Raw genomic sequence first — 53,777 nt, forward strand, 5'->3', positions numbered from 1 at the left:
ATTCAATTTATATGTATGAATATTCATTTGCAACCCTGTTTCACAAATCTTTGTCGGAAAGGTGGAGGCAATGCCTGCGGTGTGTGAAAATAGAAGTCACTGCCGACATCATGAGGAACGAGCAATGGCAAACCCGGAACACCTGGAAGAGCAGCGCGAAGAGACGCGTCTGATTATTGAAGAGTTACTGGAAGATGGCAGCGATCCGGACGCGCTCTACACCATCGAGCACCATTTCTCGGCAGATGATTTCGACACGCTGGAAAAAGTGGCGGTTGAGGTCTTCAAGCTGGGTTACGAAGTGACCGAGCCGGAAGAGCTGGAAGTTGAAGAGGGCGGTGAAGTGGTTATCTGCTGCGACGCCCTCAGCGAATGCGCGCTGAACCCGGAACTTATCGACGCTCAGGTTGAGCAACTGATGAACCTGGCCGAGAAATTCGGCGTGGAATACGACGGATGGGGCACCTACTTCGCAGATCCGAACGGTGAAGGCGAAGAAGGCGACGACGAAGACTATATCGACGAAGATGACGATGGCGTCCGCCACTAAATAACGACCGGTGCGGCAGCATTTGTTGCCGCATCCTTTCATGAGATCGTGCCAGATAGATGGATTACCCCCAACTCCTCGCGCCCGTTTTAGCTTTCCTCCAGTGCCCGACACCGCAGGCGTGGATCGACAAAGCCCGTTCCCCCGAACATTTGCCTCTGTTGCTCACCGATCATCTGGTGTGCGAGCTGAAAGCTGCACAGACCGCAATGCTGCTGGTGCGTAAATACGTGGCCGACAAAGCCGGTGCCGACGCGCTACTGGCCTGGCTCCAGCCTTACGAAGCCTTTGCCTTTCGCGGTGGCCCGGAGCCGGATTTTGCGGCGCTGCAAAAGCAGATAGGCAAAAGCGTGATGCCGCAGACCGACGATCCCTGGGGCCGGCAGCTTATTGACAGTATGGTGCTGCTCATCAAAGAGGAGCTACATCACTTCTGGCAGGTGCGGGAAATCATGATTGAGCGTGAGATCCCCTATGTGAAAATCACCGCCAGTCGTTATGCCAAAGGAATGCTTAAAGAAGTGCGCACGCATGAACCGCTGACGCTCACCGATAAGCTGATTTGCGGGGCGTACATTGAAGCACGCTCCTGCGAGCGCTTTGCCGCGCTGGCACCCTATCTGGATGAGCCATTACAGAAGTTTTACCTGTCGCTGTTGCGCTCCGAAGCGCGGCACTATCAGGATTATCTGGCACTGGCGCAGCAGATATCAGACACGGATATCACGCCGAGAGTGCGTTTCTTTGGTGAAGTGGAAGCCACGCTGATTTCGACCCCGGATGTGGAGTTTCGCTTCCACAGTGGGGTGCCAGCGTAGTTTTCCCTGAGCGAGAGCTGAGGCGCAGAGACGAAGAAGGACAGATTCAGTCTTCGTCAAACCCGGCGTTGAACAGCGCAATAACCGCCGCCAGGGCTTCTTCTTCCTGCGGGCCGCTGGCCTCGATCTCAATCTGGCGACCTTTGGCGGAATCCAGCATCAGCAGGGCGATGACGCTGCTGGCTTCAGCCTCAGTGCCCTCATCGTTTCGAAGCCACACTTCGGCGTCAAAATTCTGAACCAGTTCAAACAGCTTCATCGCCGGGCGGGCATGCATGCCCAGCTTGTTGGTGATCTCAACGGTGTGCTTTACGCTCATGTTTTACGTTTTTCCAGCGTCCGGTGACGAGACTGAACGTTTTTGCCGCGCGAGCGGAAATAGTCAGCCAGCTGTTCGGCAATGTAGACCGAACGGTGTTTACCGCCGGTGCAGCCAATCGCGACCGTCAGGTAGCTTCGATTGTTGGTTTCCAGCATGGGTAACCATAGCTCAAGATAGCTGCGGGTCTGGTAGATAAAATTGTGTACTTCTGTGTGTCGGTCGAGGAAGGCGGCGACCGGCTTATCGAGGCCGGTCATTGGGCGTAGCTTCGGGTCCCAGTGCGGGTTTGGCAGGAAGCGTACGTCAAACACGTAGTCGGCATCGATGGGAATGCCGTGCTTAAAGCCAAAGGATTCAAACACCATCGTCAGTTCGCGTTCACGTTTGCCCAGCAGACGCGTGCGCAGCATTTCCGCCAGCTCATGGACGGACATTTCAGACGTATCGACGATAAGATCCGCGCGCGATCGCAGCGGCTCAAGCAGATCGCTTTCCTGATCGATGGCGCTTTCCAGCGAGAGATTTTTGCTGGACAGCGGGTGCAGACGACGCGTATCGCTGTAGCGACGAATCAGCGTGTTGCGATCGGCATCGAGGAACAGCAGCTGCGGCGAGAAACAATCAGGCAGGTTTTCCATCGCCTGTTCGAAAATCTCCGGCGACTCCGGCATATTTCGTACATCAATGCTGACCGCGGCCGATATTTGTCGGTCGGCAAGGCTTTTGGCGAGCTCGGGCAGCAGCACAACTGGCAGGTTATCCACGCAGTAAAAGCCCATGTCTTCCAGCGCGCGCAGAGCCACAGATTTGCCTGATCCCGAGCGACCGCTGACGATCATCAGTACCATCAGTTGCTTCTCCTTACGACAACCGGGTTATCCTCAGGCCTCTTCATCGCCGTTCTCTTCTCCGGTGATGATTTCATACAGTTCCTGATCGCTTTGAGCGCTGCGTAAGCGGCGGCAAATCGTTTTATCCGCCAGGCGTTTTGCGACCAGGGACAGGGTATGCAAATGCGTTTTGGTCTGGTCTGCTGGCACCAGCAGTGCGAACAACAGATCAACCGGCTGGTTATCAATCGCGTCAAAGGCTATCGGCGTTTCGAGCTGCACAAACACGCCAACGGCGCGCAGCGTATCCTCTTCCAGCTTACCGTGCGGAATGGCGATGCCGTTACCGATGCCGGTACTGCCCATTTTTTCACGCGTCAGGATAGCTTCAAACACCACCTGTGGCGGCAGACTCAGCTGTTTTGCCGCCAGTTCGCTGATGATTTCCAGCGCGCGCTTTTTACTCTGGCAGTGAACGCCACTGCGGGTACATTCCTGGTTCAGGACATTGCTCAGTTGCAGAGCGGAATCGTTGTTCATCATAAATTCACCTGCGTGCCGCCTGGCCCGAAACGTCGGGTCAGGCGCACGCCCGGACAATTAGTGTTGTTTCAGTTTATCTTTATGTTTGGTTAGCTGTCTTGCAAGCTTATCGATAAGACCATCTATTGCGGCATACATATCCTGCCCTTCCGCACTGGCATGAATTTCGCCCCCATTAACATGCAGGGTAGCGTCCGAGATATGAGTCACCTTTTCCACTTTTAACACAACATAGACCTGATTAATCCGTTCGAAAAACTGTTCGAGCTTGGCGAATTTCGTTGTCACAAATTCGCGCATTGCATCGGTGATTTCAACGTTGTGTCCTGTGATATTGAGCTGCATAGTGTCTTCCTTATCGGTTGTGTCAGACCAGCTGTTTACGCTGATTTGACGGCGGAATGGATAAAGACTCTCGGTACTTTGCAACGGTACGGCGTGCCACCATGATACCCTGTTCGGACAGCATGGAGGTCAGCTTACTGTCACTCAGTGGCTTCGCGGGATTCTCCGCGGCAATTAACTTCTTCACCAGGGCGCGAATGGCCGTTGACGAGGCTTCGCCACCGCCTTCGGTATTCACATGACTGGAGAAGAAATACTTAAGCTCAAAAATGCCCCGTGGGCTGTGAAGATACTTTTGCGTTGTCACACGCGAGATGGTTGATTCATGCATCTCGACGGCCTGGGCGATATCCGCCAGCACCATCGGCTTCATAAACTCTTCGCCCTGTTCAAAGAAGGCCTGCTGCTGTTCTACGATGCAGCGGCTAACCCGCAACAGCGTGTCGTTGCGGCTCTCCAGGCTTTTAATCAGCCATTTGGCTTCCTGGAGGTTGCTGCGAATAAACTGGCTGTCAGCGTCGTTGCGTGCGGTGTTGCACATCCCGGCGTAGTGCTGATTGATTTGCAATCGCGGAATACTGTCGGAGTTGAGTTCGACAGCCCAGCGTCCGCTGATCTTGCGTACCAGCACATCCGGGATCACGTACTCCGGCTCGCTCGTCTGGATCGACTGACCCGGGCGAGGATCGAGAGACTGAATCAGCGACACCGCTTCCTTCAGCACGTCTTCTTTCAGGCGCGTGACGCGCATCAGCGTGCGGAAATCATGGTTTGCCAGCAGATCGAGATGATCGCAGATGATAGTTTGGGCTTCCGTCAGCCACGGCGTGTCTTTCGAGAACTGTGACAGCTGAATCAGCAGGCAGTCGCGCAGATCTTTCGCCGCCACGCCGATCGGATCGAAACGCTGGATGCGTTTGAGGACGGCTTCAACTTCATCAAGATCGAGATCGTCGTTGCCAATGCTTTCGAGGATCTCTTCAACGGAGGTGGTGAGATAACCCGTTTCATCCACCGCATCGACAATCGACGTCGCAATGGCACGATCGGTATCAGAAAACGGCGTCAGCCCAACCTGCCACATCAGATAATCCTGAAGCGACTGCGTAGTTTCACCTTGATAGACAGGGAGCTCGTCGTCCTGATAATCGGTGCCCGTGCCGGACGGCGTGCCTGCGGTGTAAATCTCATCCCAGCTGGCATCGAGCGGCAGTTCATCGGGCATCTCCTTTTGCTCGAGGGCATCGACGGTATCAAAGGCTTCGGTATCGGTTTCTTCCTGTGAATCGATTTCTTCGTGAAGATCGGTTTGCTCAAGCAGGGGATTGCTCTCCAGCGCTTGCTGAAGTTCCTGTTGCAGCTCGAGCGTTGAAAGCTGCAACAGACGAATGGCCTGTTGCAACTGTGGCGTCATGGCGAGCTGTTGGCTGAGCCTTAATTGCAAACCTTGCTTCATAATCAGGGCAAATTTCTCCGGCCAGAAATGTCTGTACTCACTACCCTATCAGAGTCTGAAGTCTTCCCCAAGATACACACGCTTAACGTGTTCGTCTTGCAGGATTTGTTCCGGTGTACCGTGAGCAATCAGGTGTCCCTGACTCACGATATAAGCGCGTTCGCAGACGGCTAACGTTTCACGAACGTTGTGGTCGGTGATAAGCACGCCCAGGCCACTGTCGCGCAGGTGTTCAATGATGCGCTTGATGTCGATGACCGAGATGGGGTCGACGCCCGCAAAGGGTTCATCCAGCAGGATAAATTTAGGATTTGCCGCAAGCGCACGAGCAATCTCCACGCGGCGGCGTTCACCGCCTGAGAGAGCCTGCCCGAGGCTGTCGCGCAGATGTTCGATGTGGAACTCTTCCATCAGCTCGTTCGCACGATCAACGCGCTGCTCATTGCTCAGATCGTCACGGATTTGCAGCACGGCCATCAGGTTATCGAACACGCTCAGGCGACGGAAAATGGACGCTTCCTGCGGAAGATAGCCGATACCACGGCGAGCTCGTGCATGCAGCGGCAGCAGGCTGATGTCTTCGTCATCAATAATGATGTTGCCCGCGTCGCGTGAAACAATGCCCACGACCATGTAGAAGGTGGTGGTTTTACCCGCACCGTTCGGGCCAAGCAGACCAACGATTTCGCCGGAATTCACCGTCAGGCTGACGTCTTCAACAACCCGACGTCCTTTATAGGCTTTCGCCAGATTCTTTGCAGTTAAAGTAGCCATAACGTCTTAGTTACTCTTCTTTGGCTGAGCCGGTGCGGCGGTGTTGCCGCTCTTGTCCTGCAGCTGCGAAGGTACCAGAACCGTGGTCACGCGCTTACCTTTTTCGCTAAATGCCTGCATTTTCTGCTCTTTCACCAGATAGGTGATTTTGTCGCCAGTAATGTTGCTGTCCAGCTGCTCGAGGTAGGCTTTGCCGGTCAGAACCACGAGGTCATTCGCCACTTCGTAATGCATCTTCGACGCATGACCTTTGACCGGTTTGCCGTTGTCCTGCATCTGGTAGAAGGTCGCCGGATTGCCATAGCCATCCATGGTTTCTTTCCCTTTTTCACCGCCAGGACGCGTAACGACGACTTTGTCGGCGTTAATTTTGATGGTGCCCTGGGTCACAATCACGTTGCCGGTGAAGGTGGCGACGTTGCCCTGCATGTCCAGAGACTGCTGATCGGATTCGATGTGAATCGGCTGATCGGTATCGCCCGTCAAGGCCAGTGCAGGCAGGCTGGCGGCCAGCAAAGTGCTGGCGAGGGCAAGCTTAAAGCTGAATTTATTTGTTCTGAATTTCATAAGAGGTTCTCACCTTTTCAATCAGCTCGGCTTTTTTGCTGCGTAAGTTGCCGCGCATTTTGAGGCCGCTGGAATTAAATGTTGTGCCGTACAAAGTCACTAAATCGTCGGAGCTGACGTCCTGAGTGACCAAATTCACGATGGCGTTGTCCGTTGTGACTTTGCGAAGCTGAGAGTCGTCCGTCAGGGCGTTGATCTCAACGTGCCCGTAAAGATACAGCATACGGTCATTCGTCAGTTTGGCCTTATCGGCCTTAATGGACCACGTCGGGACTTTATTGGCATCGAACGTGGTCAGCACTGGTCGGGTAAACCAGGAGATCGCCTGGTCAGAAAAATACTCGACGTGCTCTGCAACCAACCGATAGTTCAGCGCACCTTCCGGGCTGTAGACCACGGTATCAGTATGTTCACTCTTGTATGTCGGGTCGTTGTTATTCACGACCGTTGGGGCAGTGTCGTCATTGTCGACCAGATTGAAACCAATCAGCACCAGCGCCAGCAGCGACAGCAGGATGATAACCCAACGTCTGGTTTTACTCATATTGATTGCCCTTTGGCTTCATCCAGTTTGCCCTGAGCCAGCAGCAACAAATCACACACTTCACGAACGGCACCACGACCTCCGGCAATACGCGTGACGTAATCGGCACGTGGCGGAAGCAGCGGGTGCGCATCGGCCACGGCCACGCTCAGGCCGACATCAGCCATTACCGGCCAGTCGATGAGATCGTCGCCGACGTAAGCCACTTCGTCCGGGCGCAGGGAGAGCGTGTCCAGCAGTTCGCGGTAAGCGATAAGCTTATCGGACTGTCCCTGCCACAGATGAGTGATCCCCAGCGTTTTGCAGCGGTCTTCTACCAGTTTAGCTTTTCGTCCGGTGATGATTGCAACTTCTATGCCTGACGTCAGCGCACAGCGAATGCCGTAGCCATCGCGCACGTTGAAGGCTTTCAGTTCTTCACCGTTGTTGCCCATGTAAATCAGTCCGTCAGACAGCACGCCGTCGACATCCAGAATCAGCAGGCGGATTTTCTCCGCTTTTTCCATGACTCGAGAACTGACCGGTCCATAGCAGGTCGTTACCGACGCGCCAGCATTACTCATTGTTTTTTCCTTACTTACACTACGCCTGCGCGCAGCAGATCATGCATATGTATCACACCCAGCAGATGGTCGCCATCGGCAACCATGACGCAGGTGATGTGGCGGGACTGCATCAGGTTCAGCGCATCCACGGCCAGAATGCCTGGACGCACGCGCACTCCGCCGCGGGTCATCACGTCGGCAATGCTGAGATTACGCACGTCGACGCCCATATCAAACACCCGGCGCAGGTCACCGTCGGTGAAGATGCCTTCGATCTGCATCTGGTCGTCGCAGACAACCGTCATACCGAGGTTTTTACGGGTGATTTCCAGTAGCGCATCGCGCAGAGTGGCATCCGGGCTAACGTGAGGAATTTCATCGCCGGTATGCATGATGTCATTCACGCGCAGCAGCAGTTTGCGGCCCAGCGCGCCGCCTGGATGCGAAAGCGCGAAATCTTCGGGGGTGAAGCCGCGTGCTTTAAGTAAAGCGACGGCGAGCGCATCCCCCATCACCAGCGCTGCGGTGGTGCTGGACGTTGGCGCGAGGCCAAGCGGACAGGCTTCTTTAGGCACGCTGACGCACAGATGAATGTCTGCGGCTTTCGCCATGCTGCTTTCCGGGCGGCTGGTCATACAGATGAGTGGCACCTGAAGACGCTTAAGCACCGGGATCAGTGCCAGGATCTCGTTGGATTCACCGGAGTTAGAAAGTGCGATCACGACATCCTGCGGTGAAACCATGCCGAGATCGCCGTGGGCGGCTTCACCTGGATGAACAAAGAACGACGGTGTGCCTGTGCTGGCGAACGTCGCGGCCATCTTCCGGCCAATATGTCCGGATTTACCCATCCCCATCACTACAACTTTTCCTCCGCAGTAAGCCATTTTTTCACAGGCGAGGGTGAAATCCTGATTAATGTATTGATCGAGCTGGGCCAGACCTTCACGTTCAATCTCCAGCACCTCAAGGCCTGCCTGCTGAAAGTCAAAACCCGGCTGCAAATCTATTTGCGACATAATGTTATCCCGATTCACTCAGTGAAAAACGGCGTGCCCCACCAGAGAAACGCCAGCCAAACAAAAAAGCACCCAATCAGAAATGCCCCTGCGCCTTTACCAATTTGCGGTTTTCGGCTCCAGCAGAGCAGGGCGAAAATCACGCTGACCAGCACCATCACGCCATAATCACGGCTGAACGCCAGCGGGTTGAACGGCCCGGGCGCAATCAGCGCCGGCATGCCCATCACGATGGCGAGGTTGAAAATGTTAGACCCGATAATATTGCCAATGGCGATATCGTCCTCGCCTTTCCGTGCGCCCGCAATGGCAGTGGCAAGCTCCGGCAGGCAGGTGCCAATCGCAATCACCGTCAAACCGATGGTCAGTTCGCTCATCGCGAAATAATTCGCCAGCACCGTGGCGTTATCCACGACCATCCTTGTTGCCATCGGCATAATAATCAGCGCCACGCCGAGCCATAAACAGGCGACCGGCAGTGAACCTTCACGAGGCAGTTCCGCCAGTTGGTCACGGGTGAGACTGTCATTGCCTTGCCGTTCCGCCAGGCGCGCAATCTTAACAATATACAGCAGCCACAGCACGGCGAGGGCGAACAGAAAGACGCCATCCGCTCTTGTCAGCTGCCCATCATACAGCACAAAGCCCGCCAGCAGGCTTACGACTAACATTAGCGGCAATTCCCGACGCAGGATATCGGAATGGACGGTAAATGAGTGCAGCAGCGCACCGAGCCCAAGGATCAGCAAAATATTGACGATATTGGAGCCGATTGCGGTGCCGATAGCGAGATCGATCTGCCCGTGTACAGAAGCGGTGACGGACACGATAATCTCCGGAAGCGACGTGCCGACGCTGACCACGGTCATGCCGATTATCAGCGGCGGAATGTTCATACTGCGGCAAAGAATCGATGCGGCAAAAACCAGACGATCGGCACTGTAGACCACCAGAAGTAAACCAATAATTAACAGAGCCGTCGCTAAAAGCATCTAAAGTCCTTTATTCAGGTATAATCGCCAGCTGCTTTGCGCCACATGCACTGCGCAGACGAATTCTTAATTTTGACTTTATGCGTTGAAAAAGTAAAACAAATGCCTGCTTTCGCTAACCGCGACAGGTAAGATTCTGTAAAAATGATGGGTTAGTAGCGTGATTACACGCCATGCTTAACCTGAAGAGGTTTTTCAAGGGACACCTATGAACGAGACACCGGATAATTTAGTCGATGTGCGCGGGGTCAGCTTTACGCGCGGCGCCCGATGTATTTTCGATAACATCTCGTTGTCGGTACCTCGCGGTAAAATCACAGCCATCATGGGACCGTCAGGGATCGGCAAGACCACGCTGCTGCGATTGATCGGCGGTCAAATTCCGCCTGACAGCGGCGAAATCCTTTTTGACGGAGAAAATGTGCCGGGGATGTCGCGCTCGCGTTTGTACGCGGTGCGTAAGCGCATGAGTATGCTTTTTCAGTCTGGCGCCCTGTTTACCGATATGAACGTTTTTGACAACGTTGCTTATCCGCTGCGTGAACACACCCGTTTGCCTGCGCCGCTGCTGAAAAGTACCGTCATGATGAAGCTGGAAGCGGTAGGTTTGCGCGGGGCTGCTAAACTGATGCCTTCTGAACTCTCCGGCGGCATGGCGCGCCGTGCCGCGCTGGCGCGTGCTATTGCGCTCGAACCGGATCTCATTATGTTCGATGAACCCTTCGTTGGGCAGGATCCGATTACCATGGGCGTGCTGGTCAAGCTGATTTCTGAGCTAAACAGCGCGCTGGGCGTCACCTGTGTTGTGGTGTCGCATGACGTGCCGGAAGTGCTGAGCATCGCCGATTACGCGTATATCGTGGCGGACAGAAAAATTGTCGCCCACGGCAGCGCGCAGTCGCTCCAGGAAAACAGCGATCCGCGCGTGCGTCAGTTCCTTGATGGCATTGCCGACGGCCCGGTGCCTTTCCGCTTCCCGGCGGGCGATTATCATCACGATTTACTCGGAACAGGGAGTTAAGTTGCTCATGCTGTTAAATGCACTGGCCGCGCTCGGGCATCGGGGGATTAAGACGCTCTCGACCTTTGGCCGCGCCGGGTTAATGTTATTCAACGCGATCGTCGGCAAACCGGAGTTCCGCAAGCACGCCCCCTTGTTAGTGCGCCAGCTGTATAACGTTGGCGTACTGTCGATGCTGATTATTCTGGTGTCGGGCGTGTTTATTGGCATGGTGCTGGGCCTGCAGGGCTACCTGGTGCTGACCACCTACAGCGCCGAAACCAGCCTTGGCATGCTGGTGGCGCTCTCGCTGCTGCGTGAACTCGGCCCGGTGGTTGCCGCTTTGTTGTTTGCTGGTCGTGCCGGTTCTGCGTTAACCGCTGAAATCGGGCTAATGCGCGCCACTGAGCAGCTGTCGAGCATGGAAATGATGGCTGTCGATCCGCTGCGCCGCGTTATTGCGCCACGTTTCTGGGCGGGGGTTATCTCGCTGCCGTTGCTGACCATTATTTTTGTTGCCGTCGGCATCTGGGGCGGCTCGCTGGTTGGCGTGAGCTGGAAAGGCATCGATGCAGGTTTCTTCTGGTCCGCAATGCAAAATGCCGTCGACTGGCGGATGGACCTGGTGAACTGCGTGATTAAAAGCGTGGTATTTGCCATTACGGTGACGTGGATTGCGTTGTTCAACGGTTACGATGCTATCCCCACTTCCGCAGGGATCAGCCGCGCAACGACCCGCACCGTGGTGCACTCGTCGCTGGCGGTACTGGGGCTGGATTTTGTGCTGACTGCACTGATGTTTGGGAATTGAGTTCATGCAAACGAAAAAAAGTGAAATCTGGGTAGGCGTGTTTTTGCTGGTGGCATTTCTGGCCGCGCTGTTTGTTTGCCTGAAAGCGGCGGACGTGACTTCGTTTAAAACGACGCCGACGTATCAGGTGTATGCCACCTTCGATAACATTGGCGGCCTGAAAGTAAGGTCTCCGGTGCGCATCGGCGGAGTAGTGATTGGCCGCGTGGCGGACATTTCGCTCGATCCGAAAACCTACCTTCCGCGCGTAACGCTGGATATCGAAGAGCAATATAACCAGATCCCGGACACCAGTTCGCTGGCGATCCGCACCTCCGGCCTGCTGGGTGAGCAATACCTCGCGCTGAACGTCGGTTTTGACGATCCAGAAATGGGCACGGCGATGTTGAAAGAAGGAAGCACGATTCAGGATACGAAATCCGCGATGGTGCTTGAAGACCTGATTGGTCAGTTCCTCTACAACAGCAAAGGTGGCGACAATAAGAATTCTGGCGATGCGCAAAGCCCGTCGCCAGACCATACTGACGCGACGGCGCCTGCTGCAACGACGCACTAATTTCAGGAGAAATGAGCCATGTTTAAACGTTTACTTATGGTTGCCATGCTGGTGATTGCCCCGCTGACCGCCGTCCATGCGGCCGATCAGTCGAACCCTTACAGCCTGATGAATGAAGCCGCACAGAAGACCTTCGATCGTCTTAAAAATGAGCAGCCAAAAATTCGTGCTAATCCGGATTATCTGCGTCAGATTGTTGACCAGGAACTGTTGCCTTATGTGCAGGTAAAATATGCCGGTGCGCTCGTGCTTGGTCGTTACTATCGCGATGCAACGCCTGCTCAGCGTGAAGCCTACTTCGCGGCGTTCCGGGAATACCTGAAACAGGCTTACGGTCAGGCGCTGGCGATGTATCACGGTCAGACCTATCAGATTGCCCCTGAAAAACCGCTCGGTGACGCCACTATTCTGCCGATCCGCGTCACTATCGTCGATCCTAACGGTCGTCCTCCGGTACGTCTGGACTTCCAGTGGCGCAAGAACAGCCAGACCGGGAACTGGCAGGCGTTTGATATGATTGCCGAAGGCGTCAGTATGATTACGACTAAACAGAACGAATGGAGCGATCTGCTGCGCACCAAAGGTATTGACGGTCTGACCGCTCAGCTGCAGTCCATTTCCAAACAGCCGATCACGCTGGAACAGAAAAAATAATGGCCGACGCTCTGCGCTGGACGCGTGATAACGGTCGACTGTTGCTGCAAGGGGAGCTGGATCAGGATTACCTGGTTTCCCTGTGGGACGTGCGGGAAGAGATGACTCAGGGCGTCGATACCATCGATCTCAGTGACATCATCCGCGTGGATACTGCGGGAGTCGCGCTGCTGATGCATCTGGTGGCGCTGATTCGTCAGCAGGGTCGGAGCGTCACTGTCACCGGGAAGAGTGAAAAGATGAACACGCTGGTGCAGCTTTATAATCTTCCGGCCGATCTGATCCCTTAATCGATTCAATGTATTACTCCTAAAAGCCCCAACGTTTTGTGCGTCGGGGCTTTTTGCTTGTTTAAGACCGCCGCACTTTCCTCTAAGATGTTGGGCTGTTTTCTTTATCAGATGAAATTATCCCATGGAAAATCATGAAATTCAGACCGTGCTGATGAACGCACTCTCCCTTAAGGAAGTCCACGTCTCTGGCGATGGCAGTCACTTTCAGGTTATTGCCGTGGGCGAACAGTTCGAAGGGATGAGCCGGGTGAAAAAGCAGCAGTCCGTCTATGCTCCGCTGATGGAATACATTGCTGATAACCGTATTCATGCCCTGTCGATCAAGGCGTATACCCCACAGGAGTGGGAACGCGATCGCAAACTCAACGGTTTTTAAGTAACGGGCCGTCGCCCGTTGCAGAGATAAATTTAAAAGAGATTTCAACGAATGGATAAATTTCGTGTTCAGGGTCCAACGCGTCTCCAGGGCGAGGTAAGCATCTCCGGTGCCAAAAATGCGGCGCTGCCAATTCTTTTCGCCGCGCTGCTGGCCGAAGAGCCCGTCGAAATTCAGAACGTGCCGAAGCTGAAAGATATCGACACGACCATGAAGTTACTGAGTCAACTTGGCACCAAAGTGAGCCGCAATGGATCGGTCTGGATTGATGCCAGCGATGTTAACGTGTTCTGCGCACCGTATGAGCTTGTGAAAACTATGCGAGCCTCCATTTGGGCGCTCGGTCCGTTGGTGGCGCGTTTTGGCCAGGGCCAGGTTTCCCTGCCTGGCGGCTGTGCTATCGGCGCACGTCCGGTCGACCTGCACATTACCGGCCTTGAGCAGTTGGGCGCAGAGATCAAACTGGAAGAAGGCTACGTAAAAGCATCTGTTGATGGTCGCCTGAAAGGCGCGCACATCGTGATGGACAAAGTCAGCGTGGGCGCCACTGTCACCATCATGAGTGCCGCAACGCTTGCGGAAGGTACCACGATTATCGAGAACGCCGCGCGCGAGCCGGAAATTGTCGATACTGCGAACTTCCTGAACGCGCTGGGTGCGAAAATTACCGGTCAGGGCACCGATCGCATCACCATTGAAGGCGTTGAGCGCCTCGGTGGCGGGGTATACAGCGTTCTGCCAGACCGTATTGAAACCGGAACCTTCCTTGTGGCTGCTGCTATCTCTGGCGGTAAAATCGTTTGCCGTAACGCGCAACCCGATACTCTGGATGCCGTACTGGCGAAGCTGCGTGAAGCCGGTGCTGACATCGAAGTGGGCGAAGACTGGGTAAGCCTTGATATGCACGGAAAGCGTCCGAAAGCGGTGAATGTGCGTACTGCGCCGCATCCGGGTTTCCCTACCGACATGCAGGCTCAGTTCACCCTGCTGAACATGGTGGCTGAAGGGACAGGTGTGGTCACGGAGACGATCTTTGAAAACCGGTTTATGCACTTGCCTGAACTCATCCGTATGGGCGCCCGCGCAGAAATTGAAAGCAATACCGCGATTTGCCATGGTGTAGAGAAACTCTCTGGCGCTCAGGTTATGGCGACCGATTTACGTGCTTCTGCAAGCCTGGTACTGGCTGGTTGTATCGCGGAAGGGACGACGGTGGTGGAACGTATCTATCACATCGATCGTGGCTACGAGCGCATCGAAGACAAACTGCGCGGTCTTGGCGCAAGCATCGAACGTATCAAGGGCGAATAATTTCGCTTTCTGCTCAGGCATCCCCCCGTCCTTGTGACGTGGGGGCTGCTTTCCTGTTTCACTTCTTTTTTGGGTATCTTCTCTGCTGAGTTCGGTCGATGAATTCGTGCGTCAGCGGATCATGATACCGCGACGGCCAGATAATCCACGGTTGAGTGCCAAGTGCGGCAGCAATGATCATTTCGCCTTTCGGCCAGGGGCGGGTTAATGCATTTGCGAGTGTAGAAGAACTCAGTCCATTTTTTCGTGATTCAGCCGCCAGCGACGTTCCTTTTTTACGTAATCCGGCAATGATGTCTGCAGGATGCCAGTCGATAAATTTATCCATACTCTCTCCCTGTTGATACACAACCCACATCTGTTTTGTGGTTTATCCACTATACCGTCTAAATCGTTATAGTTCTAAAAAGTTCAAGTAAGTTGAAGCGATATTCGGATTAAATAAAGATGGCGTCATGCACAGGGAGAATAGGATGTTTTTGCCTGAACTTTCCCGCGCATTGCGCGGGAAGGGATCAGCGATCGCGTTGAACGGCGATGTGGGCGAGGGCAATAAGCGCTTCGCGCCATGGCGTATCGGGGAGAGAATGGAGAGACTGAATCGCTTTATCCGCCTCTTCTTCGGCACGCTGGCGAGTCCACTCCAGCGATCCGCTGGTGGCCATTGCTTCCAGCACGGGTTCAAGTAAATGCCGACCGTTACCTTCTTCGATGGCCTGGCGAATCATCGCAGCCTGTTCTGGCGTGCCGTTGCGCATTGCGTGAAGCAGAGGGAGGGTCGGTTTGCCTTCGTTTAAGTCATCACCGACGTTCTTACCGAGCGTTTCGCCATCTGCGCTGTAATCAAGAAGATCGTCGATAAGCTGAAATGCGGTGCCAAGATAGCGCCCGTAATCCTGCAGGCCTTTCTCTTGCTCTTCAGAACAACCCGCCAGCATGCCGGAACACTGGGCCGCCGCTTCGAACAGTCGCGCAGTCTTGCTGTAAATCACGCGCATGTAGTTTTCTTCAGTGATGTTCGGATCGTTAACGTTCATCAGCTGCAGGACTTCACCTTCAGCAATGACGTTGACCGCCTCTGACATCACTTCCAGAATGCGGAGTGAACCCAGGCTTGTCATCATCTGGAATGCGCGGGTATAGATGAAGTCGCCAACCAGCACGCTTGCTGCATTGCCAAACGCGGCGTTGGCGGTGGCTTTACCACGACGCATATCGGACTCATCCACGACATCGTCGTGCAACAGAGTGGCTGTGTGAATAAATTCGATAAGCGCAGCAATGGTGACGTGAGCATTTCCTTCATAGCCAACTGCACGTGCAGCCAGCACCGCGATCATGGGACGAATGCGCTTCCCGCCTCCGCTGACGATGTAATACCCTAACTGATTGATCAGCTGGACGTCAGAATTGAGTTGCTCAAGGATTGCCGCATTGACACCCGCCATATCTTGCGCGGTTAACTCATTGATTTTTTCTAAATTCATCGCAAAAGCCGGGCTTAATGTCCTGTTTACCGCTTATCCGTAAGGGATAACGAAGAGTCTGGGTTAGAATTGTAGACCTGATTGTACTGAAAAAACGACGCAGATAAACGTTACCTTGTGCGTTGTGTTTTTTTTCTGCATTGATCGATGATGGTACTTGTCAAAGGCTCACCTTTTGCGTAATATTCGCGCCCTATTGTGAATATTTATAGCGCACTCTGAATCACACGAGGACGTGCGCGGAAGCGGAGTTTTATATGTACGCGGTTTTCCAAAGTGGTGGTAAACAACACCGAGTAAGCGAAGGTCAGACCGTTCGCCTGGAAAAGCTGGACATCGCAACTGGCGAATCTATCGAGTTCGCTGAAGTTCTGATGATCGCAAACGGTGAAGAAGTCAAAATCGGCGTTCCTTTCGTTGATGGCGGCGTAATCAAAGCTGAAGTTGTTGCTCACGGTCGTGGCGAGAAAGTTAAAATCGTTAAGTTTCGTCGTCGTAAACACTACCGTAAGCAGCAGGGCCATCGTCAGTGGTTCACTGATGTGAAAATTACTGGCATCAGCGCCTAAGACCTGAGGAGAGATTTAAATGGCACATAAAAAGGCTGGCGGCTCAACTCGTAACGGTCGCGACTCAGAAGCTAAACGTCTGGGTGTTAAACGTTTCGGTGGCGAAACTGTACTGGCAGGTAGCATCATCGTTCGTCAACGTGGTACCAAATTCCACGCTGGCAACAACGTTGGTTGCGGCCGTGACCACACTCTGTTTGCGAAAGCAGACGGTAAAGTGAAATTCGAAGTTAAAGGTCCGAACAACCGTAAGTACATCAGCATCGTTGCTGAGTAAGTTTTTCGGTCCGGTAACGGATGAAAGCCCCGCAACGTGTTGCGGGGCTTTTTACATTAGACGTCCGGAAAATGTCTTACAGGATTAAGCGGGCATGAAACAGCAGGCGGGCATTGGGATTGTGTTGGCGCTCACCACAGCGATGTGTTGGGGGGCATTGCCCATTGCCATGAAGCAGGTGCTGGAAGTCATGGAGCCGCCCACCGTGGTGTTCTATCGCTTTCTGATGGCAAGTATTGGACTCGGTTCGATTCTCGCGATTAAGGGCAAACTACCACCGCTGCAGCTGTTTCGTAAACCTCGTTGGCTGGTGCTCCTGGCTATTGCTACCGGAGGACTGTTCGGCAATTTTATCCTGTTCAGTTCGTCGCTACAGTATTTAAGTCCTACCGCCTCCCAGGTGATTGGCCAACTTTCGCCCGTCGGGATGATGGTTGCCAGCGTCTTCATTCTTAAAGAGAAGATGCGCGGAACGCAGGTCATTGGCGCGATAATGCTGCTCTGTGGTCTGGTGATGTTCTTTAACACCAGCCTGGTGGAGATCTTTACCCGCCTGACGGATTACACCTGGGGCGTTATTTTTGGCGTTGGAGCGGCAACGGTATGGGTCAGTTACGGCGTAGCGCAAAAGGTGTTATTGCGACGGTTAGCCTCACAGCAGATCCTGTTTTTGCTGTACACTTTATGTACGATAGCATTGCTGCCGCTGGCAAAGCCGGGTGTGATTACCCAGTTGAGCGACTGGCAGCTGGCCTGCCTGATTTTCTGCGGGCTGAATACCCTGGTGGGTTACGGTGCGCTGGCTGAGGCTATGGCGCGCTGGCAGGCGGCGCAGGTGAGCGCGTTGATTACGCTGACTCCCCTGTTTACGCTGCTATTTTCAGATTTATTATCTATGGCCTGGCCCGATTTCTTCGCCAGACCGATGTTGAACCTTTTAGGTTATCTCGGTGCGTTTGTCGTGGTTGCGGGCGCGATGTATTCCGCCATTGGTCATCGTCTATGGGGACGGTGGCGTCAGCGTGAAGCGGTTGTTCCGCTCCCCCGCTCAGGCGAATGATTTACGGAGAGTAAAATGAAGTTTGTTGATGAAGCAACGATCCTGGTTGTGGCAGGGGATGGCGGCAATGGCTGCGTCAGCTTCCGTCGTGAAAAATATATTCCACGTGGCGGCCCGGACGGCGGCGACGGCGGTGACGGCGGTGACGTATGGCTGGAAGCCGATGAGAACCTGAATACCCTCATCGACTATCGCTTTGAAAAATCTTTCCGCGCCGAGCGTGGTCAGAACGGCCAGAGTCGTGACTGTACCGGTAAACGCGGTAAAGATGTCACCGTGAAGGTGCCGGTCGGTACGCGCGTTATCGACCAGGGCACCGGCGAAACAATGGGTGATATGACCAAACATGGTCAGCGCCTGATGGTCGCAAAAGGTGGCTGGCACGGCCTGGGTAACACCCGTTTCAAATCCTCTGTTAACCGTACTCCGCGTCAGAAGACGATGGGCACGCCGGGCGACAAGCGCGATCTGCAGCTTGAACTGATGCTGCTGGCTGACGTCGGGATGCTGGGGATGCCGAATGCCGGTAAATCGACCTTCATTCGTGCCGTCTCTGCGGCGAAGCCAAAAGTGGCTGACTATCCGTTTACCACGCTGGTGCCAAGCCTTGGCGTTGTGCGTATGGACAACGAAAAGAGCTTTGTGGTTGCCGATATCCCTGGCCTGATTGAAGGTGCAGCGGAAGGCGCAGGTCTGGGCATTCGCTTCCTGAAACACCTTGAGCGCTGCCGCGTGCTGCTGCACCTGATCGACATCGCTCCAATCGATGGTTCCGATCCGGTTGAGAATGCCCGCATTATCATTGGCGAGCTGGAAAAATACAGCGAAAAACTGGCCGAAAAACCGCGCTGGCTGGTGTTCAACAAAATCGATCTGATGGACAAAGCGGAAGCCGAAGAAAAAGCGAAAGCTATCGCTGAAGCGCTGGGCTGGGAAGAGAAGTTCTACCTGATCTCCGCTGCCAGCCAGCAGGGCGTGAAGGATCTTTGCTGGGACGTGATGACCTTCATCATCGAAAACCCGGTCGCGAAAGCAGAAGAAGAGAAGCAGCCAGAGAAAGTCGAATTCATGTGGGATGACTATCACCGCCAACAGCTTGAAGAAGCCGAAGTGGAAGATGACGAAGACTGGGATGACGACTGGGATGAAGATGACGAAGAAGGCGTCGAGTTCATCTACAAGCACTAAGTTTGCTGCAAAGAAAAGGCTCCCATCGGGAGCCTTTTTGTTTTAGTTGTTCTGGTAAATATCTTTGTACAACCGGCTTTCGAAGCGCACTAACGGAATACGACGGTTGCGTTGATCGGCTGGTTCTACCGCATAGCCTGAAAGGTATTGCACGAACGCCATGCGCTGGCCGCTGGCCGTCGTAATAAAGCCAGCCAGGTTGTAGACGCCCTGTAATGATCCAGTCTTCGCCGATACTTTCTTGTCTACGCCCGCCTGGTGTAATCCCGCACGGTACTGCAGAGAACCATCAACGCCGGCCAGAGGCAGCATGGAGATGAAGTTCAGCTCGGTGTCATGTTGGGCGATGTACTGCAACACCTGCATCATGGTGGCTGGCGCAATCAGGTTATGACGAGAGAGCCCGGAACCATCAACGATGATCGTGTTGCCTAAATCCACGCCTGCCTGCTGGCGGAGGATCTGCCGGACGGCATCCGATCCTGCGCGCCACGTACCAGGCACACCGAAGCGGGCATGGCCGATGGTACGGAAGACGGTGTCGGCGATCATGTTGTCTGACTTTTTCAGCATGATCCTCAGCAGATCGTGCAGCGGTGCTGATTGTTTACTGGCGAGCACCGTGCCCGGCTCGTTGACCAGCGTCTGACGCAGCAGCGTGCCGCTGTAGGTTATGCCCGCCTGGTTAAGTTCATCTTTCAGGATCGCCCCTGCGTAGCTGGCGCCATCCTGAATGGCAAAGGCCAGTGGCAAGGGTTCAGAGCGTTGCGGTAAACACCCCGTCAGCGTATAGCGGTTGAGATCGCCTGGCACGACGTCCAGCTCACAATACTGCGCCTCGCCAGAACCGCGTTGCAGCGTTCTGACCTGGCTGAACATAGTCACAGGATAGTAGGACGCTACGCGAATAAAGGCCAAATCACCGGGTTTTTGCGCGCTGTAAAGAGAGACGGAGAAGCAGTTACGGTCGACAATGGCGGCGGCGGGAGGGGCGCTGAAGCACTGAGTCAGATCGTTCCACGGCCAGCCGGGCGCTTTGTCGTGGCTGGCGAAAACGGAGGTATCGATCAGCACATTGCCGTCAATTTTCTGCACGCCTGATTTTTTCAGGACGGCAACCATATTGCGAATATCCTGACGTTTTAGCGTCGGATCGCCGCCAAATCGCGCCACAAGATCGCCTTTCAATACGCCGCTTTCAATGCTGCCTTTGCTTTCCAGCGTCGTGGTAAATCGGAAATCCGGGCCCAGCTGTAGCAGCGCCGCGAGCGCGGTGATCACTTTTTGCGTACTGGCGGGTAACGCCATTTGCTGGCTGTGATAGTCGATATCCGGCGCTTTTGCGCCGATCTTCTGAACCATGAGGGCCAGATTCGCGCCTGCCGGGAGCTGATTGACATACTCCTCGACGTTCGCGGCCTGCACGCTAAAGGCTAAACTGGTGGTCAATCCGATGATAAATCTGGAAAATCGCATAATCTCGCGCTAACAGCCTGGAAACAAGCCGTCATACTACGGCGCAACGCCCTGTAAAGTAAACGATGACCCATAGTGAACTTCAGGGTAAAATACGCATCAAACAGAAAAATTGCCGCTGGCCTGGAATTTTCGTTCCGGGTCAGTTTTCTTTTTGCTTAACTTCTGGCTTCCGATGAGTCGCAGAAGGACGTGCAGGGCTGCAGCGTACGCTGTGCCTGAAAGAATGATGAAGAGGTATAACTCATGCAAGCAATTCCGATGACCTTACGTGGTGCCGAAAAACTGCGCGAAGAACTGGAGTTCCTGAAATCCGTTCGTCGCCCTGAAATCATTGCAGCGATTGCCGAAGCTCGTGAACATGGTGACCTGAAAGAAAATGCCGAATACCACGCGGCACGTGAGCAGCAGGGCTTCTGTGAAGGGCGTATCAAGGACATTGAAGCGAAACTCTCTAACGCTCAGGTTATCGATATCACCAAAATGCCTAACACCGGGCGTGTGATTTTTGGTGCCACCGTGCAGGTGCTGAACCTGGACAACGACGAAGAGACCAGCTGGCGTATCGTGGGCGATGATGAAGCTGACTTTAAGCAGAATCTCATCTCCGTGAACTCTCCGATTGCACGTGGCCTGATCGGCAAAGAGCGGGATGACGTCGTGACTATCCAGACGCCAGGCGGAGAAGTGGAATACGAAATCGTCAAGGTCGACTACCTGTAAACACTTTTGTTTACAAAATGTAAAGATAAGAAAAAGGCCGCTTAGCGGCCTTTTAACAACGTTAAGAGCGTGGCATTTTGCTCACCTGCCCGCGGAAACCCCTCGTTTTACACATCAAATGTGTTCAATTCAGGTTACTCTTAACGTGGCAGCGAGATTTTGCGCTCTGCTGTTGGGCGATACAGAACCAGCGTTTTACCGATGACCTGTACGTTACAGGCGCCGGTTTCGCGAACGATAGCTTCCACGATAAGGAGTTTAGTCTCGCGATCTTCCGAGGCGATTTTCACCTTGATCAGTTCGTGGTGTTCTAACGCTTGTTCAATCTCGGCCAGTACCCCTTCGGTCAAACCATTGTTGCCAAGCATAACTACCGGCTTGAGCGGATGTGCCAGACCTTTCAGGTGCTGTTTTTGTTTAGTACTCAGATTCATCGTATATTTTTGCTTACGTTGGGATTGAAAACGGTTCATTCTACCGCCATCTCTCAATTATCGCCAAATCGGCCGTTAAAATTTACGCTGCCGGGTACGAGGATCTGCCCCGATGGGAAAGTTAAATGACAGGTAAAAAGCGTTCTGCCAGCTCCAGCCGCTGGCTCCAGGAACACTTTAGCGATAAATATGTTCAGCAGGCACAGAAAAAGGGGTTACGTTCCCGTGCCTGGTTTAAACTTGATGAAATACAGCAAAGTGACAAACTTTTTAAACCGGGAATGACGGTGGTCGATCTCGGTGCTGCCCCCGGCGGATGGTCACAGTATGCCGTGACGCAGATCGGCGGCGGCGGCCGCATCATCGCTTGCGATCTTTTACCGATGGATCCAATCGTTGGTGTGGACTTCCTTCAGGGCGACTTTCGTGATGAATTAGTGCTGAAAGCGTTACTTGAACGTGTAGGTGACAGTAAAGTCCAGGTTGTCATGTCCGATATGGCTCCAAACATGTGCGGAACACCAGCGGTGGATATTCCCCGTGCCATGTATCTGGTAGAGCTGGCGCTTGAGATGTGTCGTGATGTACTGGCACCGGGCGGCAGTTTTTTAGTGAAGGTGTTTCAGGGCGAAGGTTTCGAGGAGTACCTTAAGGAAATTCGCTCCCTGTTTACGAAAGTCAAAGTTCGTAAGCCGGACTCTTCCCGCGCACGTTCGCGAGAAGTGTACATTGTAGCGACCGGGCGAAAACCATAACCTGACGCTTTTAAGCCTTTGCCGTTCCGGCAGCGGTTTGAAATGCGTCGGATGTATAGTAACCTGACGCTGTTATTAACACAGTTGTAATAAGAGGTTAATCCCTTGAGTGACATGGCGAAAAACCTAATACTCTGGCTGGTCATCGCAGTTGTGCTGATGTCAGTCTTCCAGAGCTTTGGGCCCAGCGAGTCAAATGGCCGTAAGGTGGATTACTCTACCTTTCTGCAAGAGGTCAATCAGGACCAGGTTCGCGAAGCGCGTATCAACGGACGTGAGATCAACGTTACCAAGAAAGATAGTAACCGTTACACGACTTATATTCCGGTTAACGATCCTAAACTGCTTGATAACCTGCTGACCAAAAACGTGAAAGTCGTGGGTGAACCGCCTGAAGAACCAAGCCTGCTGGCTTCTATCTTCATCTCCTGGTTCCCAATGCTTCTGCTGATTGGTGTCTGGATCTTCTTCATGCGTCAGATGCAGGGCGGCGGTGGCAAAGGTGCCATGTCGTTCGGTAAAAGCAAAGCGCGGATGCTGACCGAAGATCAGATCAAAACCACTTTTGCTGACGTTGCAGGCTGCGATGAAGCGAAAGAGGAAGTTGGCGAGCTGGTTGAATACCTGCGTGAGCCAAGCCGCTTCCAGAAGCTGGGCGGTAAAATTCCAAAAGGCGTGCTGATGGTTGGCCCTCCGGGGACCGGTAAAACCCTGCTCGCTAAGGCTATCGCTGGTGAAGCGAAAGTGCCTTTCTTCACTATTTCCGGTTCTGACTTCGTTGAAATGTTCGTGGGTGTCGGTGCATCTCGTGTGCGTGACATGTTTGAACAGGCGAAGAAAGCGGCACCTTGCATTATCTTCATCGATGAAATCGACGCCGTAGGCCGCCAGCGTGGCGCAGGCCTGGGCGGTGGTCATGATGAACGTGAGCAGACGCTGAACCAGATGCTGGTTGAAATGGACGGCTTCGAAGGTAACGAAGGTATCATCGTTATCGCGGCAACTAACCGTCCGGACGTGCTTGACCCGGCGCTGCTGCGCCCAGGCCGTTTCGACCGTCAGGTTGTGGTTGGTCTTCCGGATGTTCGTGGCCGTGAGCAGATCCTGAAAGTGCACATGCGTCGCGTACCGCTGGCACCTGATATCGACGCGGCAATCATCGCGCGTGGTACGCCAGGCTTCTCCGGTGCAGATCTCGCGAACCTGGTTAACGAAGCTGCTCTGTTTGCCGCTCGCGGCAACAAGCGTGTGGTTTCCATGGTCGAGTTTGAGAAAGCGAAAGACAAAATCATGATGGGTGCGGAACGCCGCTCCATGGTGATGACGGAAGCGCAGAAAGAATCTACGGCTTACCACGAAGCAGGCCACGCGATTATCGGTCGCCTGGTACCGGAACACGATCCGGTGCATAAAGTGACGATCATTCCTCGCGGTCGTGCGCTGGGTGTGACCTTCTTCCTGCCTGAAGGCGACGCGATTAGCGCCAGCCGTCAGAAGCTGGAGAGCCAAATCTCCACGCTGTACGGTGGCCGTCTGGCAGAAGAGATCATCTACGGTGCAGAACATGTTTCCACCGGTGCGTCTAACGACATTAAAGTGGCGACGAACCTGGCGCGTAACATGGTGACCCAGTGGGGCTTCTCCGACAAACTCGGTCCGCTGCTGTATGCGGAAGAGGAAGGTGAAGTGTTCCTCGGCCGCTCCGTTGCCAAAGCGAAGCATATGTCTGATGAAACGGCACGTATCATCGACCAGGAAGTGAAAGCGCTGATTGAACGCAACTATGCTCGCGCTCGCCAAATCCTGAATGACAACATGGACATCCTGCACTCGATGAAAGATGCGCTCATGAAGTATGAGACCATCGATGCGCCGCAGATTGATGACCTGATGGCTCGCCGAGATGTTCGCCCACCTGCGGGTTGGGAAGATCCAGGCGCGTCCAATAACTCTGACAGCAATGGTACCCCGAAAGCGCCGCGTCCGGTTGATGAACCACGCACGCCAAACCCGGGTAACAGCATGTCAGAGCAGTTGGGCGACAAATAAGCTATCCGCTATTGATGACGCTGCTTTAACTGAAAACCCTGGGGCGATGGCTCCGGGGTTTTTTTATTCTCATTTCGCCAGAATTTACCAGGGATCCGTCATGAAACTTTTCGCCCAGGGCACCCATCTCGACCTCGCTTATCCTCATGTGATGGGTATCCTCAACGTTACACCTGATTCCTTTTCAGATGGTGGTACGCACAATACGCTGATTGAGGCGGTTAAGCATGCCAACCTGATGATCAATGCCGGGGCGACTATCATTGATGTCGGCGGAGAATCAACGCGCCCTGGGGCGGCAGAAGTGAGCGTGGAGGAGGAACTTTCCCGCGTGATCCCCGTGGTTGAGGCGATAGCTCAGCGTTTTGAGGTCTGGATTTCAGTCGATACCTCCAAACCGGAGGTGATCCGCGAGTCTGCACGCGTTGGTGCGCATATCATCAACGATATTCGCTCGCTGACGGAGCCTGGCGCGCTGGAAGCCGCTGCCGAAACAGGCCTGCCGGTGTGCCTGATGCATATGCAGGGTGAACCGCGCACGATGCAGGAAGCGCCGAAGTATGACGATGTCTTTACTGATGTGAATCGCTTCTTTATTGACCAGATTGCGCGCTGCGAGGCTGCGGGCATCACAAAAGATAAATTGTTGCTCGACCCGGGATTCGGTTTCGGTAAAAATCTCTCCCACAATTACGCGCTGCTTGCTCGTTTATCAGAATTTCACCACTTCGACCTGCCGCTGTTAGTGGGAATGTCACGAAAAACGATGATTGGACAATTACTCAACGTCGGTCCGTCTGAACGCCTTAGCGGCAGCCTGGCCTGTGCAGTGATTGCCGCAATGCAGGGGGCGCACATTATCCGCGTTCATGACGTGAAAGAGACAGTTGAAGCGATGCGCGTGGTGGAAGCCACCCTTGCTGCGAAGGAAAACAAACGCTATGAGTAACCGTAAATATTTTGGCACCGACGGCATTCGCGGTCGCGTAGGCGATGCGCCAATTACCCCCGATTTCGTTCTGAAGCTCGGCTTTGCCGCCGGTAAAGTGCTGGCCCTCCACGGTTCACGCAAAGTGATCATCGGCAAAGATACCCGCATTTCCGGCTATATGCTGGAATCTGCCCTTGAGGCGGGGCTGGCTGCGGCTGGTTTATCTGCTTCCTTCACCGGCCCGATGCCAACGCCTGCGGTGGCGTACCTCACGCGCACCTTCCGCGCTGAGGCCGGGATCGTGATTTCCGCCTCCCATAACCCGTTCTACGACAACGGCATTAAATTCTTCTCCATCGATGGGACGAAACTGCCCGATGCGGTGGAAGAGGCGATTGAAGCGGAACTGGAAAAAGAGATCACCTGCGTGGACTCTGCAGAACTCGGCAAAGCCAGTCGAATTGTGGATGCCGCAGGCCGCTACATCGAATTCTGCAAAGCCACATTTCCGAATGAGCTCAATCTGAATGAGCTAAAAATTGTCGTCGATTGTGCCAACGGCGCAACTTATCACATCGCACCAAACGTCTTCCGTGAGCTGGGGGCGAAGGTTATCGCTATCGGCTGTGAGCCAGACGGTGTGAACATCAATGAAGAAGTCGGTGCAACCGACGTTCGCGCGCTTCAGGCTCGCGTGTTGGCAGAGAAGGCGCATCTGGGTATCGCCTTTGACGGTGACGGTGACCGCGTGATCATGGTCGATCACGAAGGTAACAAAGTCGATGGCGATCAGATCCTCTACATCATCGCTCGTGAAGGATTGCGTCAGGGCCAGCTGCGCGGCGGCGCCGTCGGCACATTGATGAGCAACATGGGCCTGGAGGTAGCGCTCAAGCAGCTGGGTATTCCGTTTACCCGTGCGAAAGTCGGTGACCGTTACGTGCTGGAAGCCATGCAGGAAAAGGGCTGGCGTATTGGGGCTGAAAACTCCGGTCACGTGATTCTGCTTGATAAAACCACCACCGGTGACGGCATTGTTGCGGCGCTGCAGGTTGTGGCCGCAATGGTGCGTAACCATATGACGCTGCAGGATCTGTGCAGCGGGATGAAGATGTTCCCGCAGGTGCTGGTCAACGTTCGCTATACCGACGGCAGCGAAAACCCGCTGGAAAATGAAACGGTGAAAAAAGTGACCGCTGAAGTGGAAGCGGCCCTGGGAAGTCGTGGTCGCGTGCTGCTGCGTAAATCCGGTACCGAACCGCTGATTCGCGTAATGGTTGAAGGCGAAGATGATGCTCAGGTAAATGCCTTCGCGAATCGTATTGCCGATGCGGTGAAAGCCGTCTGATAGTGACGATAACTGCTTAAAAAGGCGGCTTTTGCCGCCTTTTTGTTGCGCGCGGTTTTGCTTTTTGCTGTTTTTTTCCGCACTTGATACAATGCGTCAAAATTGCCCTTGCGAAGCCCATTCGCTTTGGTTAGTATTCACACCCGCTTCAGTGGGAAACGTTAAAAAGTCCCGCTTTAATGGTTGAAGCAATTGGTATGCGGTAATACCGCAAGGAACAGGTTGATTATGTACGAAGCTCTTCTGGTCGTTTTCCTTCTTGTTGCGATTGCCCTCGTAGGGTTTATCATGCTGCAGCAGGGTAAAGGCGCTGATATGGGAGCCTCCTTCGGAGCAGGCGCATCCGCTACGCTGTTTGGTTCAAGTGGTTCTGGTAACTTCATGACCCGCATGACGGCGATTCTGGCAGCCTTGTTCTTCATCATCAGTCTGGTTCTGGGTAACATCAATACCAACAAAACCAGTAAAGGAAGCGAGTGGGATAATCTGACTGCACCTAAAACGGAGCAGACTCAGCCAGCAGCACCGGCGCAGCCGGGCAGCGATATCCCGCACTAAGGGTTGTATACCGAGGTGGTGGAATTGGTAGACACGCTACCTTGAGGTGGTAGTGCCCTAACGGGCTTGTGGGTTCGAGTCCCATCCTCGGTACCAATATTCCAGAAAAGAGACGTCGAAAGACGTCTTTTTTTGTTTTTGTCCCCCCCTGACGCCCTCTGTTTTTTAATAAACAAATCTCTCCTGTAGACCTTCTTAATTAATCGATAAAGTCGGCTTCGTCTATTTTTACATCATCATGCAGGAACGAAGACGCCGTGACTCTCTCTCTAAAATGGTAATGCTTACGGGCATATTTATGCTCACCGCTTGCAGCAATTCATCTCCCTTAAAGACCGTCAATGAAATACAGGAAATGCCAGTACCGGTAGTTCGTGTGCAAAATAGCTCCACGGCAAACAGTCGTGACGTGACGAATTGTTATAAAGGGAATGCTGACCGTCTCAGCAAATTGCGGTTTTCGCTAAAATCGCATTTAGGTGAGGGTGTGAAGCCTTCAGAGGTATTTGACACCCGCAGCGACGCACACCGTATTTTTGTCGCGTTGTCGAAGCTTGAGCAGATTTCGGCCATGAACGAAGGCTATCGTAAAGAGGGGAACCTGGCAGGGCTGAAGGCAATCAATGATATGCTGAAACCGATTAACGTCGCTGCCTGAGGAAGTATTGCACGCAGTAAAGATTGCCGGGAGCCGGCAATCTTTGGCAAGGTTCAGAAGCTGAAGCCTGCATAGGCGCCGTCAGCCAGGGTGTTATCCCGATGACCGTTCTTACCCGCCATATCAATATAGCGATAGCCTGCCTCGATGTTCATGGATTTGATAACCTTCAGCCGCACGCCCGCGTTGGCTTTCACATAGTCTTCAACGCCGCTTGAAAGCGAATCAGGCGAATAGTAGTAATCTCCAAAGACGGTAATGAAATCGCCCAGAGGAACCTGAGCGCCTCCACCGACGGCAACGGCATAGCCTTCGTCGCCGTCTTTCGGATTCAGGTACAGTGCCTTTCCACCGACGGTAAACAGTACGGGTCCTAAAGGCAGGTTAAACCCCATTCCCAATCCCGCGACATCACCGTCATCGTCACTGTGCCCCCAGTTGCCGTTAAACGTCAGACCAGGATCGTTGGCACCAAAGCTTGCAGAAAGGTCAGTGAATTTTTCACCCGCTTCGGCATGGAGGTTCACCGCAGCATTTACGTTGGCAGTGGTGCTAAGTGTCGCGAGCAGTAGCGCGGTTTTGAATCTGAATATACGCATGAATTGATCCTTCAAATGTAAAAAAGCCCGATGTGCGCGATCGGGCAAATGAATCAAGTGGTTGCTGTTGCGTGTAAAAAATTATTGGCCGGAGATTTGCACGACAACCCGACGATCGGGAGAGAGGCAGCTAATCAGCGCATTACCTGTCCGGTTACCGCAGGTGCTGGAGCCGGCGCTGCGTCATCATGCTGACCAAAACGGTAAACAATACCGGCGGTTACAGAGTGAACATCGGAGCTCAGGCCGATCTGGTTGGCATTGCCCACGTTGCTGACCCACTGATATTCCAGACGGCCTGCCCAGTTTTTGGCAAAGGCATATTCGGTACCTGCGGCGACAACCGGACGCACGCCAGTTTCAAAGTTGTTATGACCGGCAACGTCGGTTTCTGCACGGTAGCCCATCGCACCGAAGCGGCCATAAAGATCCCAGCTATCGGTCAGCGCGTAGCTGGTTTTCAGTGACAGCTGCAGGCCCTGGCTCTTCATTTTGGCACCGTTCACTCCGTGGTTGCCGTTGTACTGCATGTTGCCCAGGTAGTCGTAGCCGCCTTCAATCGCCAGAGGGAGCCAGACTTTCGTTGAAGCCCTTATCACCGCTGACATCGGCGTAATGGGACCAGCCAAATTTCGCGCCGCCGTACCAGGTACCGGCATCACCTGCCGCAAAGGCGGTGGAGACAGCGCATGCGTTTAAAACCATCAAAGCAACAAGCGTCTTTTTCATGTTGAATCTTAATCCTGTATTTAAATCTCAAACTCTAAGTGTTCGGCAATAACGTCAGCCGCTAAGATAGCGATAATTGCTATTTTGGGTTATTTCAAAGACGTTTAAATTTAAATAACGGCCGGGTTTTAAGCGGTTTATTGTCCGTATGTTTGCAGATGTATTGAAATGTAAAATCTTTCTGCGCTTATTTAAGCGCAGAAAGTGTAGGTTACATCAGAATTTTTCAGGAAGGGATTCGATATGCTGCAAATATCCACCGCGGATAAACTGAATATATTTTCCTTTCTTTAGGGCAGACAAAACGTTCAGGATGCTGCTCCGGGAGAGATGCGTTCTGTCCTGAATATAATCAAGAATGGAAACCCGCATTCGCATCTCCTCAGGGAGCAGGATCATTTCCATCAGGTGATTGCGGATAACGGCGTAAGTACGCTGTTGCAATACCAGCGCATCGCGGTAGGCCAGATAGGCGGTGTGGTAAGCCAGAAGCGCGGTGGCCTCTTTCCAAAGGTTGAGTTCGCTGATGATCTTTATGGCTTCTTCGGCATCAATGCGAAGAAGCACGGAATCGGTTTCAACGCGCAGCTGATGCCCCTGCATGGGTTGAAGAGTTTCGGCAACGCCAAAGATGTGTGCTTCATAGACCGTTATCATCAGCAAGCCATCGGATGCGCGAAGAATGGAGATTTCGCCCTTCTTAAATAGCCACATTTGCTGTTTACCTTTGTAGTTCCAGTTCAGCTTTTTTCTGGCAATGGCGTTGATTGGCGTGGCGTAGGGTCCAAGCGCGTCCAGAAGTCGGTTTATGACCTGTTGGGGGCGAATAGGCGGCGAGATGTGCATAGAGATCCTCATGAAAAATGACGATTTCTGCCGTCAGAATTATAGAAGATAGGGTAATGCACGCGTGAATATACTGACAGGTAAATTCGGCTGAAATACCGTTCAGGAGCAAAAATTGTGATGTACTGGCAAGCGTTAATACGGCTAAAAATAATAAAGGCCGGCGAGCCGGCCTTGAGGAAGATTATTTCTTCGTCAGGTTTTCCAGATTTTCAACCTGCGGCAGACCATTGCCGGAAGAGGCTGAGAGGAGGCCCGTTTTAGCGTAGCCAAACAGCTTCTCGCGGGTGTCGGTAATATCCAGATTACGCATGGTCAACTGGCCGATACGATCGTCTGGTGAGAAGACGGATTCACCTTTTTCCATGGTCAGACGTTCCGCTTTGTAAGTCAGATTATCGGATACCGTGTTCAGAATGGAATAGTCATTCCCGCGACGCAGCTCCAGCGTCACTTCGCCGGTTATCTGGCTGGCCACCCAACGCTGTAGACCGTCGCGCAGCATTAGCGCCTGGGAATCAAACCAGCGGCCCTGGTAGAGCAGGCGACCAAGCTGACGGCCATGTGCATGATACTGCTCAATGGTGTCTTCGTTGTGGATACCGGTCAGCAAACGTTCGTAGGCGATGTGCAGCAGTGCCATCCCCGGCGCTTCATAGATGCCACGGCTTTTGGCTTCGATGATGCGGTTTTCAATCTGATCGCTCATACCAAGGCCATGGCGGCCGCCAATACGGTTAGCTTCGAGCATCATTTCTACGTCATCGCTGAAGGTTTTGCCGTTAAGCGCGACCGGGTGGCCTTGTTCAAAGCGTACGGTTACTTCTTCAGCCGGGATTTTCACGCTCTCATCCCAGAACTTCACGCCCATAATCGGGTTCACAATCTTGACGCTGGAGTTCAGGAACTCGAGATCTTTGGCTTCGTGCGTTGCGCCCAGCATGTTGGAGTCGGTGGAGTAAGCCTTTTCGACGGACATTTTGTAGTCGAAGCCGCAGGCAATCATAAACTCAGACATTTCCTGACGCCCGCCGAGCTCATCGATAAAGTCGGTATCGAGCCATGGCTTGTAAATTTTCAGCTCGGCGTTGGTCAGCAGGCCGTAACGATAGAAGCGTTCGATATCGTTGCCTTTATAGGTGCTGCCATCGCCCCAGATGTTGACGCCGTCTTCTTTCATTGCGGCAACGAGCATGGTGCCGGTAACGGCACGGCCCAACGGCGTGGTGTTGAAATAGGTCAGGCCGCCGGTGGTGTTGTGGAATGCGCCACACTGAATGGCGGCAATGCCTTCTGCAACCAGCTGCTTGCGGCAATCAATAAGACGCGCATTTTCAGCGCCATATTCCATTGCACGGCGAGGGATGGCATCGTAGTCCTCTTCATCTGGCTGGCCGAGATTTGCGGTGTACGCATATGGCACGGCGCCTTTTTTTCGCATCCACAGCAGCGCGGCGCTGGTGTCCAGGCCACCGGAGAAAGCGATACCAATACGTTGACCAGATGGAAGATGCTTGAGAATCGTCGTCATAAAGTAAAACCCTGCTTGCCAGACTGTAGTGAGGTAAGTGCCTTAGCGCCTACTGCATGTTTATGCAAAATAAGTGAGTTTTCATTTAATCATTTTTTGTCGGGAACAGGAAGTGATTCATGCGTTTTAGCGAAAATTTTCCCGTTTCAATGCGATAACATTATGCATAACAGCAGGTTTTCTATGCTGCTTCAATTATCAATTTGAATGAGTTGACACGCTCGATGTGTTTTCAATATACTGCAGGCCGATTTTACGTCCCGTCCTCGGTACCAAATCCCAGCAGTATTTGCGTTTTTTGCTCAGAATGAGTAAAATATGCCACGTTTCAGGCGCGGGGTGGAGCAGCCTGGTAGCTCGTCGGGCTCATAACCCGAAGGTCGTCGGTTCAAATCCGGCCCCCGCAACCACTTTCCCTTTGAGTTTTTTCAAATAGTCTCTTCGAAATCGTCGCTGGATTTGAAAAAATTCTCATGGAAAGGTTTCTAAACCGCACTTGCGGTTATAGGGTTCAGTTATCTAAAGCCCCGATTTATCGGGGTTTTTTGTTATCTGACTAAAGAATAACTGGGCTTTACGCCCTTTTTTTATGTCTTGGGGGTGGGCTTGTCCACATTAGAACAGAAATTAACAGAGATGCTTACGGCGCCGGTTGAGGCACTGGGCTTCGAGCTGGTCGGCATCGAATTTATTCGTGGTCGCACATCTACGCTGCGCATCTATATTGATAGTGAAGATGGCATCAATGTTGATGATTGTGCTGATGTGAGCCACCAGGTCAGTGCCGTCATGGATGTCGAAGACCCCATTACCGTCGCTTATAACCTGGAAGTTTCCTCACCAGGGCTCGACCGTCCTATGTTCACCGCTGAACATTACACGCGATTCCTCGGTGAAGAGGTCGCCGTCGTCCTGCGTATGGCGGTTCAGAACCGTCGCAAATGGCAGGGCATTATCAAAGCGGTAGACGGTGAGATGATCACTGTTACTGTCGAAGGCAAAGATGAAGTGTTCGCGCTGAGTAACATCCAGAAGGCGAACCTGGTTCCCCACTTTTAACAGTCTGGATTGAGGTGAAAGGCCCCGATGAACAAAGAAATTTTGGCTGTTGTTGAAGCCGTTTCCAATGAAAAGTCGCTGCCGCGCGAGAAGATTTTCGAAGCGCTGGAAAGTGCGCTGGCAACGGCAACAAAGAAAAAATACGAACAAGAGATTGATGTTCGCGTTGAGATCGATCGCAAAAGCGGTGATTTCGATACCTTCCGCCGTTGGGTTATCGTTGAGGAAGTGACTCAGCCGACGAAAGAGATCACCCTGGAAGCCGCGCGTTTTGAAGATGAAAGCTTCAACGTCGGCGACTATGTTGAAGACCAGATTGAATCTGTGACCTTCGACCGTATCACTACGCAAACCGCGAAACAGGTTATCGTGCAGAAAGTCCGCGAAGCGGAACGTGCAATGGTAGTTGACCAGTTCCGTGAACACGAAGGTGAGATCATCACCGGCGTGGTGAAGAAAGTGAACCGCGATAACATCTCTCTGGACCTGGGCAACAATGCTGAAGCCGTGATCCTGCGTGAAGATATGCTGCCGCGCGAAAACTTCCGTCCGGGTGACCGTATTCGTGGCGTGCTGTACTCTGTACGCCCGGAAGCACGTGGTGCACAGCTGTTCGTGACCCGTTCTAAACCAGAAATGCTGGTTGAACTGTTCCGCATTGAAGTGCCGGAAATCGGTGAAGAAGTTATCGAGATCAAAGCGGCAGCCCGCGATCCGGGTTCACGTGCGAAAATCGCCGTGAAAACCAACGACAAGCGTATCGACCCGGTCGGTGCCTGCGTCGGTATGCGTGGCGCGCGCGTTCAGGCTGTTTCTACTGAGCTTGGCGGCGAGCGTATCGATATCGTGCTGTGGGACGACAACCCGGCGCAGTTTGTGATTAACGCAATGGCTCCGGCTGACGTGGCGTCTATCGTCGTTGACGAAGATAAGCACACCATGGACATCGCGGTTGAAGCGGGCAACCTGGCGCAGGCGATCGGTCGTAATGGCCAGAATGTGCGTCTGGCTTCTCAGCTGAGCGGTTGGGATCTCAACGTCATGACCGTTGACGATCTGCAGGCGAAGCATCAGGCAGAAGCTCACGCGGCGATCGATACCTTCACCAAATATCTCGATATTGATGAAGATTTCGCGACCGTACTGGTCGAAGAAGGCTTCTCAAGCCTGGAAGAACTGGCCTACGTGCCAATGAAAGAACTGCTGGAAATTGACGGCCTGGACGAACCGACCGTTGAAGCACTTCGTGAACGTGCGAAAAACGCACTGACCACGCTGGCGCTGGCACAGGAAGAAAGCCTCGGTGATAACAAACCGGCTGACGATCTGCTGAACCTTGAAGGTCTGGATCGCGCAATGGCATTTAAGCTGGCTGCCCGCGGCGTTTGTACGCTGGAAGATCTCGCCGATCAGGGCATTGATGACCTGGCTGACATCGAAGGGTTAACCGACGAGAAAGCCGGTGAGCTCATCATGGCCGCACGTAATATTTGCTGGTTCGGCGACGAAGCGTAATAAACTGTAGCAGGAAGGAACAGCATGACAGATGTAACCGTAAAAACGCTGGCCGCAGAAATTCAGACTTCCGTGGACCGCCTGGTACAGCAATTCGCTGACGCAGGTATCCCAAAGAAAGCTGATGATTCTGTGACCGCGCAAGAAAAACAAACCTTGTTGGCACACCTGAACCGTGAACACGGCTCCGCGCCAGACAAGCTGACGCTGCAACGTAAAACCCGCAGTACCCTGAGCGTTCAGGGCACGGGTGGCAAAAGCAAATCGGTGCAGATTGAAGTCCGTAAAACGCGTACCTTTGTAAAACGTGATCCGCAGGAAGCTGACCGTCTGGCGGAAGAAGAAGCGAAGCGTGAAGCGGAAGAACAGGCCCGTCGTGAGGCTGAAGAAGCAGCCAAACGTGAGGCACAGGCAAAAGCTGAACGTGAGGCCGCAGAACAGGCGAAACGTGAATCCGCTGATAAAGCGAAACGTGACGTTGCGGAAAAAGACAAAGTGAGCAATACAGACGATATGACTAAAACCGCCCAGGCTGAGAAAGCCCGCCGTGAAGCCGAAGCCGCAGAGCTGAAGCGTAAAGCGGAAGAAGAAGCGCGCCGCAAGCTTGAAGAAGATGCGCGTCGCGTTGCGGAAGAAGCACGCCGCATGGCAGAAGAGAACGAAAAGAACGGCAATGCGAACGCTGAGCCGACTGAAGACACCAGCGACTATCACGTCACCACCTCTCAGCATGCTCGTCAGGCTGAAGATGAAAACGACCGTGAAAGTGAAGCTGGTCGTGGCCGTGGTCGTAACACCAAAGCCGCGCGTCCAGCGAAGAAAGCCAACAAACATGCTGAATCCAAAGCCGATCGCGAAGAAGCTCGCGCTTCCCTTCGTGGCGGTAAAGGTGGCAAACGTAAAGGTTCCACTCTGCAGCAGGGCTTCCAGAAGCCAGCTCAGGCCGTTAACCGTGACGTTGTGATCGGCGAAACCATCACCGTTGGCGATCTGGCTAACAAGATGGCGGTTAAAGGTTCTCAGGTCATCAAAGCGATGATGAAGCTGGGCGCAATGGCCACCATCAACCAGGTCATCGACCAGGAAACCGCACAGCTGGTTGCCGAAGAGATGGGCCACAAAGTTATCCTGCGTCGTGAAAACGAGCTGGAAGAAGCGGTAATGAGTGACCGTGATACCGGCGCTGCGGCTGAACCGCGTGCACCGGTTGTGACCATTATGGGTCACGTTGACCACGGTAAAACGTCTCTCCTCGACTACATTCGTTCAACGAAAGTGGCCTCTGGCGAAGCAGGCGGCATTACCCAGCATATCGGTGCTTATCACGTTGAGCATGCTAAAGGGATGATCACCTTCCTTGATACTCCGGGCCACGCCGCGTTTACCTCCATGCGTGCTCGTGGTGCTCAGGCGACGGATATCGTCATCCTGGTTGTTGCTGCTGACGATGGCGTGATGCCACAAACTATCGAAGCTATTCAGCACGCGAAAGCGGCGAACGTGCCTGTTGTCGTTGCGGTGAACAAAATCGATAAGCTGGAAGCCGATCCAGACCGCGTGAAGCAGGAACTGTCCCAGTACGGCATCATGCCGGAAGAGTGGGGCGGTGAGAGCCAGTTCGTCCACGTATCTGCGAAAGCGGGTACCGGTATTGACGACCTGCTCGACGCTATCCTGCTGCAGGCTGAAGTTCTGGAGCTAAAAGCCGTTCGCAACGGCATGGCAAGCGGTGCCGTAATCGAATCCTTCCTGGATAAAGGTCGTGGTCCGGTTGCTACCGTGCTGGTTCGTGAAGGTACCCTGCACAAAGGCGACATCGTGCTGTGTGGCTTCGAGTACGGTCGCGTTCGTGCGATGCGTAACGAACTGGGTCAGGAAGTACTGGAAGCAGGTCCGTCTATTCCGGTGGAAATCCTCGGTCTGTCAGGCGTTCCGGCTGCCGGTGACGAAGTAACGGTTGTTCGTGACGAGAAGAAAGCGCGTGAAGTTGCGCTGTATCGTCAGGGCAAATTCCGTGAAGTTAAACTGGCGCGTCAGCAGAAGTCCAAGCTGGAAAACATGTTTGCCAACATGACCGAAGGCGAAGTTCACGAAGTGAACGTTGTGCTGAAAGCCGACGTACAGGGCTCTGTCGAAGCGATCTCCGATTCTCTGCTGAAGCTTTCTACTGACGAAGTGAAAGTGAAGATCATCGGTTCTGGCGTAGGTGGTATCACCGAAACCGACGCGACGCTTGCTGCGGCATCCAACGCGATTCTGGTTGGCTTCAACGTCCGTGCAGATGCCTCTGCGCGCCGAGTAATCGATGCCGAAAGCCTGGATCTGCGTTACTACTCCGTCATCTATAACCTGATCGACGAAGTGAAAGCAGCAATGAGCGGCATGCTGTCACCAGAGCTGAAACAGCAGATCATCGGTCTGGCTGAAGTGCGTGACGTGTTTAAATCGCCGAAATTTGGTGCCATCGCAGGCTGTATGGTTACCGAAGGTGTGGTCAAACGTCACAACCCAATCCGCGTCCTGCGCGACAACGTGGTTATCTATGAAGGCGAGCTGGAATCTCTGCGCCGCTTCAAAGATGATGCCAACGAAGTCCGTAACGGCATGGAATGTGGTATCGGCGTGAAGAACTACAACGACGTTCGCGTCGGCGATATGATCGAAGTGTTCGAGATCATCGAGATCCAGCGCAGCATCGATTAATCTACCGCAGATTAGTTCAGATTGTAGGCCGGGTAAGCGAGGCGCCACCCGGCATGAATTTCAAAAGGGGCTGATAGCCCCTTTTTTGTCTGGAGAATTTATTATGGCGAAAGAATTTGGTCGCCCGCAGCGCGTATCCCAGGAGCTGCAAAAAGAGATTGCTATCATCCTGCAGCGCGAAATCAAAGATCCTCGTCTGGGCCTGATGACGACCGTTTCCGGTGTGGAAGTCTCCCGCGATCTGGCATATGCCAAAGTGTTCGTGACCTTCCTGAACGATAAAGATGAAGCTGCGGTGAAAGCGGGCATCCGCGCGCTGCAGGACGCATCAGGCTTCATCCGTAGCCTGCTCGGTAAAGCAATGCGTCTGCGCATCGTGCCAGAGTTGACCTTCTTCTACGATAACTCGCTGGTAGAAGGGATGCGCATGTCTAACCTGGTGACTAACGTGGTGCGTCATGACGATGAGCGTCGTGTGAACCCGGACGACAACAAGGAGGACTGATGAGTCGTCCTCGTCGTCGTGGTCGCGACATTCATGGCGTGCTCCTGCTGGATAAACCGCAGGGGGCGTCGAGCAATGATGTGCTGCAAAAGGTGAAGCGTCTCTATAACGCTAACCGTGCCGGGCACACCGGGGCGCTGGATCCGCTGGCGACCGGTATGCTGCCGGTCTGTCTTGGCGAAGCCACCAAGTTTTCCCAGTACCTGCTGGACTCCGATAAGCGCTATCGCGTGATTGCGAAGCTTGGACAGCGTACCGATACGTCGGATGCCGATGGGCAGGTGGTGGAAGAGCGTCCGCTGACGTTCAGCGCTACCGATCTGGCGAGCGCGCTGGAAAGCTTCCGCGGCGATACCATGCAGGTGCCATCGATGTATTCGGCGCTGAAATATCAGGGTAAAAAGCTCTACGAATATGCCCGTCAGGGCATTGATGTGCCTCGCGAAGCTCGTCCAATTACGGTGTATGAGCTGCTGTTCCTTCGCCACGAAGGTGATGAACTGGAGCTGGAGATCCACTGCTCAAAAGGGACTTATATCCGGACGATTATCGACGATCTCGGTGAAAAGCTTGGCTGCGGTGCGCATGTGATCAGGCTGCGTCGTCTGGCCGTCAGCCGCTATCCGGTCGAGCGGATGGTGACGCTGGAGCATTTGCAGGCGCTGGTCGCACAGGCGGAATCTCAGGATATTCCTGCAGCACAGCTGTTGGATCCTTTGCTGATGCCAATGGACAGTCCGGCTGCCGACTTCCCGATCGTCAATCTGCCGCTGACCTCCTCCGTTTACTTTAAAAACGGTAATCCGGTGCGTTCGGCGAACGTGCAGGTGAGTGGTCTGGTCCGCGTGACGGAAGGCGATGATGGCAAGTTTATCGGTATGGGTGAAATTGATGACGAAGGCCGCGTTGCCCCGCGTCGTCTGGTGGTTGAGTATTCGGAATAATCGCCTGCCTTGCGATAACAGGTCGCTGCGGGTAGAATATTGCCGCTTAACGCCTGAACAAAGGCCAGCCTGCGTCAGTGCGTTAATCCTGGGGTCGCTGAATTAGAGATCGGCACCCTTTTTCCTATTTTATTCTGGAGTTTAAAATGTCTCTAAGCGTTGAAGCTAAAGCAAAAATCGTTTCCGAGTTTGGTCGTGGTTCTAACGACAGCGGTTCTACCGAAGTTCAGGTTGCACTGCTGACCGCTCAGATCAACCACCTGCAGGGTCACTTCTCTGAGCACAAAAAAGATCACCACAGCCGTCGTGGTCTGCTGCGTATGGTTTCTCAGCGTCGTAAACTGCTCGACTACCTGAAACGTAAAGATGTAGCACGCTACACTGCGCTGATCGAGCGTCTGGGTCTGCGTCGCTAATTCTGGCGAGTTTCAGAAAGAGGGGCCTTTATGGCCCCTTTTTTCAACCAGATGGCAGCAATCAGGCTGAAACTCATGTATTGTTTGTATTGATGCGATAAATGATCTTCATTGCAGAGTTTCGCGCGACTAATGACAGCCTTACCAGTCGTTAAGGCTGTCATTAGTCGCGAGGATGCAAGAGGATCGGTTCTCTGAGCGGTGCATTCGCTAATGCGCGCTCACCATTTTGAAAGGATAAAAATTTTGCTGAATCCGATCGTTCGTAAATTCCAGTATGGCCAGCACACGGTCACTCTGGAAACCGGCATGATGGCACGTCAGGCGACGGCTGCCGTTATGGTTAGCATGGATGACACTGCGGTCTTCGTGACCGTTGTTGGTCAGAAAAAAGCGAAACCAGGCCAGGACTTCTTCCCTCTGACCGTTAACTACCAGGAGCGTACCTACGCTGCCGGTAAAATCCCGGGTGGTTTCTTCCGTCGTGAAGGCCGTCCAAGCGAAGGCGAAACCCTGATCGCGCGTCTGATTGACCGCCCGGTTCGCCCGCTGTTCCCGGAAGGCTTCGTTAACGAAGTTCAGGTTATCGCGACCGTTGTTTCCGTAAACCCACAGGTTAACCCGGATATCGTGGCAATGATCGGTGCATCCGCTGCGCTGTCGCTGTCCGGTATTCCATTCAACGGCCCAATTGGTGCCGCTCGCGTTGGTTACATCAACGACCAGTACGTGCTGAACCCAACCCAGGAAGAGCTGAAAACCAGCAAACTGGATCTGGTTGTTGCCGGTACTGAAGCCGCTGTGCTGATGGTTGAATCCGAAGCAGAGCTGCTGAGCGAAGATCAGATGCTGGGCGCTGTGGTGTTCGGTCACGAGCAGCAGCAGGTTGTTATTCAGAACATCAACGACCTGGTGAAAGAAGCCGGTAAACCACGTTGGGACTGGCAGCCAGAAGCCGTTAACGAAGCGCTGAATGCACGTGTTTCCGAGCTGGCTAAAGCGCGTCTGAGCGATGCTTACCGCATCACTGACAAGCAGGAACGTTACGCTCAGATTGATGCTATCAAATCTGAAGTTATCGCGACGCTTGTCGCTGAAGACGAATCCCTGGACGCAAACGAGCTGGGCGATATTCTGCATGACATCGAGAAAAATGCCGTTCGTAGCCGCGTGCTGGCTGGCGAACCACGCATCGATGGTCGTGAAAAAGACATGATCCGTGGTCTGGACGTGCGCACTGGCGTACTGCCGCGTACTCACGGTTCCGCGCTGTTCACCCGTGGCGAAACTCAGGCGCTGGTAACGGCAACTCTGGGTACGGCGCGTGACGCACAGAACATCGACGAACTGATGGGCGAGCGTACTGACAGCTTCCTGTTCCACTACAACTTCCCTCCGTACTCCGTAGGCGAAACCGGCATGGTCGGTTCTCCGAAGCGTCGTGAAATTGGTCACGGTCGTCTGGCGAAGCGCGGCGTGCTGGCAGTCATGCCAACCACCGAAGAATTCCCGTACACCGTACGTGTGGTTTCTGAAATTACCGAATCCAATGGTTCTTCCTCCATGGCTTCCGTATGCGGTGCTTCTCTGGCACTGATGGACGCAGGCGTGCCGGTGAAATCTGCCGTTGCAGGTATCGCAATGGGTCTGGTGAAAGAAGGCGACAACTTCGTTGTGCTGTCTGACATCCTCGGTGATGAAGATCACCTGGGCGATATGGACTTCAAAGTAGCGGGCTCCCGCGACGGTATCTCTGCTTTGCAGATGGATATCAAAATTGAAGGTATCACCAAGGAGATCATGCAGGTTGCTCTGAATCAGGCTAAAGGTGCGCGTCTGCATATCCTGGGCGTGATGGAACAGGCAATCAACGCACCGCGTGGCGATATCTCTGAATTCGCACCGCGTATCCACACCATTAAGATCAGCCCAGATAAGATCAAAGATGTTATCGGTAAAGGCGGTTCTGTTATCCGTGCGCTGACGGAAGAAACCGGCACCACCATCGAAATCGAAGATGACGGTACCGTTAAAATCGCAGCGACCGACGGTGACAAAGCGGCCTACGCCATTCGCCGTATTGAAGAGATCACTGCTGAAATCGAAGTGGGTCGTATCTACAACGGTAAAGTGACTCGCATCGTCGACTTCGGCGCATTCGTGGCGATCGGTGGCGGTAAAGAAGGTCTGGTTCATATCTCTCAGATCGCCGATAAGCGCGTTGAGAAAGTGACTGACTATCTGCAGATGGGTCAGGAAGTACCGGTGAAAGTTCTGGAAGTTGATCGCCAGGGCCGCGTACGTCTGAGCATTAAAGAAGCGACCGAGCAGACTCAGCCTGCGGCCGCGCCGGAAGCACCGGCAGCGGAACAGGGCGAGTAAGGTTGCCGTTAGCCCTCCGCCATTGCGGAGGGCGTATCCCGGGCAGGACGCTTGTTAGCAGCCGGGGAACAGGACGTTCATCCAATTGTTGTCTTCGGGAGTGGGAAATGAAGCCTTTTTTGCGCTGGTGTTTCGTTGCGACAGCACTCACGCTGGCAGGATGCAGCAACTCTGCCTGGCGTAAGAGTGAAGTTCTGGCGGTACCATTGCAACCGACTTTACAGCAGGAAGTGATTCTGGCCCGTATGGAACAGATTCTTGCCAGTCGGGCTTTAACCGATGATGAACGCGCACAGCTTTTATATGAGCGCGGAGTGTTGTATGATAGTCTCGGTTTGAGAGCACTGGCGCGTAACGATTTTTCGCAAGCGCTGGCTATCAGACCCGATATGCCTGAAGTATTCAATTACTTAGGCATTTATTTAACGCAGGCAGGCAATTTTGATGCTGCCTATGAAGCGTTTGATTCTGTACTTGAGCTTGATCCAACTTACAATTACGCATACTTAAATCGCGGCATCGCATTGTATTACGGTGGTCGTGATAAGTTAGCGCAAGATGATCTGCTGGCGTTTTATCAAGACGATCCCAATGATCCTTTCCGTAGCCTGTGGCTTTACATCGTTGAGCAGAAGCTCGATGAGAAGCAGGCTGTTGTAGCGCTTAAGCAGCGCTTCGAAAAATCGGACAAAGAGCAATGGGGATGGAACATTGTCGAGTTCTACCTCGGTAACATTAGCGAAGCAACGCTGATGGACAGACTGAAGGCAGACGCAACGGATAACACCTCGCTCGCTGAGCATCTCAGTGAAACAAACTTCTATTTAGGTAAGTACTACCTAAGTCTGGGGGACAAGGACAGCGCTGCGGCACTGTTCAAACTGGCGGTTGCTAACAACGTTCATAACTTCGTTGAGCACCGATACGCATTGTTGGAATTAGCGCTCTTGGGCCAGGAGCAAGATGACCTGGCAGAATCGGACCAGCAATAGCTGACGAACAAATCAGCCCATAATCTTTTTTGATTGCCATCACCTTCACGGGTGAGGGCTTTATTGTTCGTTAATCCACCTAATTTGAGCCGGTTCACACTTTTCAATGAAAATGACCCTAAGTTTTCACGATGAGTTATGTAGACTGGCCGCCATTGATTTTGAGGCACACGTACTACATGGCTGAATTCGAAACCACTTTTGCAGATCTGGGCCTGAAGGCTCCTATCCTTGAAGCCCTTACCGATCTGGGTTACGAAAAACCATCTCCAATCCAGGCTGAGTGTATTCCTCACCTGCTGGGTGGCCGCGACGTTCTGGGTATGGCCCAGACCGGCAGCGGGAAAACTGCAGCGTTCTCTCTTCCGCTGCTCAACAATCTTGATCCTGAGCTGAAAGCACCACAGATTCTGGTGCTGGCACCGACCCGCGAACTGGCGGTACAGGTTGCTGAAGCGATGACGGATTTCTCCAAACACATGCGCGGCGTAAACGTGGTTGCCCTTTACGGTGGCCAGCGTTATGACGTGCAGTTACGCGCTCTGCGTCAGGGCCCACAGATCGTCGTCGGTACGCCGGGTCGTCTGCTGGATCACCTGAAACGCGGCACTCTGGACCTCTCTAAGCTGAGCGGTCTGGTTCTGGATGAAGCTGACGAAATGCTGCGCATGGGCTTCATCGAAGACGTAGAAACCATTATGGCGGAGATCCCGGAAGGTCATCAGACCGCGCTGTTCTCCGCAACGATGCCGGAAGCTATCCGTCGCATTACCCGTCGCTTCATGAAAGAGCCGCAGGAAGTTCGCATTCAATCCAGCGTAACGACCCGCCCTGACATCAGCCAGAGCTACTGGACCGTCTGGGGCATGCGTAAGAACGAAGCGCTGGTGCGTTTCCTGGAAGCAGAAGATTTTGACGCGGCGATTATCTTCGTTCGTACCAAAAATGCGACCCTGGAAGTGGCTGAAGCGCTGGAGCGCAGCGGTTACAACAGCGCCGCGCTGAACGGTGACATGAACCAGTCCCTGCGTGAGCAGACTCTGGATCGCCTGAAAGACGGTCGTCTGGACATCCTGATCGCGACCGACGTTGCGGCTCGTGGCCTGGACGTTGAGCGTATCAGCCTGGTGGTTAACTACGATATCCCTATGGATACCGAGTCTTACGTTCACCGTATCGGTCGTACCGGTCGTGCGGGTCGTGCTGGCCGTGCGCTGCTGTTCGTTGAGAACCGCGAGCGTCGTCTGCTGCGCAACATCGAACGTCTGATGAAGCTGACCATTCCTGAAGTCGAACTGCCAAACGCAGAACTGCTGGGCAAACGTCGTCTGGAAAAATTCGCGGCCAAAGTACAGCAGCAGCTGGAAAGCAGCGATCTGGATCAGTACCGTAACCTGCTGACCAAAATGCAGCCGGAAGGCACTGAAGGTGAACTGGATATGGAAACCCTGGCCGCAGCGCTGCTGAAAATGGCCCAGGGCGAACGTACCCTGATCGTTCCACCAGATGCGCCGATGCGTCCTAAGCGTGAATTCCGCGATCGTGACGATCGTTTCGAACGTCGTGGCGACCGTAACGATCGTGGCCCGCGTGGCGATCGTAACGGTGAAGAGCGTCCGCGTCGTGAACGTCGTGACGTGGGTGATATGCAGCTCTATCGCATTGAAGTGGGTCGTGATGACGGTGTTGAAGTGCGTCACATCGTTGGTGCTATCGCGAACGAAGGTGACATCAGCAGCCGTTATATCGGCAACATCAAGCTGTTCGGCACTCACTCTACTATCGAACTGCCGAAAGGCATGCCGGGCGAAGTACTGCAGCACTTCACGCGTACCCGCATCCTGAACAAGCCGATGAACATGCAGCTGCTGGGTGATGCACAGCCTCACAGCGGCGGTGAGCGTCGTGGCGGTAACGGTGGTCGTGGCTTTGGCGGTGAGCGTCGTGAAGGTGGTCGCGGTGAAGGTCGTCGCTTCAGCGGTGAACGCCGTGAAGGTGGCGCAGGCCGTTTCAGCGGTGAGCGTCGCGAAGGTGGTCGTGCACCACGTCGTGATGATGCGCCAGTACGTCGTCGTCCGACCGAAGCGTAATTGCCCGATAAAAAACTGCGTTTTCTGACGTAAAGTAAACGATACAGCCCCGGTCATAGTTATCGGGGCTTTTTTTATTTCAATTGTACTCGTGTACTGGTACAGTGCTTCGCGTAAACAGGCAGCACGATTTTTCAGGAGAGCAGTAACATGGCGACACTCACTACCACAGCCACCCGGCCATCATTGATTGGCGGAGTGGTGATCATCGGCGGCACCATTATCGGGGCAGGCATGTTCTCGCTGCCGGTGGTCATGTCCGGGGCGTGGTTCTTCTGGTCGCTGGCGGCGCTGGTATTTACCTGGTTTTGTATGCTGCACTCCGGGCTGATGATCCTTGAGGCTAACCTTAACTACCGCACAGGTTCGAGCTTTGACACTATCACCAAAGATCTGCTGGGCAAGCGCTGGAACCTGATTAACGGCCTGTCGATCGCCTTTGTGCTCTATATCCTGACCTATGCCTATATCTCGGCGAGCGGCTCGATCCTGCACCACACGTTCAGTGAAATGTCGCTGAATGTTCCGCCGCGCCTTGCCGGTTTTGGTTTTGCCCTGCTGGTGGCCTTTGTTGTGTGGCTCAGTACTAAAGCGGTCAGCCGCATGACGGCGATTGTGCTGGGGGCGAAAGTGATCACTTTCTTCCTGATGTTTGGCAGCCTGCTCGGCCACGTTGAAGCACCCACGCTGTTCAACGTCGCGCAGCAGAACACCTCGTATCTGCCTTATCTGCTGATGACGCTGCCGTTCTGCCTGGCATCCTTCGGCTACCACGGCAACGTGCCGAGCCTGATGAAGTATTACGGCAAAGACCCGCAGACCATCGTGAAGTGCCTGGTCTACGGTACGCTACTGGCGCTCGGTCTGTACGTTGTCTGGCTGCTGGGTACGATGGGGAATATCCCTCGTCCTGAATTTATCGGCATCGCCCAGAAGGGCGGCAACATTGACGTGCTGGTACAGGCGCTGAGCGGTGTTCTGAACAGCCGCAGCCTGGATCTGCTGCTGGTTGTGTTCTCTAACTTTGCGGTGGCCAGCTCTTTCCTTGGCGTGACGCTTGGCCTGTTCGACTACCTGGCCGATCTGTTCAAGTTTGATGATTCGGGATTGGGACGTTTTAAGACGGCGTTACTGACCTTCGCGCCGCCAATCGCTGGCGGCCTGCTGTGGCCAAATGGGTTCCTGTACGCGATTGGTTATGCAGGCCTCGCGGCAACCATCTGGGCGGCAATCGTTCCGGCGCTGCTGGCACGTAAATCCCGCAAGCGCTTTGGCAGCCCGCAGTTCCGCGTCTGGGGCGGCAAACCGATGATTGCGCTGATCCTGGTCTTTGGTATCGGCAATGCGGTAGTGCATTTCCTGTCGAGCTTTAACCTGTTGCCGGTTTATCAGTAACCAAAATGCCCGGTGGCGCTACGCTTACCGGGCCTACAGCATCCAACAGGCCGGATAGGGCGTAGCCGCCATCCGGCAAAAAATTACCCCACTAATTCTTCTTTCACCTGCATCGCCAGATCGAATGAATGCAAGCGCGCCTGATGATCGAAGATCTGCCCGTTAACCATGATTTCGTCCGCCTGCGTTTCACGCAACACTGACTCAAGCCCGTGGCGAATCTTCGCTTTATCACCCACCAGCGACATACCGAGCGCGTTATCGACGCCGTATTTTTCAGAGGGCGACCAGAACTGATCCATATTCTGAATCGGCGGCGGCAGCTGCGAGGTTTCACCGCGACGTAAATTCGTAAACGCCTGCTGCATGGAAGTAAAAAGGAATTCCGCGTCGCGGTTGCTGTCGGCGGCGATGATATTGATGCACACCATCGCATAAGGTTTTGCCAGGCGCTCAGAGGGTTTGAACTGCGTGCGGTAGAGATGCAGCGCCTGGAACAGCATGTCCGGCGCGAAGTGAGAGGCGAAGGCAAACGGCAGACCGAGCTGAGCGGCAAGCTGGGCGCTGTACAGGCTCGAGCCCAACAGCCATACCGGAATTTTTTCACCATAGCCCGGCACCGGGCGCACCTGCGGGTGCGGATCGCGGGCATCAAACCAGTCCACCAGTTCCGCCACATCGCGTGGGAAGTTATCAATATCGCCACCCATATGGCGACGCAGGGCGCGCATGGTCGGCTGATCGCTGCCCGGCGCGCGGCCTAAGCCCAAATCGATACGGCCAGGATAGAGCGTGTTCAGCGTACCGAACTGCTCAGCAATCACCAGCGGGGAGTGGTTAGGCAGCATCACGCCGCCCGAGCCCAGATGCAGCGTCGTGGTATTGGCGGCCAGATAGCCAATCAGCACGGAGGTGGCGGCGCTGGCGATCCCGGTCATGTTGTGGTGTTCGGCTAACCAGTAGCGATGATAGCTGCGTTTCTCGGCGAGGCGGGCGAGATCGAGCGAATGAGAAAAGGCTTCTTTTGCGGAAGAACCCTGGGGGATCGGTGCCAGATCGAGCACCGAAAACGCAATTTGTTTATCAGTCATAACGGCTCACTTTGTCATCGGCATATTTTTTAATAGTGCATTAAAAAATGATAACCGTAGTTAACAAAGTGAGCTTTATAAAATGGCTAACGGGCAGAAAATGCCTGATGGAGCTGCGCTTATCAGGCCTGTAATTCCAGCCCAGCCAGACGCTTCCAGTAGCCGTTACAGTCGCTGTGTGCTTCCAGGGCGAGCGGGGCTGCGCCGTTTTCATTAGCGCGGAAGGCGTCGATCATGGCGAACGTCTCCATCCCGAGCGGTGACAGGCGCACCATATCCACCAGTCCCTGCATCGATTTGAGCTCGTTGCCAAGGTTATAGACGTAGCCGCTCATGGTCTGAATGCCGTTCAGCACAAACACCTGCTGGTTTTCCTGCGACAGCATATCGCGCCCGTTCGGGTACTTGATGCAGCAGGTTTCACACTCGTCCTTCGGTTTATCTTCCGAACGCGCGGTGAAACAGCGGGCAGAATACGCGAGCGGCAGATGGCCATAGCTCAGTACTTCGACCTCAAACTTATCGCGGATCCCCAGCGCTTCGCACTGCTGGAGTAAATTCACCAGCCAGTCGCGGGAAAGCTCCACCGGCATGCACCAGCGCATCATGCCCTGCTTTTGCAGCAGGCGGAGCGTGACCGCGTTGTAGCAGTTCAGCGCATGACCGGCGACGAAGGGCAGCTTGCGATCGGCGCACAGGTTCACTACCCCAAGATCACTGGCTTCCAGCAGGAAATCACCGTTGTCGACGTAGCGCTTCAGCTCGTTAAGTTCAGACGATGCCTGCACCAGCGCCAGCGTTGAAATGACGACCTGTTTGCCGCTGCCCGCAAGCGACTTTGCCATCTCCAGCCAGTCGCCCACTTTGGTGGAGCGGCGCTTGCTGCACACCGCTTCACCGAGGTAAATCGTGTCGGCGCTGCTCTGAGCCGCCTGCTGGTAGAAATCCTCCAGCGTCTCTTTTGACCAGTAGTAAAGGACTGGTCCCAATGAATATTTCATCGTATTCCTTACTGCCACTTGCGGTGGTAGGCTCCAAGCGTGGTCTGGGTGCCTTCGGACATGGCGCCGAGCGCCTCCATCCAGGCGGGCTGCGGCACGAAGTTTTGCGGATTGGCCATGCAGCGGTCGATGGCCTGACGCCACACTTTCGCCACCTGGCTGACGTACGCCGGGCTACGCTGGCGGCCTTCGATTTTCACCGAGGCGATGTTGGCAGCAAGCAGTTCCGGCAGCAGCTCCAGCGTGTTGAGGCTGGTCGGTTCTTCCAGTGCGTGATAGCGCTCGCCGTCCACCAGATAGCGGCCTTTACACAGGGTTGGATAGCCTGCGTTCTCGCCGTCCTGATAGCGGTCGATCAGCACGTCGTTCAGGCGTGACTCCAGGCCCTGAGGCGTTTGCTGCCAGCGAACATACTTCGCCGGGGAACATGCCCCCACGGTATTCGGCGACTCCCCCGTTAAATAAGAGGAGAGATAGCAGCGGCCTTCAGCCATAATGCACAGGCTGCCGAAAGCAAAAACTTCCAGCGGAACTGGCGTGGTGCGCGCGAGTTGCTTAACCTGATGAATAGAAAGTACGCGCGGCAGCACAACGCGAGCCACGTCAAAGTGACGATGATAGAAGCGAACGGCCTCTTCATTGGTGGCCGAAGCCTGAACGGAAACGTGACGCTCGATGTGTGGGTAGCGCTCGGCGGCATATTCAAGCATCGCGATGTCGGCAAGAATCAGCGCATCGGCGCCGAGCTGAGCGGCCATATCCACTGCACGCTGCCAGCGGGCGTAGCCGTCCGGGTGAGCGAACGTATTAATGGCAATATGCAGCTTGCGGCGATGCTGGTGAACAAAATTGACCGCTTCCTGCAGTTTTTTTTCGGTAAAGTTCAGACCGGCAAAATGGCGGGCGTTGGTATCATCTTTCAGTCCGATATACACCGCATCGGCACCGTTTTCGATGGCCGCCTTAAGCGCCGGGAGGTTTCCGGCAGGACAGAGCAGCTCCATAATGTTTCCTGAAAGCAGCGACCCAGGGGCCGCGATTGTTAACGAACGAGGATTTTAGTTAACCTCTCGTCGACAATTTTTGATTTGAGGCAGTTAAAAGCGCATTCAGGGTGTCATTCGTACGTAATGGCTACTGACAGAATTGTTGATATACGCCGCTATGTTGTCTGGCGGATATGGCAAAATAAACGGACTATTGCATTGAGGGAGTAAAGCTCGTGTTGGATAAACTGCGTTCACGCCTGGTACAGATGGGCCCGACTCTGATGAGCGTTCCGGTAAAAGTCACACCGTTCGCGCTAAAACGTCAGGTCCTGGAACAGGTGCTAAGCTGGCAGTTCCGCCAGGCACTGGCGGATGGCGAACTGGATTTTCTGGAAGGCCGCTGGTTAAGCATTGAGGTGCGCGACATCGGCCTGCGCTGGTTCACCTCCGTTGAGAATGACCGCCTGGTCGTCAGCCATAGCGCTGATGCCGACGTGAGCTTCAGCGCCGATGCCAGCGATCTGCTGATGATTGCGGCCCGCAAGCAGGATCCGGATACGCTCTTCTTCCAGCGCCGCCTGGTGATTGAAGGCGACACGGAGCTTGGGCTGTATGTCAAAAACCTGATGGACGCCATTGAGCTTGAGCAGATGCCAAAAGCACTGCGTATCATGCTGATGCAGCTGGCGGACTTTGTTGAGGCCGGATTGCAGAATCCGCCACAAACCAGAAACACATCGGTAGGTGAGCCATGCTGATTCGAGTGGAAATTGGAATCGACGCGCCAGGTATTGACGCGCTGCTGCGCCGTGAATTTGCGGGCGACGGCGAAGCGGATCTGGTGCATTCCCTACGGGAAGATGGCCTGATTACGCTGGGCCTGGTCGCGACGGATGACGAGGGGCAAGTGGTTGGCTACGTGGCCTTCAGCCCGGTCAGCGTTGAGGGCGAAGAGCTTCAGTGGGTTGGCCTGGCGCCGCTGGCCGTGGCGAAGGAGTACCAGGGGCAGGGCATTGGTCGTCAGCTGGTGTTCGAAGGGCTCGATTCGCTCAACGAGTTTGGCTACGCCGCCGTTGTCACCCTTGGCGACCCGGCGCTGTACGGCAAGCTCGGTTTCGAACCGGCTGCACGCTTTGATTTACGCTGCCGCTGGCCGGGCACCGAAGCGGCGTTCCTGGTTCGTCCTCTGGCCGACGATGCCCTTAACGGCGTGCATGGCCTGGTCGAATACTGCGACCACTTCAATCGCTTCTGAGACCCGACAGCAGCGTCTCAAACGATTCATCCCCGAGGACGAGGCGCTCTTTCTGGCGCTTCGTCAACTGCTTTATCTGATATTCCACCCGTAAGGCCAGTGAGCGATCGCCCACTTCTTTGGCAAAGGCCAGCGTAAGCTCACCTTTTCCTCGCAGCGCCTTCGCGCCTTTTCCTGACTGATGCTCTGAAAGGCGGCGTTCCACGTCGGTGGTGATGCCCGTATACAGGCGGTTATCCGCGCTTCGAACCAAATAGACAAACCAGCACACGTTTCGGCTCCTGTGTTAAGGTGAGCGCACCATAGCACGGGGGAGAGCAAAAATGGAGTCACTGGCAATCGCCAGCCGATGGCTGGAAAAACAGCACGTTGTCAGCTGGAGCGTGGCAAAGGATGGCAATCTGTGGGCTGCCAGCGCGTTTTATCTCTACGATCGTGAAAAAGTGGTGTTCTGGCTGCTCAGCGAAAAGTCTACCCGCCATGCGCAAATGAGCGGCAGACGTGCGACCGTTGCCGGCACCGTTAACGGGCAGCCTAAAAACGTAGCGCTAATTCGTGGAGTGCAGTTTTGCGGAGAGATTCGTCTGCTGGAAGGCGAAGAGAGCGCCGCTGCTCGCCAGCGCTACCTTCGCCGTTTTCCTGTTGCCAGAATGATGCCCGCGCCGGTCTGGGAAATTCGTATTGATGAACTGAAATTCACCGACAACACGCTGGGCTTTGGAAAAAAATTCCACTGGCAACGTCAGTTATCTGCCGAGTAGCACCAGCGCCTCGCGGTTAAACGCCGGTAAATCGTCCGGCGTGCGGCTGGTCACCAGCTGATTGTTGTCGACCACCACTTCGCGATCGTAAAAATCCCCCCCGGCGTTTTTCACATCCACCACAATCGGCTTCACGGCAGTCAGTTTCCTGCCCCGAATTACATCGGCGCTGATCAGCAGCTGTGGGCCATGGCAAATGGCAAAGACGGGCTTACCGCTGTTCACAAAGTCGCGCGTGAAAGTGACAAAACGCTCATCGCCGCGAAGCTGGTCCGGCGAATAGCCGCCGGGCAACAGCAGCGCATCAAAGTCTGCCGGGCGTACATCATCAATGGCTTTATCGATAACCACCACGGCATCGCCCTTTTTGCCTTTAACCTGTTTACCCGCCTGCTTTTCAATAGTGATAACTTCATGACCTGCTTTTTTGAACTCGGTGGCGGGCGAGGTAAACTCTGAATCTTCAAACTCATCGGTGATCAGGACTGCGATTTTCTTGCTCATCATTCCTCCGTTGTTCTGATTTCAGAGATATAGATTCTCCAGAATGGTCAATAATGACTCAGAGTATTAAGTCTGGGTGCTGTCGTTGAATTCTCAACACGGAATAATCTGCAAAGGAGGAATGATGAGTCATGTACTGATTACTGGCGCCACGGGGCTGGTTGGTGGGCACTTACTGCGAATGATGGTTCAGGAACCGCGCATCACCCGGATTACCGCCGCGACCCGGCGTCCTCTCCCGGATAAGCCGGTCGATGTTCTCAATCCCTGGGATCCGCAGCTCACCGATGCGCTGGCGCAGGTGACGGCCCCGGTTGATATTGTTTTTTGCTGTCTGGGCACCACGCGTCGTGAAGCGGGGAGCAAAGAGGCTTTCGTGCACGCCGATTACACGCTGGTGGTGGATACTGCGCTAACCGGGCAGCGCCTTGGAGCCAAACACATGCTGGTGGTCAGTGCGATAGGAGCGAATGCTCACTCACCATTTTTATATAATCGTGTGAAAGGCGAAATGGAAGAGGCGCTGATCGCCCAGAACTGGCCGCAGCTGACGATTGCTCGCCCGTCTATGTTGCTTGGCGATCGCGATCGACGACGCCTGAATGAATCCCTTTTGGCTCCGGTGTTCTCACTTCTGCCCGGAAACTGGAAATCCATTGAAGCGCGCGATGTGGCACGGGCGCTGCTGACCGAGGCGCTGGAACCCGCCAGACCCGGCGTCACCGTTTTAACCTCAGCAAAATTACGTGAAATAGCGGCACGCCAGGCGTAAGATTCGGCTCCACTATCACTTTCCTTTCCGGAGTACGGTATGGCTGGTCAGTCTTCCTCTCAGGCGGCATCTCCACTGGTGTGGTGGAAGCCTGCCCTGTTTTTCCTCGTTGTTATCGTCGGCCTTTGGTATGTGAAATGGCAGCCCTATTACGGTAAAGCTTTCACCGCCGCAGACACCCACAGCATCGGAAAATCCATCCTGGCTCAGGCGGCTGAGAATCCGCTGCGGGCGGCACTGGATTACGCGATGGTTTATTTTCTTGCCGTATGGAAAGCCGCTGTGCTGGGCGTATTGCTGGGTTCGCTGATACAGGTGTTGATCCCACGCGACTGGTTGATGCGCACACTTGGACAACCACGGTTTCGCGGCACGCTGTTTGGCACGCTGTTTTCCCTGCCGGGCATGATGTGTACCTGCTGTGCTGCGCCGGTTGCGGCCGGAATGCGCCGCCAGCAGGTTTCGATGGGCGGGGCGCTGGCGTTCTGGCTTGGCAATCCGCTGCTGAACCCGGCCACGCTGATTTTTATGGGGTTTGTACTTGGCTGGCAGTTTACCCTGATCCGGTTAGTCGCAGGATTCGCGACGGTGCTGATTGTCGCCACGCTGGTGCAGAAATGGGTAAAAGAGCCCGCCGCCGTGCAGCCCGTAGTGCCTGACGTTTTGTCAGAGGCTGAGACCACGCCGTTTCTGGTTCGCTGGGGAAAAGCGCTGTGGGTGCTGTTCTGGAATACGATCCCGGTTTATATCGTGGCGGTGCTGATCCTCGGGGCCGCGCGCGTCTGGCTGTTCCCGCATGCCGATGGCGCAGTGGGCAATACGCTGTTCTGGGTGATTGCGATGGCGGTCGCTGGTTGCCTGTTTGTGATCCCCACCGCAGCGGAAATCCCTGTTGTTCAGACTATGATGCTTGCCGGAATGGGCGTGGCGCCCGGGCTTGCGTTACTGATTACGCTGCCTGCGCTAAGCCTGCCGTCGCTCATCATGCTGCGTAAAGCGTTTCCGGCTAAAGCGCTGTGGCTCTCTGCCGGGCTGGTGGCGCTGGCGGGGATTGTGACGGGCGGGATTGCGCTGCTGTAGTAAACATTTGCCGGGCTTCAGATGGAGACAAACCGCTTTGTGTTTCTGCCGGATGGCGGCGTAAACGCCTTATCCGGCCTGTGATTCCCTTTAATTCGAATCCTCCAGGCCTGATAAGCGTAGCGCCATCAGGCAACTAAAGTCTCAAGCCCGGCAAGGGTTTACTTGATAATGGTAAAGGCGGTGGTGACGTGCTTCACTCCGCTAACGCGGCTGGCGATATCCGCCGCGGCTTTTCCTTCGCGTTCGGTCAGGCTGCCCATCAGGAACACTTCTGCGTTTTCCGTAGTGACTTTTACCGCCGAGGATTTCACCTGATCGCTGCCCAACAGCTGGGAGCGAACTTTGGTGGTGATCCAGGTATCCGAAGAGGCGGTGCCCAGACCAATCGGCTGGCCCTGACGAATTTCGTTAAATACTTCGGTCGTGCCTTCGACGCCCATGGCGATCTGCTTAGCCTGAGCGGCCAGATCGGTTGTCGGTGACTGGCCGGTCAGCAGGACTTTGCCCTGCCATGCCATCACGTTCACGCGTGCTTCTTTCTTCAGCTGTTCATCTTTGTTCAGGGCGCTGTTCACGCGCAGTTCGAGCGTGCTGTCATCGACCTGGGTTCCCACGGTGCGGGGATCGGTGGCTGCTTTAGTGCCGACCGCGGCGGTGCCAACTACCGCTGCCGCAACGCATCCCTGAAGCAGCAGCGCGGAAATAATAACCGCGAGGGGCGAAAATGCCTTCATGAGTACTCCTTAATCGTCCTGGTGTGGGAAGAGGGTGTTATCAATCAGATCGCATAAACAGT

General features: G+C 54.2%; 64 protein-coding genes and 2 tRNA genes (2 of these 66 only partly in view). 38 read left to right on the plus strand and 28 right to left on the minus strand.

Annotated features, from left to right (window positions below; genetic code table 11):
- On the minus strand, positions 1–27 hold the 5' portion of the coding sequence (gene argL, locus AB1287_RS22475) for a putative translational regulatory protein ArgL (RefSeq protein WP_436799833.1). Its footprint begins 69 nt before the window's first position; only the first 27 of its 96 coding nucleotides appear in the window; its start codon is at positions 25–27; its stop codon lies beyond the left edge, outside the window.
- 97 nt (positions 28–124) lie between these two features.
- Here argL and rraB point away from each other — a divergent pair, with 97 nt between their 5' ends.
- Positions 125–550, plus strand: a complete 426-nt coding sequence (gene rraB / locus AB1287_RS10995) for a ribonuclease E inhibitor RraB (RefSeq protein WP_435617786.1) — start codon at positions 125–127, stop codon at positions 548–550.
- A 59-nt stretch (positions 551–609) separates the two neighbouring features.
- Entirely contained in the window at positions 610–1,368 is a 759-nt protein-coding gene (gene miaE / locus AB1287_RS11000) for a tRNA isopentenyl-2-thiomethyl-A-37 hydroxylase MiaE (protein ID WP_435617787.1), read from the plus strand.
- Between the two features lie 46 nt (positions 1,369–1,414).
- On the opposite strand, the gene npr is transcribed toward miaE, so the two are convergent.
- Genes npr through AB1287_RS11055 form a run of 11 tightly spaced genes read right to left on the minus strand, consistent with a single transcriptional unit; the run spans position 1,415 to position 9,305 of the window.
- On the minus strand, positions 1,415–1,687 hold the full coding sequence (gene npr / locus AB1287_RS11005; protein ID WP_154158954.1) for a PTS phosphocarrier protein NPr: 273 nt from the start codon (positions 1,685–1,687) through the stop codon (positions 1,415–1,417).
- Positions 1,684–2,538 (minus strand): RNase adapter RapZ, encoded by an 855-nt coding sequence (gene rapZ, locus AB1287_RS11010; protein ID WP_312625375.1) that lies wholly within the window; start codon positions 2,536–2,538, stop codon positions 1,684–1,686. The genes npr and rapZ overlap by 4 nt, the downstream gene beginning before the upstream one ends.
- 33 nt (positions 2,539–2,571) lie before the next feature.
- Positions 2,572–3,063 (minus strand): PTS IIA-like nitrogen regulatory protein PtsN, encoded by a 492-nt coding sequence (ptsN, locus tag AB1287_RS11015; RefSeq protein WP_312625377.1) that lies wholly within the window; start codon positions 3,061–3,063, stop codon positions 2,572–2,574.
- Positions 3,064–3,120: 57 nt separating this feature from the next.
- Positions 3,121–3,408: a ribosome hibernation promoting factor gene (gene hpf / locus AB1287_RS11020; RefSeq protein ID WP_312625378.1), complete on the minus strand. Its 288-nt coding sequence runs from the start codon at positions 3,406–3,408 to the stop codon at positions 3,121–3,123.
- A 22-nt stretch (positions 3,409–3,430) separates the two neighbouring features.
- Positions 3,431–4,864, minus strand: coding sequence for an RNA polymerase factor sigma-54 (rpoN, locus tag AB1287_RS11025; RefSeq protein ID WP_312625380.1), 1,434 nt, complete (start codon positions 4,862–4,864; stop codon positions 3,431–3,433).
- 48 nt (positions 4,865–4,912) lie between these two features.
- Positions 4,913–5,638, minus strand: a complete 726-nt coding sequence (gene lptB, locus AB1287_RS11030; protein ID WP_312625382.1) for an LPS export ABC transporter ATP-binding protein — start codon at positions 5,636–5,638, stop codon at positions 4,913–4,915.
- Between the two features lie 6 nt (positions 5,639–5,644).
- A complete protein-coding gene (lptA, locus tag AB1287_RS11035; RefSeq protein WP_312625383.1) occupies positions 5,645–6,205 on the minus strand; it encodes a lipopolysaccharide ABC transporter substrate-binding protein LptA in 561 nt (186 codons plus the stop codon).
- On the minus strand, positions 6,186–6,749 hold the full coding sequence (gene lptC / locus AB1287_RS11040) for an LPS export ABC transporter periplasmic protein LptC (RefSeq protein WP_435617788.1): 564 nt from the start codon (positions 6,747–6,749) through the stop codon (positions 6,186–6,188). Before lptC ends, lptA begins: the two co-directional genes overlap by 20 nt.
- A complete protein-coding gene (gene kdsC / locus AB1287_RS11045; RefSeq protein WP_312625385.1) occupies positions 6,746–7,312 on the minus strand; it encodes a 3-deoxy-manno-octulosonate-8-phosphatase KdsC in 567 nt (188 codons plus the stop codon). The genes lptC and kdsC overlap by 4 nt, the downstream gene beginning before the upstream one ends.
- Before the next feature lie 14 nt (positions 7,313–7,326).
- On the minus strand, positions 7,327–8,313 hold the full coding sequence (gene kdsD, locus AB1287_RS11050; protein WP_312625386.1) for an arabinose-5-phosphate isomerase KdsD: 987 nt from the start codon (positions 8,311–8,313) through the stop codon (positions 7,327–7,329).
- 14 nt (positions 8,314–8,327) lie between these two features.
- Complete coding sequence (locus tag AB1287_RS11055) at positions 8,328–9,305, minus strand: calcium/sodium antiporter (protein WP_435617789.1); 978 nt, start codon at positions 9,303–9,305, stop codon at positions 8,328–8,330.
- 208 nt (positions 9,306–9,513) lie between these two features.
- Here AB1287_RS11055 and mlaF point away from each other — a divergent pair, with 208 nt between their 5' ends.
- From mlaF to murA, 7 genes are all read left to right on the plus strand, one after another.
- On the plus strand, positions 9,514–10,326 hold the full coding sequence (gene mlaF / locus AB1287_RS11060) for a phospholipid ABC transporter ATP-binding protein MlaF (protein WP_312625390.1): 813 nt from the start codon (positions 9,514–9,516) through the stop codon (positions 10,324–10,326).
- Between the two features lie 7 nt (positions 10,327–10,333).
- Positions 10,334–11,116 carry a lipid asymmetry maintenance ABC transporter permease subunit MlaE gene (gene mlaE / locus AB1287_RS11065; protein ID WP_312625392.1) on the plus strand — a complete coding sequence of 261 codons (783 nt, stop codon included), beginning with the start codon at positions 10,334–10,336 and terminating at the stop codon, positions 11,114–11,116.
- A gap of 4 nt (positions 11,117–11,120) precedes the next feature.
- A complete protein-coding gene (gene mlaD / locus AB1287_RS11070; protein WP_435617790.1) occupies positions 11,121–11,672 on the plus strand; it encodes an outer membrane lipid asymmetry maintenance protein MlaD in 552 nt (183 codons plus the stop codon).
- 18 nt (positions 11,673–11,690) lie between these two features.
- On the plus strand, positions 11,691–12,326 hold the full coding sequence (gene mlaC, locus AB1287_RS11075; RefSeq protein ID WP_312625396.1) for a phospholipid-binding protein MlaC: 636 nt from the start codon (positions 11,691–11,693) through the stop codon (positions 12,324–12,326).
- Positions 12,326–12,616 carry a lipid asymmetry maintenance protein MlaB gene (mlaB, locus tag AB1287_RS11080; protein ID WP_312625397.1) on the plus strand — a complete coding sequence of 97 codons (291 nt, stop codon included), beginning with the start codon at positions 12,326–12,328 and terminating at the stop codon, positions 12,614–12,616. Before mlaC ends, mlaB begins: the two co-directional genes overlap by 1 nt.
- 124 nt (positions 12,617–12,740) lie before the next feature.
- On the plus strand, positions 12,741–12,995 hold the full coding sequence (gene ibaG / locus AB1287_RS11085) for a BolA family iron metabolism protein IbaG (RefSeq protein WP_312625398.1): 255 nt from the start codon (positions 12,741–12,743) through the stop codon (positions 12,993–12,995).
- A 51-nt stretch (positions 12,996–13,046) separates the two neighbouring features.
- The gene (murA, locus tag AB1287_RS11090; RefSeq protein WP_312625400.1) at positions 13,047–14,306 is read left to right on the plus strand and encodes a UDP-N-acetylglucosamine 1-carboxyvinyltransferase; all 1,260 of its coding nucleotides are present in this window, start codon (positions 13,047–13,049) and stop codon (positions 14,304–14,306) included.
- A 58-nt stretch (positions 14,307–14,364) separates the two neighbouring features.
- Here murA and sfsB read toward each other — a convergent pair whose 3' ends face one another.
- Entirely contained in the window at positions 14,365–14,634 is a 270-nt protein-coding gene (gene sfsB / locus AB1287_RS11095) for a DNA-binding transcriptional regulator SfsB (protein WP_312625401.1), read from the minus strand.
- A 187-nt stretch (positions 14,635–14,821) separates the two neighbouring features.
- The gene (ispB, locus tag AB1287_RS11100) at positions 14,822–15,793 is read right to left on the minus strand and encodes an octaprenyl diphosphate synthase (RefSeq protein ID WP_312625402.1); all 972 of its coding nucleotides are present in this window, start codon (positions 15,791–15,793) and stop codon (positions 14,822–14,824) included.
- Between the two features lie 257 nt (positions 15,794–16,050).
- Between ispB and rplU the strand changes: the two genes are divergently transcribed.
- The 4 genes from rplU to cgtA all read left to right on the plus strand — a co-directional run bounded on the left by rplU (position 16,051) and on the right by cgtA (position 18,887).
- Entirely contained in the window at positions 16,051–16,362 is a 312-nt protein-coding gene (gene rplU, locus AB1287_RS11105) for a 50S ribosomal protein L21 (RefSeq protein ID WP_042325074.1), read from the plus strand.
- Positions 16,363–16,381: 19 nt separating this feature from the next.
- Positions 16,382–16,639, plus strand: a complete 258-nt coding sequence (gene rpmA, locus AB1287_RS11110) for a 50S ribosomal protein L27 (RefSeq protein ID WP_007673187.1) — start codon at positions 16,382–16,384, stop codon at positions 16,637–16,639.
- Positions 16,640–16,733: 94 nt separating this feature from the next.
- Complete coding sequence (locus tag AB1287_RS11115) at positions 16,734–17,699, plus strand: DMT family transporter (RefSeq protein ID WP_312625403.1); 966 nt, start codon at positions 16,734–16,736, stop codon at positions 17,697–17,699.
- Positions 17,700–17,714: 15 nt separating this feature from the next.
- On the plus strand, positions 17,715–18,887 hold the full coding sequence (cgtA, locus tag AB1287_RS11120; RefSeq protein ID WP_435617791.1) for an Obg family GTPase CgtA: 1,173 nt from the start codon (positions 17,715–17,717) through the stop codon (positions 18,885–18,887).
- Positions 18,888–18,929: 42 nt separating this feature from the next.
- On the opposite strand, the gene dacB is transcribed toward cgtA, so the two are convergent.
- Positions 18,930–20,363 (minus strand): serine-type D-Ala-D-Ala carboxypeptidase, encoded by a 1,434-nt coding sequence (gene dacB, locus AB1287_RS11125; RefSeq protein WP_435617792.1) that lies wholly within the window; start codon positions 20,361–20,363, stop codon positions 18,930–18,932.
- A 246-nt stretch (positions 20,364–20,609) separates the two neighbouring features.
- Between dacB and greA the strand changes: the two genes are divergently transcribed.
- Positions 20,610–21,086, plus strand: a complete 477-nt coding sequence (gene greA, locus AB1287_RS11130; protein WP_435617793.1) for a transcription elongation factor GreA — start codon at positions 20,610–20,612, stop codon at positions 21,084–21,086.
- Between the two features lie 140 nt (positions 21,087–21,226).
- Here the strand turns inward: greA and yhbY are convergent, their stop codons facing one another.
- Positions 21,227–21,520, minus strand: a complete 294-nt coding sequence (gene yhbY / locus AB1287_RS11135; protein WP_312625410.1) for a ribosome assembly RNA-binding protein YhbY — start codon at positions 21,518–21,520, stop codon at positions 21,227–21,229.
- Positions 21,521–21,645: 125 nt separating this feature from the next.
- Between yhbY and rlmE the strand changes: the two genes are divergently transcribed.
- From rlmE to AB1287_RS11170, 7 genes are all read left to right on the plus strand, one after another.
- Positions 21,646–22,275, plus strand: coding sequence for a 23S rRNA (uridine(2552)-2'-O)-methyltransferase RlmE (gene rlmE, locus AB1287_RS11140; RefSeq protein ID WP_312625412.1), 630 nt, complete (start codon positions 21,646–21,648; stop codon positions 22,273–22,275).
- A gap of 114 nt (positions 22,276–22,389) precedes the next feature.
- Positions 22,390–24,324, plus strand: a complete 1,935-nt coding sequence (gene ftsH / locus AB1287_RS11145) for an ATP-dependent zinc metalloprotease FtsH (protein WP_435617794.1) — start codon at positions 22,390–22,392, stop codon at positions 24,322–24,324.
- A gap of 100 nt (positions 24,325–24,424) precedes the next feature.
- A complete protein-coding gene (folP, locus tag AB1287_RS11150) occupies positions 24,425–25,273 on the plus strand; it encodes a dihydropteroate synthase (RefSeq protein ID WP_435617795.1) in 849 nt (282 codons plus the stop codon).
- On the plus strand, positions 25,266–26,603 hold the full coding sequence (glmM, locus tag AB1287_RS11155) for a phosphoglucosamine mutase (protein WP_435617796.1): 1,338 nt from the start codon (positions 25,266–25,268) through the stop codon (positions 26,601–26,603). Before folP ends, glmM begins: the two co-directional genes overlap by 8 nt.
- Positions 26,604–26,831: 228 nt before the next feature.
- Positions 26,832–27,161 (plus strand): preprotein translocase subunit SecG, encoded by a 330-nt coding sequence (gene secG, locus AB1287_RS11160; protein WP_435617797.1) that lies wholly within the window; start codon positions 26,832–26,834, stop codon positions 27,159–27,161.
- 9 nt (positions 27,162–27,170) lie between these two features.
- Positions 27,171–27,257: transfer RNA gene (locus AB1287_RS11165), tRNA-Leu, on the plus strand.
- Positions 27,258–27,648: 391 nt separating this feature from the next.
- Positions 27,649–27,819, plus strand: a complete 171-nt coding sequence (locus AB1287_RS11170; RefSeq protein WP_435617798.1) for a hypothetical protein — start codon at positions 27,649–27,651, stop codon at positions 27,817–27,819.
- Between the two features lie 53 nt (positions 27,820–27,872).
- Here AB1287_RS11170 and AB1287_RS11175 read toward each other — a convergent pair whose 3' ends face one another.
- The 5 genes from AB1287_RS11175 to argG form a co-directional block, all read right to left on the minus strand.
- Positions 27,873–28,418: a YfaZ family outer membrane protein gene (locus AB1287_RS11175; RefSeq protein WP_435617799.1), complete on the minus strand. Its 546-nt coding sequence runs from the start codon at positions 28,416–28,418 to the stop codon at positions 27,873–27,875.
- A 134-nt stretch (positions 28,419–28,552) separates the two neighbouring features.
- Positions 28,553–29,026, minus strand: coding sequence for an outer membrane beta-barrel protein (locus tag AB1287_RS11180; RefSeq protein ID WP_435617800.1), 474 nt, complete (start codon positions 29,024–29,026; stop codon positions 28,553–28,555).
- Entirely contained in the window at positions 28,974–29,147 is a 174-nt protein-coding gene (locus AB1287_RS11185; RefSeq protein WP_435617801.1) for a hypothetical protein, read from the minus strand. The genes AB1287_RS11180 and AB1287_RS11185 overlap by 53 nt, the downstream gene beginning before the upstream one ends.
- Before the next feature lie 216 nt (positions 29,148–29,363).
- A complete protein-coding gene (locus tag AB1287_RS11190; RefSeq protein ID WP_435617802.1) occupies positions 29,364–29,993 on the minus strand; it encodes a helix-turn-helix domain-containing protein in 630 nt (209 codons plus the stop codon).
- 184 nt (positions 29,994–30,177) lie between these two features.
- The gene (gene argG, locus AB1287_RS11195) at positions 30,178–31,524 is read right to left on the minus strand and encodes an argininosuccinate synthase (RefSeq protein WP_312625422.1); all 1,347 of its coding nucleotides are present in this window, start codon (positions 31,522–31,524) and stop codon (positions 30,178–30,180) included.
- 333 nt (positions 31,525–31,857) lie between these two features.
- Here argG and AB1287_RS11200 point away from each other — a divergent pair.
- From AB1287_RS11200 to mtr, 12 genes are all read left to right on the plus strand, one after another.
- Positions 31,858–31,934, plus strand: a tRNA-Met gene (locus AB1287_RS11200).
- A gap of 196 nt (positions 31,935–32,130) precedes the next feature.
- Complete coding sequence (gene rimP, locus AB1287_RS11205) at positions 32,131–32,583, plus strand: ribosome maturation factor RimP (RefSeq protein ID WP_312625424.1); 453 nt, start codon at positions 32,131–32,133, stop codon at positions 32,581–32,583.
- A gap of 27 nt (positions 32,584–32,610) precedes the next feature.
- Positions 32,611–34,098 carry a transcription termination factor NusA gene (nusA, locus tag AB1287_RS11210; RefSeq protein WP_312625426.1) on the plus strand — a complete coding sequence of 496 codons (1,488 nt, stop codon included), beginning with the start codon at positions 32,611–32,613 and terminating at the stop codon, positions 34,096–34,098.
- Between the two features lie 24 nt (positions 34,099–34,122).
- Complete coding sequence (infB, locus tag AB1287_RS11215) at positions 34,123–36,801, plus strand: translation initiation factor IF-2 (protein ID WP_312625428.1); 2,679 nt, start codon at positions 34,123–34,125, stop codon at positions 36,799–36,801.
- Between the two features lie 103 nt (positions 36,802–36,904).
- Entirely contained in the window at positions 36,905–37,306 is a 402-nt protein-coding gene (gene rbfA, locus AB1287_RS11220) for a 30S ribosome-binding factor RbfA (protein WP_312625429.1), read from the plus strand.
- Complete coding sequence (gene truB / locus AB1287_RS11225) at positions 37,306–38,250, plus strand: tRNA pseudouridine(55) synthase TruB (RefSeq protein WP_435617803.1); 945 nt, start codon at positions 37,306–37,308, stop codon at positions 38,248–38,250. Before rbfA ends, truB begins: the two co-directional genes overlap by 1 nt.
- A gap of 146 nt (positions 38,251–38,396) precedes the next feature.
- Positions 38,397–38,666 (plus strand): 30S ribosomal protein S15, encoded by a 270-nt coding sequence (rpsO, locus tag AB1287_RS11230; protein WP_312625433.1) that lies wholly within the window; start codon positions 38,397–38,399, stop codon positions 38,664–38,666.
- Between the two features lie 246 nt (positions 38,667–38,912).
- Positions 38,913–41,048 (plus strand): polyribonucleotide nucleotidyltransferase, encoded by a 2,136-nt coding sequence (gene pnp / locus AB1287_RS11235; RefSeq protein WP_435617804.1) that lies wholly within the window; start codon positions 38,913–38,915, stop codon positions 41,046–41,048.
- A gap of 107 nt (positions 41,049–41,155) precedes the next feature.
- Positions 41,156–42,040, plus strand: a complete 885-nt coding sequence (nlpI, locus tag AB1287_RS11240) for a lipoprotein NlpI (protein ID WP_312625435.1) — start codon at positions 41,156–41,158, stop codon at positions 42,038–42,040.
- A gap of 106 nt (positions 42,041–42,146) precedes the next feature.
- Positions 42,147–42,227 (plus strand): protein YrbN, encoded by an 81-nt coding sequence (yrbN, locus tag AB1287_RS11245; protein WP_312625690.1) that lies wholly within the window; start codon positions 42,147–42,149, stop codon positions 42,225–42,227.
- Complete coding sequence (locus tag AB1287_RS11250) at positions 42,220–44,130, plus strand: DEAD/DEAH family ATP-dependent RNA helicase (RefSeq protein ID WP_435617805.1); 1,911 nt, start codon at positions 42,220–42,222, stop codon at positions 44,128–44,130. Before yrbN ends, AB1287_RS11250 begins: the two co-directional genes overlap by 8 nt.
- Positions 44,131–44,280: 150 nt before the next feature.
- Entirely contained in the window at positions 44,281–45,525 is a 1,245-nt protein-coding gene (mtr, locus tag AB1287_RS11255) for a tryptophan permease (RefSeq protein ID WP_435617806.1), read from the plus strand.
- Positions 45,526–45,608: 83 nt separating this feature from the next.
- Here mtr and AB1287_RS11260 read toward each other — a convergent pair whose 3' ends face one another.
- The 3 genes from AB1287_RS11260 to AB1287_RS11270 all read right to left on the minus strand — a co-directional run bounded on the left by AB1287_RS11260 (position 45,609) and on the right by AB1287_RS11270 (position 48,621).
- Complete coding sequence (locus tag AB1287_RS11260; protein WP_435617807.1) at positions 45,609–46,616, minus strand: luciferase-like monooxygenase; 1,008 nt, start codon at positions 46,614–46,616, stop codon at positions 45,609–45,611.
- Positions 46,617–46,738: 122 nt separating this feature from the next.
- Positions 46,739–47,617, minus strand: a complete 879-nt coding sequence (locus AB1287_RS11265; protein WP_312625442.1) for a U32 family peptidase — start codon at positions 47,615–47,617, stop codon at positions 46,739–46,741.
- A gap of 8 nt (positions 47,618–47,625) precedes the next feature.
- Positions 47,626–48,621: a ubiquinone anaerobic biosynthesis protein UbiU gene (locus tag AB1287_RS11270; protein ID WP_435617808.1), complete on the minus strand. Its 996-nt coding sequence runs from the start codon at positions 48,619–48,621 to the stop codon at positions 47,626–47,628.
- A 218-nt stretch (positions 48,622–48,839) separates the two neighbouring features.
- Here AB1287_RS11270 and ubiT point away from each other — a divergent pair, with 218 nt between their 5' ends.
- The gene (gene ubiT / locus AB1287_RS11275) at positions 48,840–49,364 is read left to right on the plus strand and encodes a ubiquinone anaerobic biosynthesis accessory factor UbiT (protein ID WP_312625446.1); all 525 of its coding nucleotides are present in this window, start codon (positions 48,840–48,842) and stop codon (positions 49,362–49,364) included.
- The gene (locus AB1287_RS11280; protein ID WP_435617809.1) at positions 49,358–49,861 is read left to right on the plus strand and encodes a GNAT family N-acetyltransferase; all 504 of its coding nucleotides are present in this window, start codon (positions 49,358–49,360) and stop codon (positions 49,859–49,861) included. The genes ubiT and AB1287_RS11280 overlap by 7 nt, the downstream gene beginning before the upstream one ends.
- Here AB1287_RS11280 and AB1287_RS11285 read toward each other — a convergent pair.
- The gene (locus AB1287_RS11285; RefSeq protein WP_312625450.1) at positions 49,848–50,132 is read right to left on the minus strand and encodes a GIY-YIG nuclease family protein; all 285 of its coding nucleotides are present in this window, start codon (positions 50,130–50,132) and stop codon (positions 49,848–49,850) included. The two genes, AB1287_RS11280 and AB1287_RS11285, sit on opposite strands and share 14 nt — an antisense overlap.
- A gap of 52 nt (positions 50,133–50,184) precedes the next feature.
- On the opposite strand from AB1287_RS11285, the gene AB1287_RS11290 reads away from it, so the two are divergent.
- A complete protein-coding gene (locus tag AB1287_RS11290; protein WP_435617810.1) occupies positions 50,185–50,622 on the plus strand; it encodes a YhbP family protein in 438 nt (145 codons plus the stop codon).
- Here AB1287_RS11290 and AB1287_RS11295 read toward each other — a convergent pair.
- Positions 50,608–51,126 (minus strand): type 1 glutamine amidotransferase domain-containing protein, encoded by a 519-nt coding sequence (locus tag AB1287_RS11295; protein WP_312625691.1) that lies wholly within the window; start codon positions 51,124–51,126, stop codon positions 50,608–50,610. The genes AB1287_RS11290 and AB1287_RS11295 overlap by 15 nt on opposite strands.
- Positions 51,127–51,250: 124 nt before the next feature.
- Between AB1287_RS11295 and AB1287_RS11300 the strand changes: the two genes are divergently transcribed.
- Both AB1287_RS11300 and AB1287_RS11305 read left to right on the plus strand, forming a co-directional pair.
- Entirely contained in the window at positions 51,251–51,898 is a 648-nt protein-coding gene (locus AB1287_RS11300; protein WP_312625693.1) for an NAD(P)H-binding protein, read from the plus strand.
- Between the two features lie 39 nt (positions 51,899–51,937).
- Entirely contained in the window at positions 51,938–52,978 is a 1,041-nt protein-coding gene (locus AB1287_RS11305; protein WP_435617811.1) for a permease, read from the plus strand.
- A gap of 161 nt (positions 52,979–53,139) precedes the next feature.
- Here AB1287_RS11305 and dolP read toward each other — a convergent pair whose 3' ends face one another.
- Both dolP and diaA read right to left on the minus strand, forming a co-directional pair.
- The gene (gene dolP, locus AB1287_RS11310; RefSeq protein WP_435617812.1) at positions 53,140–53,715 is read right to left on the minus strand and encodes a division/outer membrane stress-associated lipid-binding lipoprotein; all 576 of its coding nucleotides are present in this window, start codon (positions 53,713–53,715) and stop codon (positions 53,140–53,142) included.
- A 9-nt stretch (positions 53,716–53,724) separates the two neighbouring features.
- Positions 53,725–53,777 carry the end of a DnaA initiator-associating protein DiaA gene (gene diaA, locus AB1287_RS11315; protein WP_312625459.1) on the minus strand. Its footprint extends 538 nt past the window's final position, so 53 of the gene's 591 nt are visible here — the last part of the coding sequence; its start codon lies off the right edge, out of view — the gene reads right to left on this strand; the stop codon is at positions 53,725–53,727.

This window comes from Scandinavium sp. UTDF21-P1B (genome assembly GCF_040750395.1).
Classification (GTDB): Bacteria; Pseudomonadota; Gammaproteobacteria; order Enterobacterales; family Enterobacteriaceae; genus Scandinavium.

Excerpts from the sequence above, each read along its gene's own strand:
- rraB (WP_435617786.1), top strand. The coding sequence starts at position 125 with ATGGCAAACCCGGAACACCTGGAAGAGCAGCGCGAAGAGACGCGTCTG.
- miaE (WP_435617787.1), top strand. The coding sequence starts at position 610 with ATGGATTACCCCCAACTCCTCGCGCCCGTTTTAGCTTTCCTCCAGTGC.
- npr (WP_154158954.1), bottom strand. The coding sequence starts at position 1,687 with ATGAGCGTAAAGCACACCGTTGAGATCACCAACAAGCTGGGCATGCAT.
- rapZ (WP_312625375.1), bottom strand. The coding sequence starts at position 2,538 with ATGGTACTGATGATCGTCAGCGGTCGCTCGGGATCAGGCAAATCTGTG.
- ptsN (WP_312625377.1), bottom strand. The coding sequence starts at position 3,063 with ATGATGAACAACGATTCCGCTCTGCAACTGAGCAATGTCCTGAACCAG.
- hpf (WP_312625378.1), bottom strand. The coding sequence starts at position 3,408 with ATGCAGCTCAATATCACAGGACACAACGTTGAAATCACCGATGCAATG.
- rpoN (WP_312625380.1), bottom strand. The coding sequence starts at position 4,864 with ATGAAGCAAGGTTTGCAATTAAGGCTCAGCCAACAGCTCGCCATGACG.
- lptB (WP_312625382.1), bottom strand. The coding sequence starts at position 5,638 with ATGGCTACTTTAACTGCAAAGAATCTGGCGAAAGCCTATAAAGGACGT.
- lptA (WP_312625383.1), bottom strand. The coding sequence starts at position 6,205 with ATGAAATTCAGAACAAATAAATTCAGCTTTAAGCTTGCCCTCGCCAGC.
- lptC (WP_435617788.1), bottom strand. The coding sequence starts at position 6,749 with ATGAGTAAAACCAGACGTTGGGTTATCATCCTGCTGTCGCTGCTGGCG.
- kdsC (WP_312625385.1), bottom strand. The coding sequence starts at position 7,312 with ATGAGTAATGCTGGCGCGTCGGTAACGACCTGCTATGGACCGGTCAGT.
- kdsD (WP_312625386.1), bottom strand. The coding sequence starts at position 8,313 with ATGTCGCAAATAGATTTGCAGCCGGGTTTTGACTTTCAGCAGGCAGGC.
- AB1287_RS11055 (WP_435617789.1), bottom strand. The coding sequence starts at position 9,305 with ATGCTTTTAGCGACGGCTCTGTTAATTATTGGTTTACTTCTGGTGGTC.
- mlaF (WP_312625390.1), top strand. The coding sequence starts at position 9,514 with ATGAACGAGACACCGGATAATTTAGTCGATGTGCGCGGGGTCAGCTTT.
- mlaE (WP_312625392.1), top strand. The coding sequence starts at position 10,334 with ATGCTGTTAAATGCACTGGCCGCGCTCGGGCATCGGGGGATTAAGACG.
- mlaD (WP_435617790.1), top strand. The coding sequence starts at position 11,121 with ATGCAAACGAAAAAAAGTGAAATCTGGGTAGGCGTGTTTTTGCTGGTG.
- mlaC (WP_312625396.1), top strand. The coding sequence starts at position 11,691 with ATGTTTAAACGTTTACTTATGGTTGCCATGCTGGTGATTGCCCCGCTG.
- mlaB (WP_312625397.1), top strand. The coding sequence starts at position 12,326 with ATGGCCGACGCTCTGCGCTGGACGCGTGATAACGGTCGACTGTTGCTG.
- ibaG (WP_312625398.1), top strand. The coding sequence starts at position 12,741 with ATGGAAAATCATGAAATTCAGACCGTGCTGATGAACGCACTCTCCCTT.
- murA (WP_312625400.1), top strand. The coding sequence starts at position 13,047 with ATGGATAAATTTCGTGTTCAGGGTCCAACGCGTCTCCAGGGCGAGGTA.
- sfsB (WP_312625401.1), bottom strand. The coding sequence starts at position 14,634 with ATGGATAAATTTATCGACTGGCATCCTGCAGACATCATTGCCGGATTA.
- ispB (WP_312625402.1), bottom strand. The coding sequence starts at position 15,793 with ATGAATTTAGAAAAAATCAATGAGTTAACCGCGCAAGATATGGCGGGT.
- rplU (WP_042325074.1), top strand. The coding sequence starts at position 16,051 with ATGTACGCGGTTTTCCAAAGTGGTGGTAAACAACACCGAGTAAGCGAA.
- rpmA (WP_007673187.1), top strand. The coding sequence starts at position 16,382 with ATGGCACATAAAAAGGCTGGCGGCTCAACTCGTAACGGTCGCGACTCA.
- AB1287_RS11115 (WP_312625403.1), top strand. The coding sequence starts at position 16,734 with ATGAAACAGCAGGCGGGCATTGGGATTGTGTTGGCGCTCACCACAGCG.
- cgtA (WP_435617791.1), top strand. The coding sequence starts at position 17,715 with ATGAAGTTTGTTGATGAAGCAACGATCCTGGTTGTGGCAGGGGATGGC.
- dacB (WP_435617792.1), bottom strand. The coding sequence starts at position 20,363 with ATGCGATTTTCCAGATTTATCATCGGATTGACCACCAGTTTAGCCTTT.
- greA (WP_435617793.1), top strand. The coding sequence starts at position 20,610 with ATGCAAGCAATTCCGATGACCTTACGTGGTGCCGAAAAACTGCGCGAA.
- yhbY (WP_312625410.1), bottom strand. The coding sequence starts at position 21,520 with ATGAATCTGAGTACTAAACAAAAACAGCACCTGAAAGGTCTGGCACAT.
- rlmE (WP_312625412.1), top strand. The coding sequence starts at position 21,646 with ATGACAGGTAAAAAGCGTTCTGCCAGCTCCAGCCGCTGGCTCCAGGAA.
- ftsH (WP_435617794.1), top strand. The coding sequence starts at position 22,390 with ATGGCGAAAAACCTAATACTCTGGCTGGTCATCGCAGTTGTGCTGATG.
- folP (WP_435617795.1), top strand. The coding sequence starts at position 24,425 with ATGAAACTTTTCGCCCAGGGCACCCATCTCGACCTCGCTTATCCTCAT.
- glmM (WP_435617796.1), top strand. The coding sequence starts at position 25,266 with ATGAGTAACCGTAAATATTTTGGCACCGACGGCATTCGCGGTCGCGTA.
- secG (WP_435617797.1), top strand. The coding sequence starts at position 26,832 with ATGTACGAAGCTCTTCTGGTCGTTTTCCTTCTTGTTGCGATTGCCCTC.
- AB1287_RS11175 (WP_435617799.1), bottom strand. The coding sequence starts at position 28,418 with ATGCGTATATTCAGATTCAAAACCGCGCTACTGCTCGCGACACTTAGC.
- AB1287_RS11180 (WP_435617800.1), bottom strand. The coding sequence starts at position 29,026 with ATGTCAGCGGTGATAAGGGCTTCAACGAAAGTCTGGCTCCCTCTGGCG.
- AB1287_RS11185 (WP_435617801.1), bottom strand. The coding sequence starts at position 29,147 with ATGAAAAAGACGCTTGTTGCTTTGATGGTTTTAAACGCATGCGCTGTC.
- AB1287_RS11190 (WP_435617802.1), bottom strand. The coding sequence starts at position 29,993 with ATGCACATCTCGCCGCCTATTCGCCCCCAACAGGTCATAAACCGACTT.
- argG (WP_312625422.1), bottom strand. The coding sequence starts at position 31,524 with ATGACGACGATTCTCAAGCATCTTCCATCTGGTCAACGTATTGGTATC.
- nusA (WP_312625426.1), top strand. The coding sequence starts at position 32,611 with ATGAACAAAGAAATTTTGGCTGTTGTTGAAGCCGTTTCCAATGAAAAG.
- infB (WP_312625428.1), top strand. The coding sequence starts at position 34,123 with ATGACAGATGTAACCGTAAAAACGCTGGCCGCAGAAATTCAGACTTCC.
- rbfA (WP_312625429.1), top strand. The coding sequence starts at position 36,905 with ATGGCGAAAGAATTTGGTCGCCCGCAGCGCGTATCCCAGGAGCTGCAA.
- truB (WP_435617803.1), top strand. The coding sequence starts at position 37,306 with ATGAGTCGTCCTCGTCGTCGTGGTCGCGACATTCATGGCGTGCTCCTG.
- rpsO (WP_312625433.1), top strand. The coding sequence starts at position 38,397 with ATGTCTCTAAGCGTTGAAGCTAAAGCAAAAATCGTTTCCGAGTTTGGT.
- nlpI (WP_312625435.1), top strand. The coding sequence starts at position 41,156 with ATGAAGCCTTTTTTGCGCTGGTGTTTCGTTGCGACAGCACTCACGCTG.
- yrbN (WP_312625690.1), top strand. The coding sequence starts at position 42,147 with ATGAAAATGACCCTAAGTTTTCACGATGAGTTATGTAGACTGGCCGCC.
- AB1287_RS11250 (WP_435617805.1), top strand. The coding sequence starts at position 42,220 with ATGGCTGAATTCGAAACCACTTTTGCAGATCTGGGCCTGAAGGCTCCT.
- mtr (WP_435617806.1), top strand. The coding sequence starts at position 44,281 with ATGGCGACACTCACTACCACAGCCACCCGGCCATCATTGATTGGCGGA.
- AB1287_RS11260 (WP_435617807.1), bottom strand. The coding sequence starts at position 46,616 with ATGACTGATAAACAAATTGCGTTTTCGGTGCTCGATCTGGCACCGATC.
- AB1287_RS11265 (WP_312625442.1), bottom strand. The coding sequence starts at position 47,617 with ATGAAATATTCATTGGGACCAGTCCTTTACTACTGGTCAAAAGAGACG.
- AB1287_RS11270 (WP_435617808.1), bottom strand. The coding sequence starts at position 48,621 with ATGGAGCTGCTCTGTCCTGCCGGAAACCTCCCGGCGCTTAAGGCGGCC.
- AB1287_RS11280 (WP_435617809.1), top strand. The coding sequence starts at position 49,358 with ATGCTGATTCGAGTGGAAATTGGAATCGACGCGCCAGGTATTGACGCG.
- AB1287_RS11290 (WP_435617810.1), top strand. The coding sequence starts at position 50,185 with ATGGAGTCACTGGCAATCGCCAGCCGATGGCTGGAAAAACAGCACGTT.
- AB1287_RS11295 (WP_312625691.1), bottom strand. The coding sequence starts at position 51,126 with ATGAGCAAGAAAATCGCAGTCCTGATCACCGATGAGTTTGAAGATTCA.
- AB1287_RS11300 (WP_312625693.1), top strand. The coding sequence starts at position 51,251 with ATGAGTCATGTACTGATTACTGGCGCCACGGGGCTGGTTGGTGGGCAC.
- AB1287_RS11305 (WP_435617811.1), top strand. The coding sequence starts at position 51,938 with ATGGCTGGTCAGTCTTCCTCTCAGGCGGCATCTCCACTGGTGTGGTGG.
- dolP (WP_435617812.1), bottom strand. The coding sequence starts at position 53,715 with ATGAAGGCATTTTCGCCCCTCGCGGTTATTATTTCCGCGCTGCTGCTT.